This is a genomic window from Sphingopyxis jiangsuensis (genome assembly GCF_016734905.1).
GTDB classification, from domain to species: Bacteria; Pseudomonadota; Alphaproteobacteria; order Sphingomonadales; family Sphingomonadaceae; genus Sphingopyxis; species Sphingopyxis jiangsuensis.
This window is the reverse complement of the sequence record NZ_JAERPO010000001.1, coordinates 968,264-1,025,934: the sequence shown is the minus strand read 5'-3', so window position 1 is coordinate 1,025,934 and position 57,671 is coordinate 968,264. Positions and strand designations below refer to the sequence as shown.

The 57,671-nt window shown below is 66.1% G+C and carries 54 protein-coding genes and 1 tRNA gene (2 of these 55 running past the window's edge); 42 read left to right on the top strand and 13 right to left on the bottom strand.

Translation table 11 applies throughout. The features are described from left to right. From JI743_RS05015 to JI743_RS04985, 7 genes are all read right to left on the bottom strand, one after another. On the bottom strand, positions 1-56 hold the 5' end (the start) of the coding sequence (locus JI743_RS05015) for an alpha/beta fold hydrolase (RefSeq protein WP_201926515.1). The gene continues 700 nt to the left of window position 1, outside the view; 56 of the gene's 756 nt are visible here — the first part of the coding sequence; the start codon lies at positions 54-56; its stop codon lies off the left edge, out of view. A 48-nt stretch (positions 57-104) separates the two neighbouring features. Further along, on the bottom strand, positions 105-353 hold the full coding sequence (locus tag JI743_RS05010) for a hypothetical protein (RefSeq protein WP_201926513.1): 249 nt from the start codon (positions 351-353) through the stop codon (positions 105-107). 269 nt (positions 354-622) lie between these two features. Further along, positions 623-1,705 carry a helix-turn-helix transcriptional regulator gene (locus tag JI743_RS05005; protein ID WP_201926511.1) on the bottom strand — a complete coding sequence of 361 codons (1,083 nt, stop codon included), beginning with the start codon at positions 1,703-1,705 and terminating at the stop codon, positions 623-625. Positions 1,706-1,792: 87 nt separating this feature from the next. After that, positions 1,793-2,449, bottom strand: coding sequence for a hypothetical protein (locus JI743_RS05000; RefSeq protein WP_201926509.1), 657 nt, complete (start codon positions 2,447-2,449; stop codon positions 1,793-1,795). Between the two features lie 72 nt (positions 2,450-2,521). After that, on the bottom strand, positions 2,522-3,772 hold the full coding sequence (locus tag JI743_RS04995; protein ID WP_201926507.1) for an N-succinylarginine dihydrolase: 1,251 nt from the start codon (positions 3,770-3,772) through the stop codon (positions 2,522-2,524). A gap of 1 nt (position 3,773) precedes the next feature. Next, entirely contained in the window at positions 3,774-4,775 is a 1,002-nt protein-coding gene (locus tag JI743_RS04990) for an arginine N-succinyltransferase (RefSeq protein WP_201926505.1), read from the bottom strand. Continuing rightward, positions 4,772-5,980: a hydrolase gene (locus JI743_RS04985; protein WP_201926503.1), complete on the bottom strand. Its 1,209-nt coding sequence runs from the start codon at positions 5,978-5,980 to the stop codon at positions 4,772-4,774. The genes JI743_RS04990 and JI743_RS04985 overlap by 4 nt, the downstream gene beginning before the upstream one ends. 492 nt (positions 5,981-6,472) lie before the next feature. On the opposite strand from JI743_RS04985, the gene JI743_RS04980 reads away from it, so the two are divergent. Beyond that, a complete protein-coding gene (locus JI743_RS04980) occupies positions 6,473-7,636 on the top strand; it encodes a GGDEF domain-containing protein (RefSeq protein ID WP_201926501.1) in 1,164 nt (387 codons plus the stop codon). 140 nt (positions 7,637-7,776) lie between these two features. Further along, entirely contained in the window at positions 7,777-9,870 is a 2,094-nt protein-coding gene (locus JI743_RS04975) for a malate synthase G (protein WP_201926498.1), read from the top strand. Between the two features lie 99 nt (positions 9,871-9,969). Here the strand turns inward: JI743_RS04975 and JI743_RS04970 are convergent, their stop codons facing one another. The 4 genes from JI743_RS04970 to JI743_RS04955 form a co-directional block, all read right to left on the bottom strand. After that, entirely contained in the window at positions 9,970-10,758 is a 789-nt protein-coding gene (locus JI743_RS04970; RefSeq protein WP_201926496.1) for a hydrolase 1, exosortase A system-associated, read from the bottom strand. Further along, a complete protein-coding gene (locus JI743_RS04965) occupies positions 10,743-11,426 on the bottom strand; it encodes an alpha/beta hydrolase family protein (protein ID WP_201926494.1) in 684 nt (227 codons plus the stop codon). The genes JI743_RS04970 and JI743_RS04965 overlap by 16 nt, the downstream gene beginning before the upstream one ends. Positions 11,427-11,494: 68 nt before the next feature. Further along, positions 11,495-11,749 (bottom strand): acyl carrier protein, encoded by a 255-nt coding sequence (locus tag JI743_RS04960; protein WP_201927318.1) that lies wholly within the window; start codon positions 11,747-11,749, stop codon positions 11,495-11,497. 8 nt (positions 11,750-11,757) lie between these two features. After that, complete coding sequence (locus JI743_RS04955; RefSeq protein ID WP_330901905.1) at positions 11,758-12,777, bottom strand: GNAT family N-acetyltransferase; 1,020 nt, start codon at positions 12,775-12,777, stop codon at positions 11,758-11,760. An 18-nt stretch (positions 12,778-12,795) separates the two neighbouring features. Between JI743_RS04955 and JI743_RS04950 the strand changes: the two genes are divergently transcribed. From JI743_RS04950 to JI743_RS04775, 36 genes are all read left to right on the top strand, one after another. After that, the gene (locus JI743_RS04950; protein WP_201926491.1) at positions 12,796-14,325 is read left to right on the top strand and encodes an acyl-CoA ligase (AMP-forming), exosortase A system-associated; all 1,530 of its coding nucleotides are present in this window, start codon (positions 12,796-12,798) and stop codon (positions 14,323-14,325) included. Next, the gene (locus tag JI743_RS04945) at positions 14,322-15,551 is read left to right on the top strand and encodes a pyridoxal-dependent decarboxylase, exosortase A system-associated (RefSeq protein ID WP_201926489.1); all 1,230 of its coding nucleotides are present in this window, start codon (positions 14,322-14,324) and stop codon (positions 15,549-15,551) included. Before JI743_RS04950 ends, JI743_RS04945 begins: the two co-directional genes overlap by 4 nt. A gap of 181 nt (positions 15,552-15,732) precedes the next feature. After that, positions 15,733-16,386, top strand: a complete 654-nt coding sequence (locus JI743_RS04940) for an XrtA/PEP-CTERM system exopolysaccharide export protein (RefSeq protein ID WP_201927316.1) — start codon at positions 15,733-15,735, stop codon at positions 16,384-16,386. A 31-nt stretch (positions 16,387-16,417) separates the two neighbouring features. Then, positions 16,418-17,962 (top strand): XrtA system polysaccharide chain length determinant, encoded by a 1,545-nt coding sequence (locus JI743_RS04935; protein WP_201926487.1) that lies wholly within the window; start codon positions 16,418-16,420, stop codon positions 17,960-17,962. A gap of 10 nt (positions 17,963-17,972) precedes the next feature. Next, positions 17,973-19,004 (top strand): P-loop NTPase, encoded by a 1,032-nt coding sequence (locus JI743_RS04930; protein WP_201926485.1) that lies wholly within the window; start codon positions 17,973-17,975, stop codon positions 19,002-19,004. Next, a complete protein-coding gene (locus JI743_RS04925) occupies positions 19,001-20,716 on the top strand; it encodes a hypothetical protein (RefSeq protein ID WP_330901901.1) in 1,716 nt (571 codons plus the stop codon). The genes JI743_RS04930 and JI743_RS04925 overlap by 4 nt, the downstream gene beginning before the upstream one ends. Positions 20,717-20,732: 16 nt before the next feature. Next, positions 20,733-21,875 (top strand): XrtA/PEP-CTERM system-associated ATPase, encoded by a 1,143-nt coding sequence (locus tag JI743_RS04920; RefSeq protein ID WP_201926483.1) that lies wholly within the window; start codon positions 20,733-20,735, stop codon positions 21,873-21,875. Positions 21,876-21,916: 41 nt separating this feature from the next. Then, positions 21,917-22,777, top strand: coding sequence for an XrtA system polysaccharide deacetylase (locus tag JI743_RS04915; RefSeq protein ID WP_201926481.1), 861 nt, complete (start codon positions 21,917-21,919; stop codon positions 22,775-22,777). A gap of 89 nt (positions 22,778-22,866) precedes the next feature. Then, positions 22,867-23,895: a FemAB family XrtA/PEP-CTERM system-associated protein gene (locus JI743_RS04910; protein WP_236659689.1), complete on the top strand. Its 1,029-nt coding sequence runs from the start codon at positions 22,867-22,869 to the stop codon at positions 23,893-23,895. 130 nt (positions 23,896-24,025) lie between these two features. Next, positions 24,026-25,231: a TIGR03087 family PEP-CTERM/XrtA system glycosyltransferase gene (locus JI743_RS04905; RefSeq protein WP_201926479.1), complete on the top strand. Its 1,206-nt coding sequence runs from the start codon at positions 24,026-24,028 to the stop codon at positions 25,229-25,231. Then, a complete protein-coding gene (gene xrtA, locus JI743_RS04900; protein ID WP_201926477.1) occupies positions 25,228-26,745 on the top strand; it encodes an exosortase A in 1,518 nt (505 codons plus the stop codon). The genes JI743_RS04905 and xrtA overlap by 4 nt, the downstream gene beginning before the upstream one ends. Before the next feature lie 12 nt (positions 26,746-26,757). Beyond that, the gene (locus tag JI743_RS04895; protein ID WP_201926474.1) at positions 26,758-28,653 is read left to right on the top strand and encodes an XrtA/PEP-CTERM system amidotransferase; all 1,896 of its coding nucleotides are present in this window, start codon (positions 26,758-26,760) and stop codon (positions 28,651-28,653) included. A 66-nt stretch (positions 28,654-28,719) separates the two neighbouring features. Continuing rightward, positions 28,720-29,907, top strand: a complete 1,188-nt coding sequence (locus JI743_RS04890; RefSeq protein ID WP_201926472.1) for a GNAT family N-acetyltransferase — start codon at positions 28,720-28,722, stop codon at positions 29,905-29,907. Continuing rightward, the gene (locus JI743_RS04885) at positions 29,904-30,770 is read left to right on the top strand and encodes a cupin-like domain-containing protein (RefSeq protein WP_201926470.1); all 867 of its coding nucleotides are present in this window, start codon (positions 29,904-29,906) and stop codon (positions 30,768-30,770) included. The genes JI743_RS04890 and JI743_RS04885 overlap by 4 nt, the downstream gene beginning before the upstream one ends. A gap of 83 nt (positions 30,771-30,853) precedes the next feature. After that, entirely contained in the window at positions 30,854-31,072 is a 219-nt protein-coding gene (gene infA / locus JI743_RS04880; protein ID WP_003049127.1) for a translation initiation factor IF-1, read from the top strand. An 11-nt stretch (positions 31,073-31,083) separates the two neighbouring features. Continuing rightward, positions 31,084-31,674, top strand: a complete 591-nt coding sequence (locus tag JI743_RS04875; RefSeq protein WP_201927310.1) for a Maf family protein — start codon at positions 31,084-31,086, stop codon at positions 31,672-31,674. Further along, positions 31,667-32,653: a ribonuclease E/G gene (locus JI743_RS04870; RefSeq protein WP_201926468.1), complete on the top strand. Its 987-nt coding sequence runs from the start codon at positions 31,667-31,669 to the stop codon at positions 32,651-32,653. The genes JI743_RS04875 and JI743_RS04870 overlap by 8 nt, the downstream gene beginning before the upstream one ends. After that, positions 32,643-32,834: a DNA gyrase inhibitor YacG gene (locus tag JI743_RS04865; RefSeq protein ID WP_201926466.1), complete on the top strand. Its 192-nt coding sequence runs from the start codon at positions 32,643-32,645 to the stop codon at positions 32,832-32,834. Before JI743_RS04870 ends, JI743_RS04865 begins: the two co-directional genes overlap by 11 nt. A gap of 95 nt (positions 32,835-32,929) precedes the next feature. Next, positions 32,930-33,005, top strand: a tRNA-Phe gene (locus tag JI743_RS04860). 163 nt (positions 33,006-33,168) lie between these two features. Then, the gene (locus tag JI743_RS04855; RefSeq protein ID WP_201926464.1) at positions 33,169-34,413 is read left to right on the top strand and encodes a tyrosine-type recombinase/integrase; all 1,245 of its coding nucleotides are present in this window, start codon (positions 33,169-33,171) and stop codon (positions 34,411-34,413) included. A 202-nt stretch (positions 34,414-34,615) separates the two neighbouring features. Then, positions 34,616-35,017, top strand: a complete 402-nt coding sequence (locus tag JI743_RS04850) for a hypothetical protein (RefSeq protein ID WP_201926461.1) — start codon at positions 34,616-34,618, stop codon at positions 35,015-35,017. 109 nt (positions 35,018-35,126) lie between these two features. Next, on the top strand, positions 35,127-36,359 hold the full coding sequence (locus JI743_RS04845) for a TolC family protein (protein ID WP_236659688.1): 1,233 nt from the start codon (positions 35,127-35,129) through the stop codon (positions 36,357-36,359). Then, positions 36,356-37,597, top strand: a complete 1,242-nt coding sequence (locus JI743_RS04840) for an efflux RND transporter periplasmic adaptor subunit (RefSeq protein ID WP_201926457.1) — start codon at positions 36,356-36,358, stop codon at positions 37,595-37,597. The genes JI743_RS04845 and JI743_RS04840 overlap by 4 nt, the downstream gene beginning before the upstream one ends. Then, entirely contained in the window at positions 37,587-40,829 is a 3,243-nt protein-coding gene (locus JI743_RS04835) for an efflux RND transporter permease subunit (RefSeq protein ID WP_330901897.1), read from the top strand. Before JI743_RS04840 ends, JI743_RS04835 begins: the two co-directional genes overlap by 11 nt. A 59-nt stretch (positions 40,830-40,888) precedes the next feature. Beyond that, on the top strand, positions 40,889-41,611 hold the full coding sequence (locus JI743_RS04830; RefSeq protein ID WP_201926455.1) for a HupE/UreJ family protein: 723 nt from the start codon (positions 40,889-40,891) through the stop codon (positions 41,609-41,611). Between the two features lie 16 nt (positions 41,612-41,627). Next, the gene (locus tag JI743_RS04825; protein WP_201926453.1) at positions 41,628-42,245 is read left to right on the top strand and encodes a transmembrane anchor protein; all 618 of its coding nucleotides are present in this window, start codon (positions 41,628-41,630) and stop codon (positions 42,243-42,245) included. A gap of 58 nt (positions 42,246-42,303) precedes the next feature. After that, on the top strand, positions 42,304-43,647 hold the full coding sequence (locus tag JI743_RS04820) for an MFS transporter (RefSeq protein WP_201926451.1): 1,344 nt from the start codon (positions 42,304-42,306) through the stop codon (positions 43,645-43,647). Further along, entirely contained in the window at positions 43,640-44,032 is a 393-nt protein-coding gene (locus JI743_RS04815; RefSeq protein ID WP_236659687.1) for a type II toxin-antitoxin system RelE/ParE family toxin, read from the top strand. Before JI743_RS04820 ends, JI743_RS04815 begins: the two co-directional genes overlap by 8 nt. Further along, entirely contained in the window at positions 44,025-44,354 is a 330-nt protein-coding gene (locus JI743_RS04810; protein ID WP_201926449.1) for a helix-turn-helix domain-containing protein, read from the top strand. The genes JI743_RS04815 and JI743_RS04810 overlap by 8 nt, the downstream gene beginning before the upstream one ends. Before the next feature lie 103 nt (positions 44,355-44,457). Further along, positions 44,458-46,515 carry a TonB-dependent receptor gene (locus JI743_RS04805; protein ID WP_201926447.1) on the top strand — a complete coding sequence of 686 codons (2,058 nt, stop codon included), beginning with the start codon at positions 44,458-44,460 and terminating at the stop codon, positions 46,513-46,515. A 51-nt stretch (positions 46,516-46,566) separates the two neighbouring features. Continuing rightward, the gene (locus JI743_RS04800) at positions 46,567-48,111 is read left to right on the top strand and encodes a winged helix-turn-helix domain-containing protein (protein WP_201926445.1); all 1,545 of its coding nucleotides are present in this window, start codon (positions 46,567-46,569) and stop codon (positions 48,109-48,111) included. A gap of 105 nt (positions 48,112-48,216) precedes the next feature. Then, positions 48,217-48,900 (top strand): outer membrane protein, encoded by a 684-nt coding sequence (locus JI743_RS04795; protein WP_201926443.1) that lies wholly within the window; start codon positions 48,217-48,219, stop codon positions 48,898-48,900. A gap of 30 nt (positions 48,901-48,930) precedes the next feature. After that, the gene (locus JI743_RS04790; protein WP_201926441.1) at positions 48,931-49,905 is read left to right on the top strand and encodes a transferrin-binding protein-like solute binding protein; all 975 of its coding nucleotides are present in this window, start codon (positions 48,931-48,933) and stop codon (positions 49,903-49,905) included. Between the two features lie 65 nt (positions 49,906-49,970). Further along, entirely contained in the window at positions 49,971-51,305 is a 1,335-nt protein-coding gene (locus tag JI743_RS04785; protein WP_236659686.1) for a surface lipoprotein assembly modifier, read from the top strand. A 30-nt stretch (positions 51,306-51,335) separates the two neighbouring features. Beyond that, on the top strand, positions 51,336-52,103 hold the full coding sequence (locus JI743_RS15315; protein ID WP_201926437.1) for a hypothetical protein: 768 nt from the start codon (positions 51,336-51,338) through the stop codon (positions 52,101-52,103). A gap of 227 nt (positions 52,104-52,330) precedes the next feature. Continuing rightward, a complete protein-coding gene (locus JI743_RS04775) occupies positions 52,331-53,185 on the top strand; it encodes a hypothetical protein (RefSeq protein WP_201926435.1) in 855 nt (284 codons plus the stop codon). A 126-nt stretch (positions 53,186-53,311) separates the two neighbouring features. Here JI743_RS04775 and copD read toward each other — a convergent pair whose 3' ends face one another. Then, positions 53,312-54,277: a copper homeostasis membrane protein CopD gene (gene copD, locus JI743_RS04770; RefSeq protein ID WP_201926433.1), complete on the bottom strand. Its 966-nt coding sequence runs from the start codon at positions 54,275-54,277 to the stop codon at positions 53,312-53,314. 4 nt (positions 54,278-54,281) lie between these two features. Then, positions 54,282-54,665 carry a copper homeostasis periplasmic binding protein CopC gene (copC, locus tag JI743_RS04765; RefSeq protein WP_201926431.1) on the bottom strand — a complete coding sequence of 128 codons (384 nt, stop codon included), beginning with the start codon at positions 54,663-54,665 and terminating at the stop codon, positions 54,282-54,284. Positions 54,666-54,804: 139 nt separating this feature from the next. On the opposite strand from copC, the gene JI743_RS04760 reads away from it, so the two are divergent. From JI743_RS04760 to JI743_RS04745, 4 genes are all read left to right on the top strand, one after another. Beyond that, on the top strand, positions 54,805-55,071 hold the full coding sequence (locus JI743_RS04760; RefSeq protein ID WP_201926429.1) for a hypothetical protein: 267 nt from the start codon (positions 54,805-54,807) through the stop codon (positions 55,069-55,071). Positions 55,072-55,073: 2 nt separating this feature from the next. Then, on the top strand, positions 55,074-55,511 hold the full coding sequence (locus JI743_RS04755; protein WP_201926427.1) for a periplasmic heavy metal sensor: 438 nt from the start codon (positions 55,074-55,076) through the stop codon (positions 55,509-55,511). Between the two features lie 41 nt (positions 55,512-55,552). After that, entirely contained in the window at positions 55,553-56,095 is a 543-nt protein-coding gene (locus JI743_RS04750; protein WP_201926426.1) for an RNA polymerase sigma factor, read from the top strand. Between the two features lie 108 nt (positions 56,096-56,203). Then, positions 56,204-57,671, top strand: partial view of a copper resistance system multicopper oxidase gene (locus tag JI743_RS04745; RefSeq protein WP_201926424.1) — the 5' portion only. 317 nt of this gene lie beyond the right edge of the window; only the first 1,468 of its 1,785 coding nucleotides appear in the window; the start codon lies at positions 56,204-56,206; the stop codon falls past the right edge of the window.

Here is a 57,671-nt window from a genome sequence, read left to right as displayed (position 1 = left end):
GACTGCCCAAAAACGGTCTCGCTGCTGATGTCGGGTCGACCGCTGATCCTCGTCATGCCGTCAGCCTTGGCACAGCTTGGGGGCGAGGGAAAGGCGGACGGGCGTCAGCCCTGATTCTCGACGGCTTGCGCTGCGCGCGCCGCCTGCTCGTAACGGAGGCAATCAAAGATTTTTGCGCCGGCAAGGAAAACGGCCCCGCTGCATGCCGCCATCAACAATTGACCGCCGACACCGGGATATTGCTCAAGATAGGCCGTACCGCGCGCCATCGCGCCAACGGCCAGCGCGTAGATGATAAGACAGGCTTCGAACCGGGTCTTGATTACGAACAGGCGACCGACTTTTTTCCACATCGTCCCATATCCAGCAAAAGCCGTGCCAGTGGCGCATTTCCTTGCATCGGCGCGCCACAGCGATGGTAAACTGTAAGTTAATTCGACAGGAAAGGGAAGGGCGCGATAGCGACACCCCTGCCGCCGGTCGCGGTGCGAGCGGCAGCAAAGGTGTCGCTGACTGACCAGCCTAGGGTCGCAGAAACGGCCGGCAGCTGACGTTCTTGTCGTATTTCGCCCCGCGCATCGCATCCTCCATTTGGATGATCGCGCGCCGTTTTCGAAAATTTTCAGCGGGGAGCCGTCGCACCGATGCGGGCGAGCAGCGCGGCGAGATCGGCCTGACGCGCACATCCCGTCTTCTCCAAGACGCGACGTAGCTGCGTGCGCACGGTGCTGATCGCGACCTCGCCATCGGCCGCAATGGCTTCGGGCGTCGCACCGCCCGCGATGCCCTGTGCGACGCGCGCCTCCGAAGGCGTCAGGTCGAAGAGCGATTTCATCAACGTCGCCGACGGCGCGCGATCGGAGGCGACCGGGACCAACAACAACAGGGCAAAGCTGTCGCCGAAAACATCGTGGGCGCTGCGGCGCACCGGGATCACGTGCGCGACATAGGCGGGAATGCCATCCGCATCGCGGAGCGGAAAGGATCGGACATCGTCGGCCGCGTCCCGTCCGATCGCGCCGAGCGCATCGGCGAGCATCCGGTCCGCCTGCCGGTCCGCCAGCCGGACATGGCCATGGGCTGCCCAGACGATATGATCGCCCAGCTCTTGCGCCAGAAGGGTCGCTTCGGCGATTTCGCCGCTCGGCTTCAGAAGCAGCGCGGGAAGTTGCAGCGCGGTGAGCGCTTCGGTCGCTCCCTGCGCGCGCTTCAGCTGCAGGCGCGCGCTGACCAGCGCACTGCGCGCGAGGTGGGGGCGAATGGCATTGAGGCGCGCGACGCTGGCGCTGTCGACCGGGCCGTCGGCAAAGGCGCGCTCGACACTGAAGACGATATTGTCGCCGGTCGGGACCTGCAATCCGGTGCCCGCCGACCAGCCGAGTCCACGCGGCCGGAAGAAATCGCGATAGACGGGGTCGGCGTCGATCTCGTCCTCGCTCCAGAAATCATGCTCGACGAAGAAGGAGGGCGCGTCCTGGCTCATCAGGCAGACGCGGCGGCTGCATTTCCCGAACCAGCCATCGTTGACATAAGAGGCAAAGACATCGCTGACGCTTTCGGACGCCGTCCAATTGAGCGCCTTGTGCGCCGAGAACAGCAGGCCGCCGGTCGCCTTTGCCAGCGCGGCGACATCGTCGAGGACCGCGGGCCACGCCTCTGGAACCACGGAGCATTCGTAAATGCGGTCGACGAGATCGGTCTGCAATGCCTGTCCCCCGAAAGCAAAGAGAGCTTATTGTCTGAAAGCGGAGCCAAAAATACAAGGCGGCTGTGACGGCGAGCGCCGTTCGCGTCAGTTGCGCATTCTGCCCAGCTCTGCCGAACCGTAGAATTGATGCCAGTCGGCAGGACATTGCTTGACCGGGGTTGCCCGGTCGTTGCCGCTGTCGGCGATCCAGCAATCCTCGAACACCGAGCAATAGCAGATCCGAACCTTCAGCTTCAGCCGCTCCTCGTCGAAGCGCGACCAGGTGTCGGCGGGAACCTTTTGCGGGTCGAGCTGCGCGAACATCACATTCTCACCGGGTCGCAGGACTTCGCCGAGCATGCTGCCGATGCCGACCGACAGGGTCTCGGGCGAATCGCTGCAACAGGCGCCCAGCACCTCGCGAAACTGCGTATAGGGCTTGTCGCGATAACGGACTTCGAGGCCGCGGATATGCGCGGGCCCGACCCCCTTGTTCGTCAATGACAACCGAATGAAGGGATCATCCTGTTCGTTGCGGTTCGACGTTTCAAAGGCGACATAGGGCCAGACGCTCGCAATCTGCATCTTCGTCGTCGCATCGGCCTGGATGAAGGTGAAATAGGCGACCGCTATCGACAGCGCGAAGGCCGGGACGGCGATGAGGAAATTGCTGATGGCGATAAGCGGCAGATAGCGGATCGCACGCTCGATCGGCGGTAGTGCGGCGCGCGGTGCCTGGTCCCGGTCCTGTTGATCGTCCATCGCCGATGTGGTGGCGCGCTTCGCGTGCCGGGTCAATAGTGGCGGCGGCGCACCGGCTCTATGGTCTTGACCCTAGCCAAGCTCTCCCAGATCGAGCGCGTCGAGAAGCGCGCGACGCGCACGCACCACATCGGCGGCAAGCGCGGTTGATGCGAGGTCGGACGGTGCGATTGCCTCGGGCCAATGCGCGGCGATCACATCGGCGATGCGGTCGAGTTTTGCCGTGTCCGCAACGAAGCGCGGATCGACGGTCGCGGTGTCGGCGACGACGCGGAGCCGCAAACAGGCGGGCCCCCCGCCATTCGCCATCGATTGGCGGACATCGACAGGATAGAGTCGGCGGATCGGGCCGTTACCCGCGACATGCGCCTCCAGCCAGTTCCAGACGCTCGGCGTGTCGCGCGCTTCGGTGGGCAGCACGAGCCCCATGCCGCCGCCGTCCGGCAAGCTGACGAGCTGCGCGTTGAACAGATAGGATTTGATCGCGTCGGACAGGCTCACCGCGCTTGCCGGCACCTCGACGATCTCGACATCTGGAAAGGCCGCGCGGATCTGCGCATGTGCGCCTTCGCGATCTTCGAACGCCGTTTCGTGGGTGAACAGCACATGCTCGTTCGCCACCGCGACGACATCGTTGTGAAAGGCGCCGCCCTGAATCGCCGTGTCCGATTGGCGGATGAACAGGGTGCGCGCGGGATCGAGCCGGTGATGCCGGGCGAGCGCTTTCGAAGCGTCGAGATGCTGGCGCGCCGGGAAGCGGCCGCCGCCGACGCCATAGACGAATATCTCGACGCCCGACTGGTCGTGCCCGTTGCAAAGGCGCATGTGGTTCGCCGCGCCTTCGTCGCCGAAGGGGGCGGGGATGGGCCCGTGGACGGCAAAGGCCGGATGCGCAAAGGCGAGGCGAAGCTGCGCGAGCGTTCCCTGCCATTCGTGGCTGCGGTGCGGCATGGTGACGAGATTGGCGACGGTCAGATGGCATTTGCCGTCGCCGCTGTCGGGCGCAGGCGACACGGTCGCGGCGTTTGCTGCCCACATCGACGACGCCGACCAGGCCTGCGCGCGCAAATGCGGCTCGGCATTGTCGAGGCTGGTGCCGAGCGTTTCGAGCCACGCCGCATCGGGGCGGTCCAGCGGCATGAAAAAGCCCTGCGGCAGACCGAGAGCCAGATTGTGGCGCATCTTTTCGATGCCTTGCAGCGCCGCGGCGCGCGGCTGCGACACGTCGCCTGCGTGGCTCGCCGAGGCGATATTGCCGCGGCTCAACCCCGCATAATTGTGCGTCGGGCCGATGATGCCGTCGAAATTGATCTCGGTGAGCATGTCAGCGTCCAATCCAGCTGATGTCGTCGCCGGGGCTGACGCCGAGCAATCGGGCGGTCGCAGCGTCGATCGTCCCCCCCGCGCCGACCTTGCCGAAGCAACAGCGGAAGCCCGCGAGGCGTCCGGTTGCGATCAGCGCATCACTCTCACCCTCGGCAATGCCGGTGACTTCGAGATGCTGCGCATTGCGGATGCTCGCGACCTGGTCGGTGCGTGCGGTCATCGTCGGGCCGCCGTCAAAAATGTCGATGTAATTATCGAAGGCGAAGCCCTCATTTTCCAGCATCCGCATCGCCGCGCGGCCGCTGGGGTGGGGGACGCCGATAACGCTGCGCGCGCTTTCGGGAAGCATCGCGATATAGACGGGGTGCTTGGGCATCAGGTCGGCGATGAACTGGTTGCCGTGGACCGCGTTGAACTGATCGGCTTCCTGAAAGCTCATCCCGAAAAATTTGCCCGCGACCCCGTCCCAGAAGGGCGAGCCGCCTGCTTCGTCGATCACGCCGCGCAGCTCGGCAAGGATGCGGTCGGCGAAGCGCGCGCGGTGACGCGCGATGAACAGGTAGCGCGACCGCGCGAGCAGCAGGCCGAGTCCGCCGGCGCGCGCCGCCGGATGGAGGAACAGCCCGCCGACCTCGCTCGCGCCGTTGAGGTCGTTGCTCAGCATCAGGATTTGCGCGTGAAAAGTGCGCCCAAGCTGCTCGCTGTGCTTGCTGTCGGTGCCGATGCGATAGGAATAAAAGGGCCAGCGTTGGCCGACCTGACCGAACACCTGGCACGTTCCGCGCACCTCGTCGGTCTCGGCATCGGCGAGCACCATCAGATACAGCTCGTCGGCCGGATATTCCTTTTCGGAAGCAAAGCTCGCCTCGGCACGCTCGAGCTTGCCGCGCAGTGCCTTTTTGTCGGGCGGCAGGTTGGTGAACCCGCCCCCCGTCAGCTTCGCCATTTCATAGATGCTCTGGAGATCGCCCGGTTTGGCCGCCCGGATCACATAGCTCACACAGTCCCCCGTTCTGCTATTTTCATTATGGTGAGTGCCGACAATTGCGCGCGTTCGGCAAGGCTGTCGACAATAAGAAACTCGTCCGAAGAATGGATCGCGCCGCCGCGTGGCCCCATCGTGTCGACCACGGGTACGCCGCAGGCCGCGATATTGTTGCCGTCGCACACGCCGCCGGTCGCGTTCCAGCCGATTGAGAGGCCGAGCGCGCTGCCGCATTCGCGGACGAGTTCGAACAATCGCGTCGCGGCGGGGTCGAGCGGCTTGGGCGGGCGGTTGAAGCCGCCGTGGAGGTGGCAGTGGACGTCGTGGTCGCGTTCGATGTTGGCGATGGTGTCGCGGAGCGTGGCTTCGGCGGCGGCCTTTGCCGCGGGGGTCGAGGGGCGCATGTTGACGCGGAGGATCGCCTGGTCGGGGACGACATTGTTCGGCCCGCCGCCGTCGATTCGCGCAGGATTTACCTTGAGTTCCAATGATTTGAGCGCATTCAACCGCAGCGCGAGGTCGGCCGCGGCGACGAGCGCGTTGCGCCCCTCTTCGGGGTTGCGGCCGGCGTGGGCCGGGCGGCCGTGAATCGTGACGCTGAAGTTGCCGCTTCCCGGCCGAGCGCCCGCGAGCGTGCCGTCGGGAAGCGCGGGTTCGTAGGTGAGCGCGGCGGTCTTGCCCGCGGCCAGTTCGGCAATCAGCCCTGCCGAAGCATGGCTGCCCGTCTCTTCGTCGCTGTTGATCATCACGTCATAGCCGATGCGTGATGCAAGCGGCGAGGTTTCGACGGCCGACAGCGCCGCGAGGATGACCGCAAGGCCGCCCTTCATATCGGCGGTGCCGGGGCCGTTGAGGACGCCGTCGTCGAGCCACCGGAGCGTCTGGAACGGGTGATCGGCGGCAAAGACCGTGTCCATATGGCCGGTCAGGAGAAGCTGCACCGGCGCATCGGGCCGCATGCGCAGGTGCAGGTGCGCGCCGCGCTCGACGGTGCGGATGCTGCCGTCGGGATCGACCGCCTCGACCGGATCGGGATCGACGAGGCGCACGTCGCCGGGAAGCGCGGAAAAGGCATCGGCGAGCATGCCGGCGACGGTCCGAAGCCCCGCGAGATTGCCCGTGCCGCTGTTCACCGCCGCCCAGCGTTCGACCGCGGCGAGCATCGGCGCACCCGCGGCTTGGTCAAGAGCGGCCCGTTCGGTTTCAGTGAGGCTGGTCATCGGAAGGCGTATAGCGAGCAGCCGCACCTATTTACACCCCGGCGACGATTATTGTCGGCGGCCTGTGTGACCGCTGTCACTACGGCCAATTTCCATCCGTACCATGATCGCGCGCGGACCGAAGATTCGGCGCCAGCGTTAGGGTCAGGACCCATTAATTACGCGTACGAGGCGTCGAAATGGCGAAGATATCGGGTCCGGGCGGGTGCAGCGGGTAGCATCGCTACCCGCAAGGCCGCACGGGCCCGAGATCGAAGCCATTTCGGCGTCCCTCCGGGATTTGACCGATTTTGTCCATTGCTTCGTCGGCAAGCCTTGAAATATCGACATATTCCGTCGCCTTGCCTCCTCGCACTGAACAAAATCGCTTCAAACCTCGTACGCGTAATTAATGGGTCCTGACCCTAATTCAGCGCCCGCGTTAATCGATCGTTTGCGTGGGCGGTATAGGGTTGGAAACGGGCAGGAAATCGGGATGGAAACTGGGATTCGGTGACGGCTGCTTTCGTTCTTGGCATCAATTTGTTCATCGCGGGGATTTTCGCGGTGGCCTTTGCCGTGGTCGCTGCCATCAGCCGGTCGGCGCACGGCGCGAAGTGGATTTCGCTCGGCTATGCGACGGGCGTGGCGACGATCCTGTTCGAATATCTGCTTCCGACGCAGACGAACCCCGTCCCGGTCGGCATCGCGGTCTTTCTGACCTATTTGCTCGCGATGACCTTTTGCGTCGTAGGGGTCGCGCGGCACTATGGCTTCGACCCGCGCTGGCCGGTTATCGCGGGAATCTGGATCGTCACAATCTTCACCATCCCGCTGACCTTTTCCATTCCCTATGCTTCGCCGCACCGCGTGATGCTGTACCAGTCGCCATATTTTGCGATGCAGTTGCTCATCCTGTTGGCACTGATCGAATCGGGGCGGCGGTTGAAGCTCGACCTGTTGCTCGCGGGCGTGATGGCGACGGCCGCGCTGATCTATGCCTCGCGTCCGCTGATCGCGTGGCAATTGGGTCAGGCCAGCCTCGCGCAGGACTATATGGCGACCGACTATGCCGCGATTTCGCAGAGCCTCGGTGCCGGGACGCTGGTCGCGCAGGCGCTGGTGATGCTGCTCGTGATGATGCGCGACACGACCGCCGAGATGATCGTCCGTTCGGAGACCGACCCGCTGTCGAGCGTGCTAAACCGGCGCGGGTTCGAATTTCATGCCGAGGCGGCGCTCGAACAGGGCGATGCCGTGCTCGTCGTCGCCGACCTCGACTATTTCAAGCAGATCAACGACAATTTCGGGCACGCGGCGGGAGACGGGGTGATCGCGCATTTCGCGGCCATCATGCGCGACGCCGCGCCCGATGATGCGATCGTCGGGCGCATCGGCGGCGAGGAATTCGCCGTGCTGCTTCCCGATGCGATGCTGTCCGACGGACGGCTTTACGCCGAGACGGTGCGCGGCCGCTTTGCCACGAAACAATTGCCGATACTGGGCGTCAACCAGCGTTTCACGGCGTCGTTCGGCGTCGCCCAACGCACCGCAAGCGACAGCCTTGCCGACCTGTCGCGGCGCGCCGACGAAGCGCTGTACCGCGCCAAGGCGGGCGGCCGCAATCTCGTCCGCGTCGAACTGAGCGAACTGCGCGCCGCGAACGAAGTCGCCTAAAGGCCTGCCCCTGGGGGCCTGGCCCTGGCAGAGAGTGGCGCCGCGCAGGCGGTTGCCTTCGCGGCGCATTCGCGGCATAGCGCGGCTGCCCTTCCTCCCCGGGTCCCATTGCGCGCTTGCGCTGACCAGAGGGTGTTTGAATGACCGATTTTAGCGACCGTCACGGCCTTTCCGTCGATTCGCGTCTGATTTCCTTCATCGAAGACAAGGCGCTGCCGGGGACCGGCGTCGACGCGCAAAAATTCTGGGCCGATTTCGCCGCTTTGCTGACGCGCTTCGCGCCCGAAAATGCCGCGCTGCTCGAACGGCGCGAGGCGTTGCAGGTACAGATCGACGGGTGGCACATCGCCCGCGAAGGCCAGCCGCACGACGCCGAAGCCTATCAGGCCTTTCTGTACGACATCGGTTATCTGGTTCCCGAACCCGTCGGCTTTTCGGTCGGCACCGCCAATGTCGATCCCGAGATCGCGACGATGGCGGGGCCGCAGCTTGTCGTTCCGGCGCTCAATGCCCGCTTCGCGCTCAACGCCGCCAATGCGCGCTGGGGGAGCCTTTATGATGCCCTTTACGGCACCGACGCGCTCGACGCGCCGCCCGCGCGGCCCGGCGGCTATGATGCGGACCGCGGCGCGGCGGTGATCGCGCGCGCCAAGGCGTTTCTCGACGAGGCGGTGCCGCTGGCCGACGGGAAATGGGCGGACTGGCAGGGGGGACAGCTGACGCTCGCCGACCCGTCGCAATGGGTGGGAAGCAAGCCCGGCGGCATCTTGCTCAAGCACAACGGCCTGCACATCGAACTGGCGATCGATCCCGACCATCCGATCGGCAAGACCGACCCCGCGGGCATCGCCGACGTGATCCTGGAGGCAGCGCTGACGACGATCATCGACCTTGAGGACAGCGTCGCGGCGGTCGATGGCGAAGACAAGATCCTCGGCTATTCCAACTGGCTGGGGCTGATGCGCGGCGACCTGACCGAAAGTTTCGACAAGGGCGGCAAGACGGTAACGCGCGCGATGGTGCCCGACCGCGAATGGACGTCGCCCGAGGGCACGCGCTTTGCGTTGCACGGGCGCAGCGTGATGTTCGTGCGCAACGTCGGCCATCTGATGACGACGCCGATGGTGCGGCTGCCCGATGGCAGCGAAGCGCCCGAGGGGCTGTGCGATGCCGTTATCACCAGCCTTTGTGCGCTCCACGACGTCAAGGGGCTTGGCGAGCTGATCAACAGCCGTGCGGGCGGCATCTATATCGTCAAGCCCAAGCAGCATGGGCCGGAGGAATGCGCCTTCACCGACCGATTGTTCGACGCGGTCGAGGATATGCTGGGCCTGCCGCGCCACACGATCAAGGTCGGCGTGATGGACGAGGAGCGGCGGACGTCGGCGAACCTTGCCGCGTGCATCGAGGCGGTGAAGGACCGCATCGTCTTTATCAACACCGGCTTCCTTGACCGCACCGGCGATGAAATCCACACGTCGATGCGCGCTGGGCCGATGATCCCCAAGGGCGAGATGAAGGCGAGCGACTGGATCGCCGCTTACGAAGACCGCAACGTCCGCATCGGGCTGGCGTGCGGCCTGTCGGGCAAGGCGCAGATCGGCAAGGGCATGTGGGCGATGCCCGACCTGATGAAGGCGATGCTGGAGGCGAAGATCGGCCATCCGAAATCGGGCGCGAATACCGCCTGGGTTCCGTCGCCGACCGCCGCGACGCTGCACGCGCTCCATTATCATGCGGTCGATGTGTTCGCGCGGCAGAAGGAAATCGCGCACGAGACGGTGCCGTCGCTCGGCCGGTTGCTGACGATTCCGGTGGCGCACGGGCGCAACTGGAGCGAGGCGGAGGTGCGCCGCGAGCTCGACAATAATTGCCAGGGCATTTTGGGATATGTCGTGCGCTGGATCGACCAGGGTGTCGGCTGTTCGAAGGTTCCCGACATCGACGATGTGGGGTTGATGGAAGACCGCGCGACCTTGCGCATTTCGAGCCAGGCGCTCGCCAACTGGCTGCTCCACGGCGTGTGCACCGCCGAACAGGTCGACGCGGCGCTCGCGCGCATGGCGGCAAAGGTCGACGCGCAGAATGCGGGCGACCCGCTCTATGAGAGGCTGACGCCCGACGGCGTGGCGTGGCAGGCGGCGCGCGCGCTGATTTTCGAGGGGGTCAAGCAGCCGTCGGGATATACCGAGCCGTTGCTGCATGCCTATCGGCAGAAGAAGAAGGCGGCTTAGGGTCCTGTCCCCAGGGGGCACCGGGATCCGCCAGGCTGGCTTTCGCCGCGATGACCGACGGGCTGGAGGCTGCTTCCCGCCCCCGAAGCGGCGATCCGCTTACGCCAGCCGTTCCAGTATCCGCGCCGCCAGCCAGTCGGCGTCGGCGCCCGCAAAGCTGTGCGAGGGGCTGTCCAGGCGTTCGACCGGGATCGTGCCGCTGCGGCAGCTTTCGACGAACGCCTGCGCGGTGCGGTCGCCCGTCGCGAGGAGGATGGTGGCGGGGCAGGCGAGCGACGCCATTGCGGCATCGAGCCTTGCGGCGAGGCTTTCGGGGGCGGCGGGGGCTTTGCGCCTGCCGAGCGCGGTGAGGCCGCGGGTGAGTTTGGCGAGGTCGATATCGCCCCTCAGCAGGCGGAGCAGGCTTTTGGGGTCTTTGAGGCGCGCGAGATAGCGGGCGCGGATTGCCGCGGCGGGGGGAAGCGCGGGGGCGTCTTCCTCCGACGCGGTCGCGTCGTAGGTCCAGGGGTTGGCGAGGATCAGCGCGTCGAGCGGCAGCGGCTGGTGGAGGAGCAGCGCGCTCGCGGCGTCGCAATTGCCGAACGCCGTGATGCGCGCGAGCTGCGGCGCGGCGGCGCGGAAGGCGGCGATGGCGGCCATTATGTCGGCGCGGCTTGCCTCGAACCCGCCATTGTCGCCCTCGCTGTCGCCGACGCCGCGGCGGTCGAAGCGAAAGACCGGATGCCCCGCCGCCGCCACGCGCTGCGCGAGCATGGCCATGCCGCGGTGCGCGCCGCTGCGGATTTCGTTGCCGCCCGAGACGATGAGCAGCCCCGCGCTGCCCGGCGCGGCGTCGAGCGTCGCGGCGAGCGCCGCGCCCTCGCAATCGAAGCTCAGCTGATGCCGCATGCGGCGCTCCAGTCGGCGATGTCGGCGGCGATCGCCGCGGCCATCGCGGCATCCTCACCCGGCTCGGCGCGCAGCCAGAGCGGGGTGCCGGCGATCCTGCCGTCGCCGGCGCCGGGCGCGGCGGTGCGGAGCGGCGCGACGGGTTCGACCGCGGCGGCGCCAAGCTGCGCGACCATATCGGGCGACAGGCGGTTGCCCGCGAGGAGCAGCGGTTCGCGGTGCGCGGCGGCCTGCAAGGTTTCGAGCGTGCTTTCGTGCCCCGCCTCGCGGTCGGCGGCGACGCGCGCGCGCAGCAAGGTGCGGAGCAGCGACGCGCCGCCGACGGGGGCGAGGCGCCACCAGCCGTCGGCGCGGACGCGATGGTCGATGAGCGCGCCGCCGCGCACCGATGCGACGATCAGCGGCGAATCGATTGTAGCGGCGACATCGGCGAGCGCGGTGCGCCAGCGGTCGAGGTCGACCTCGACCAGCGCGACGCGGCTTTCATTCTGACCCGGAAGGTCGGGGAGCAGCGCCGCGAACCCCTGCGCCGCGAGCGCGCGCATCGCGAGCACGAGCGTGCGGCGGGTGCGGTTCGCTTCCTCGAACAGCGGCGGGACGACGAGCACCGTCGCGCGCGGCGCGGCGGCGGGGGCGATGCGGAGGATATGGTCGGCGGGAGCGTTCATGCGCGCGGCTCAATGCACCCCGTCCGGGATGACGGGATGGTAACGGGGCGCTTGAGCAGCGCACGGCCTCACCCAGCCACCTTGCGCGTCGCGAAGGTGAGCAGGCTGCCATAGGTTTCGAAGATTTCGCCGTCGACCTCGTCGTCGTCGATGACGATGCCGAGCCGGTCCTCCATCTCGGTGAGCACGGTCGCAACCGCCATCGAATCGAATTCGGGAAGCTCGCCGAACAGGCCGCTGTCGGCGGCGAGCGTTGCGGCGCGATCTTCGCCAAGGCCGAGCACATCGGCGAGCAGCGCGCGCAGGGTGGAATCGACGGTCATGCTTTCGGTCACGCTTCTTTCCCCAGCAAGGTGCGGGCGAACGCCCGGATCGCCGGTCCCCATGCCGCGATGCGCGCGCGATTGAAAGCCTCGATGCGCCACAAGGGCTCGTGCCGGTTCATCCAGTCGCGCTTGTAGGCGTCGTTGCCGGTGCCGAAATCGATGCGGCACACGCGGTCGACCTCGATCGCGTGGCGGAAGAGCGCCGCGGAGAGCAAGGTGCCGGGCGACGCCTTTTGGCTGTCCTCGACATGCGCGAGCTTGTGGATGAAGGCGGTGCCGTCCTCGACCGTCCAGAACTGCGCCGCGACGGGGGCGCCGTCGATGCGCGCGAGCCCCATGCGAAAGGTGCCGCGCGCGCTTTCGGCCTCGGCAAAGGCGCGGAGCAGCGCGGGGTGGCCCTCCTCGGGCTTCCAGCTTGCGGAATAGACGGCTTCATAGGCGACCCAGCTTCCCGGATCGAAGCGGTCCAGAAGCTGGATGTCGACCACGCCCTTTTTCGCCTTGCGCTGCACCGTGCTGCGAAGCGCGCCGGGGCGCGTCGCCCACCAGCCGTCATGGTCGAGTTCGGAAAGGTCGAGCCAGTGGCGGTCGCCCGTGCGTGACGCGCGAACCCACCAGCCGGCGGCCCTCATCGCGGCGACGATGCCCGCCTGTTCGGCGTCGGGGACGGGATAGAGCGTCAGCGTCGCCGCCTGCGCGCGGAGACGGGCGAAAAGGTCGCGCAGCGCCGCGGCGCGGTCGCCGGGGCCGCTGTAGAGCGGACGGATCGCGAAACTGTACCAGCAGGTGAGGCCCGCATAATGGCCCGGCTTGTCGCGGCGGAGCGGGAGGACGGCGACGCTGTTCGCCGCCGATCCGAGCGCGTCGTGACGGCATTCGCCCGCAAAGCCGTGCGCGGCGAGGAGGTCGAACCAGTGCGGCTGGTCGAAGGGCGAGGCAAAGCCCGCGGCGCGCGCGCCCTGCGCCGCCGCTTTATCATTAGCCCGATCTTCACCGTTCCCTTCCATGATCGCGGCCTCTATCACCAAAGCTCCTAACAGCCGATGACCATGCCAACCGATCCGCCCTCGCGTCCGCTCGACCATCTCGCGCTCTGCGGCGCGCCCGATGCGCCTGCGCTGCTGCTGCCCGGCGGCGCGATGGATTATGCCGCGCTCGAGGCCGGGGTCGGCCGGCTCGCGGCCTGGCTGCTCGAGCGCGCGGGCGGGCCGGGCGAGCGCGTTGCGAGCTGGAGCGCGAAAACGCGGCTCGCCTGCCTGATGCCGCTCGCCGCGGCGCGCGCGGGGCTGATCCATGTGCCGGTCAACCCGCTGCTGAAAGCGCCGCAGGTGCTGCATATATTGGAAGACAGCGGCGCCAGGCTGCTGATCACCAACGGCGCGCGTGCCGACACGCTCGGCGCGCTGCGACCGGCGGCGTGCGCGGTCGAGGAACTGGCGGCGGCGGAGGCGGCGATCGATTCCGATGCGCCGGGCCTGCCGCCTTCGGACGCGATGCCCGACGATCTGGCGGCGATTCTGTACACGAGCGGGTCGACGGGGCGGCCCAAGGGCGTGATGCTGAGCCACGCGAACCTGTGGCTGGGGGCGGAGAGCGTCGCGTCCTACCTTGAGATTGCGCGCGACGACCGCGTGCTCGCGGTGCTGCCCTTCGCTTTCGATTACGGGCAGAACCAGCTGCTTTCGAGCTGGTATGCGGGCGCGGCGGTCGCGCCGCTCGACTATCTGACGCCGCGCGACGTCGTGAAGGCGGTCGCAAAGCATCGCGCGACGACGCTTGCGGGGGTGCCGCCATTGTGGGTGCAGCTTGTAGAGAGCGACTGGCCCGCCGACGCCGCGGCGCATCTCAAACGCCTGACCAACAGCGGCGGCGCGCTGACGCCCGCGCTGATCGACGCGATGCGCGCGACATTTCCAGCGGCGGACATCTATCCGATGTACGGGCTGACCGAGGCGTTCCGGTCGACCTATCTCGCCCCGAAATTCGTCGCCCACCATCCGACCTCGATGGGCCGCGCGATCCCGCATGCCGAAATATTGGTGTGCCGCGCCGACGGGACGATTACCGCCGACGAGGAGCCGGGCGAACTTGTCCATTGCGGGCCGCTCGTCGCCAAGGGCTATTGGGGCGATGAAGCGCGCACCGCCGAGCGATTCCGGCCCGCGCCGCGCGTTTCGACATATGGCGGCACGGCGGTGTGGTCGGGTGATACGGTGCGCCGCGACGCAAACCACCTCCTTTATTTCGTCGGGCGCGACGATGCGATGATCAAGACCGCGGGGAACCGCGTGAGCCCGACCGAGATCGAGGACGCCGCCGCGGCGTCGGGGCTGGTGCATGAAAGCGTCGCCTTTGGCGTCCCCGACGCGCGGCTCGGCGCGGCGATCATCTTGATCGTGCGCGGGCGCGAGGGGACGGATCGCGAGGCGCTCGCCGCGCATCTGCGGCAGGTGCTGCCCAATTTCATGCAGCCGCAGCATATCGAATGGCGCGACACGCTGCCGCGCAACCCCAATGGCAAGCTCGACCGCGCGGCGATTGCGGCGGATTGGCAGAAGGAGGTGACGGCATGAAGCCGCATGGACCGATCCCTGCGGGTTACCGCGCCGATGCCGATGGGATGCTGTTGATCGGCGACGACCGTGCCGAACGGCTGGCGGACCTTGCGGGGGACACGCCGCTCTTTGCCTATGACAGCGCGAAAATCGCCGCGCGCGTCGCCGAATGGCGCGCCGCGATGCCGCGCGCCGTGCAGCTTCATTATGCGATCAAGGCGAATCCCTTTGCGCCCTTGCTCGCCTTTATCGCGCCGATGGTCGACGGGTTCGACGTCGCCTCCGGCGGCGAGCTGAAGGCCGCGCTCGCGAGCGGGATGGCGGCGGCGGACATCAGCTTTGCCGGCCCCGGAAAGCGCGACCGCGAGCTGGAAGCCGCGATCAAAGCCGGGGCGACGATCAACCTTGAATCGGCGGGCGAAGCGACACGCGCGCTGTCGATCGCAAAGCGGCTCGACATGCGGCCGCGGCTTGCCGTGCGTGTCAATCCCGACTTCGACCTCAAGGGGTCGGGGATGAAGATGGGGGGCGGCGCCAAGCCCTTCGGCGTCGACGCGGAAGCGGTCCCGCCGCTCGTCCGGCAGGTGATCGAAGCGGGCGCCGACTGGCAAGGTTTTCATATTTTCGCGGGATCGCAAGCGCTTGATGCCGCGGCGATTGCCGAAACGCAGGCGCAGACGGTCGCGCTCGCCGCGCGGCTCGCGAACGAGATCGGCGCGGCGCCGCCGCTCGTCAATATCGGCGGCGGGATGGGCGTGCCCTATTTCCCCGGCGATACGCCGGTCGATGCGGAGGCCGTCGGGGCGGCGCTCGGCAAAACGCTTGCCGCGCGCGACGCGGTTCTGGCGACGAGCCGCTTTGCGATGGAACTCGGGCGCTGGCTTGTCGCCGAGGCGGGGGTCTATCTGACGCGAATCGTCGACCGCAAGACGAGCCACGGCGAGACCTTTCTCGTCACCGACGGCGGGCTGCATCACCAGCTTGCGGCGAGCGGCAATTTCGGGACGGTGATCCGCCGCAACTATCCGATTGCGGTCGCGAACCGCTTTGGCGCCGAGCCGACCGAGACGGTGAGCGTCGTCGGGTGCCTCTGCACCCCGCTCGACCGGCTGGGCGACCAGGTGGCGCTGCCGAGGGCCGACGTCGGCGACCTCATCGCGATCTTTCTGGCGGGCGCCTATGGCGCAACCGCGAGCCCCGCGGCCTTTCTGGGGCAGGGCCCGGCGCGCGAAATGCTGGTGTGAGCGGCGCCAGCGCAATCCGTCCCGATACGGCACAAATTGCGACGAGTGCGGGCCGAACCTGGCCGAATACTAACGGTATTTTCACCCTTTTCGAACAAGGCTGAGGCCGACCCAAAGGCTTCTGCCGCCCGCATGGCTGCGGCGGCGGTTTCCGCCCGTTCGGAAAGGTGAATTCACGATGATGTCCTCCGCTCCGCTTCGCGCTGCCCGTGCGGCCCTGATTTCCGGCGTTGCCGCGACCGCGCTCGCCGGGTGCATGGGCGCCGGAACCACCGCGCCGCAACTTCCGAGCGCGAACTTTGTCCAGAACCAGGAAGGGCCGGGCGAGGGATATATCATCGGGCCGCTCGACGAACTGCAGATCTTCGTGTGGCGCAACCCCGAGCTGGGCGGCAAGGTGCAGGTGCGCCCCGACGGGCGGATCACGACGCCGCTGATCACCGACATGCCCGCGGTCGGCAAGACGCCGACGATGTTGCAGCAGGACATCAAGCTCCAGCTCAGCGAATATATCACCGACCCGATCGTCAGCGTGATCGTGACGACGTTCAACAGCACTTTTTCGCAGCAGGTGCGCGTCGTCGGCGCGACCGAAAAGCCGGCGTCGATCCCGTTCCGCGCCAATATGACCGTGCTCGACGCGATGATCGCCGTCGGCGGGCTCGGCGAGTTTGCCGCGGGCAACAAGGCGCGCCTCGTGCGCTTCGACAAGGGCAGCGGCAAGCAACAGGAATATGCGCTGCGGCTCAACGACCTCATCAAGCGCGGCGACATCAAGGCGAACGTCCGGTTGCAGCCGGGCGACGTCATCATCATCCCCGAAAGCATGTTTTGACCGGCGGCCCGGCAAGGACTGAACCGACACAATGAACGGCCTGTATGACGAATTCCGCGTGGCGGTACACAGCGTGTGGACGCGGCGCTGGCTCGTGCTCGGCGTCGCGTGGGGGATCTGCATCCTCGGCTGGCTGGCGATCGCGTCGATCCCCAACCGCTATGACAGCCGTGCGCGATTGCTCGTCGAGATCAACGAGATATTGCCCGACGACGCAGCAGGCGGCGGCTTTGGCCGTCCGCAGCGCATCGACCAGGTGCGCGAGACGCTGACCAGCGCGCGCAACCTGGAAAAGGTCGCGGTGACGACCGGGATGGTCGCCGCGGGCGCCAGCGAGCGCGACAAGGCAAGCGCGATCGCAATGCTGCAAAAGAACATCAAGATCATCCCGCAACAGGATAATATCTTTGAGATAACATCGTCGATCGGTGTCGGCAGCCTGTCCGACGCCGACAATGCCAAGCTCGCCTCTGCAGTGCTCGACAGCCTGATCACGGTATTCCGCGACGACCAGTTGCGCGGGGGGCGGGTGAATGCGCGCGAGGGGCTGAAATTCCTCGATTCGCAGATTGCCGACCGCGAACAGGCGCTGCGCGAGGTCGAGGCACGGCGCGCGGCGTTCGAGGCGGCGAATGTCGGGCTGGTGGCGGGCGGCGCGGGATCGCCCGCGCAGCAGGTCGAGGCCGCGCGCGCCGAGATTCGCCAGATCGACAGCCAGCTCGTCGCGGCGCAGGCGGCGCTCGCCGCCGCCAACGGCCAGCTCGCCGCGACGCCCGCGACGATCAACGTCCCCGGCCTCGGCGCGACCGGAAGCGGCGTCGCGCGGCAGCAGCTTGCCGGGGCGCAGGCCGAACTGTCTTCGATGCGGGCGCGCGGGCTGACCGACGCGCATCCCGACATTGTCGCGCTGAAAAGCCAGATCGCGTCGCTGAAGGCGATCGCCGACCGCGAAGGTCCGGGCGGGGGCGGCGGCAATGCACAGAATCCCGCCTATGCCTCGCTCGCCGCGATGCGCGCCGAACGTCAGGCGACCGTCGGTGCGCTTTCGGCCCGCAAGACGCAGCTGATGGGCGACATCGCCAAGATCAACGCGCAGCAGATCCAGAACCCCGGCGTCGCCGCCGAATATGACCGCATCAACGGCGAATATACGGCGCTGAAGGCGCAATATGACAAGCTGTTCGCGCAGCGCGAGCAGGTGCGGCTGCGCGGCGACGTGCAGACCGAGACCGACGCGATCAAGGTCGAGCTGCTCGATCCGCCGACGAAGCCGACGAGCCCCGCCGCACCGAACCGGCCGCTGTTCCTGTCGCTGGTGCTCTTCGCCGGGATCGGCGGGGGTGTCGCCGGGGCCTTTGCCCTGAGCCAGGTGCGCCCGAGCTATGCCACCGCCGCCAAGCTCGAGCGCGCGAGCGGGCTGCCGGTGATCGGCTCTATCACCGAGGTCGTGACCGCCGATCGTCATGTCGAACGCAGGAAGCGGCTCGTCTGGCTCGCAAGCGGCGCGGGGGCGCTCGTCGGCCTTTATGCGCTGCTGCTGATCGCCGAATTTGTCCAGCGCGGCATGGTTGCGTGAGGGGGATGCAATGACCGACCAACGCCCCGTCAAGCGCCAGCCTTCGCTGCTCGAACGCGCCGCCGACATGTTCGGCCTCGACCCCGCGGCGAACGCGCCGACGATCGACGTGTCGAGCCTGCCGCCCGAAGAACCGAAGAAGGCGCGGCGCAAGGCGGCTGCATCGAAAGACGCTGCCGCGCCGCCGCAGGTGGACATGCCCGCGCCCGCCGCACCCGCCCCGGCGGTCGAAGCCGACCCCGCGCCCGCCGTCCCGGCGCCGCGGGCCGAGGTAGCCAAGGCGGCGCCGGCGATCCGGGCGAACCGTCACGGGCGCATCGACCGCGACCGCCTCGCCGAGCGCGGCATGGTCGTCCCCGGCGCCCCCGTGACGGGGATCGCCGAGGAATATCGCATCGTGAAGCGCGAGATCATCCGCAATTTTTCGGGGACCGCGAACCGGCCGGTGGTGCCGCGCGGGCACCGGGTGCTGATCGCATCGGCGAACCCCGGCGAGGGCAAGACTTTCTCTGCGGTCAATCTTGCGCTCAGCCTCGCGGTCGAGGCCGATCACGACGTGCTGCTGATCGACGCCGACATCGCCAAGCCGAGCGTGATCGAGGCCCTGGGGCTGACCGACGGTCCGGGGCTGATGGACGCGCTCGCCGACCCGCACCTGGCGCTTGGCGACTGCCTGATCCAGACCGACATTCCGGGGCTGAAGGTGATGCCCGCGGGCGCGCAGCATCTGCACGACACCGAACTGCTCGCCTCGGCGCGGACCGAGACATTGCTCGCGCAGCTCGAACAGGGCGCGCCGGGGCGGATCATCATCCTCGATTCGCCGCCGGTGCTCGCGGCGTCGCCCGCGGCGGTGCTCGCGGGGCACGTCGGGCAGCTCATCATGGTCGTGCGCGCCGACGAGACGCTCGAATCCGCGCTGCGCGACGCGATCGGGCTGATGGGCGGATGCCCGCATATCCAGTTGCTGCTCAACGGGGTGAAATACTCACCCGGCGGGCGGCGTTTCGGAACCTATTACGGACAGGGAGGCGCGTCGTGACACGCTGCCGGAGAATTTCACGCGCCGCCACGGCGCTCGCGGCCATGCTGGCGGCAGCCGCCGGAGGGACCGCCCACGCGCAATGGTCGAGCGACGCCGGCGCGGGAAGCGGCGGCACGCAGGCGGGGCCTGCATCGCAGGCCGAAGGCGCGACGCGCGAGAACAGCCGCCGCGAGCGCGGCAGCCAGCGGCGGAGCGACATCAGCCCCTATCTGGAAGTCGGGCAGGTGCTGTCGGCGGACCTCAAGAACGGCGGCGACGTGCTGACCTATACGACGGTCGCGGTCGGCGTCGACGCCGCGGTGGTCATGCAGCGCGCCGAACTCGCGGCGACGGTGCGTTACGAGCACCAGTTCGGCTGGAACAATCTGGGCGACCAGGACATTCTGAGCGGGCTGTTGCGCGGGCGGTTCGAGGCGGCGCGCGGGCTGAACCTCGAGGCCGGAGCGCTTGCGACGCGCACGCGCGCCGATGTCGCGGGCGCCGACAATGGCATCGTCAACGCCGATTCGAGCAATGTCGCCAATCTCTATTCACTCTATGCCGGCCCGACGCTGACGCGGCGGATCGGCGGGCTCGACGTCGGCGCGGGCTATCGTTTCGGTTACAGCAAGGCCGATGTCGAAACGCCCGCGCTGCTTCCCGGCGGGGCGACGTCGCAGGGCCTGTTCGATTCGTCGACGAACCATGTCGCGTGGGGCAGCGTCGGCCAGCGTCCCGGCGACCTGCCGTTCGGCTGGCAATTGTCGGCCGGCTATGAGCGCGAGGATACGAGCCAGCTCGACCAGCGTTACGAGGGCAAATATGCGCGCGCCGACGTCACCGTGCCGGTGGGCCCGACGCTCGCGCTGCTCGGCGGCGTGGGTTATGAGGATATCGAGATCAGCGAGCGCGCGCCGCTGCTCGACGGAAGCGGCTTTCCGGTGCGTGACGGCAACGGCCGCTTCGTCACCGATCCCGCAAGCCCGCGCCTGCTGTCGTTCGACACCGACGGGCTGATCTGGGACGCGGGCGTGATGTGGCAGCCGAGCCGCCGCACCTCCGCCACCGCGCGCGTCGGGCGGCGCTATGGCGACACCATCTATACCGGCAGCTTCTTCTATCGCGCCGACCATGCGACGGTCGTGCAGGTCGGCGTCTATGACGGGCTGTCGAGCGTCGGCCGCGGGCTGTCGAGCGGGCTCGCTGCCTTGCCGACGCAGTTCGACGCGTCGCGCAACCCGGTCGATGGCGCTTTGAACAGCTGCGTCTTCGGGCCGCAGGGGGGCAATTGCCTGACCCCGCAGCTCGGCAGCGCGACCGGAGCGCAGTTCCGCAATCGCGGCGTCCAGGCGGTGCTGTCGTCGCGCTATGCGGGATGGAATTATGGCGTCGGCATCGGGTACGACCGCCGCCGCCTGCTCGTTCCCGCGACCTCGCCGATCGCGAGCCTCAACGGCGTGATCGACGAAGGCTATTATCTCTTCCTGTCGGCGGGACGCCGGATCGACGCCGATTCCGACATCAGCCTGACCGGCTATCTCAACTATTTCGACAATGGCGCGCCGGGCGCGGGCGATGTGCAGTCGGCGGGCCTGTCGGCCGCCTATGCACGCCGTTTCTGGCGCAGCCTGACCGGCACCGCCGCGGCGAGCCTGACCGCTTTCGACCAGGACGGCTTCAACAGCCAGCTGATCGGCTCTGCGCTGGTCGGGCTGCGGTACAACTTCTGATCCCGGGGAACACGCGATGTACGATCAATTTTACGGCTTTTCGGGACGCCCGTTCCAGCTCACCCCCGATCCCGCTTTCTATTTCGAGAGCGGGACGCATCGCAAGGCGATGTCCTACCTTGGCTATGGCCTCGCGCAGGGGGAGGGGTTCATCGTCATCACCGGCGACATCGGTGCCGGCAAGACCACGCTCGTCGGCCATCTGATGAACACGATCGACCCCAACCGGCTGACCGCGATCAAGCTCGTTTCGACGCAGGTCGAGGGCGACGACCTGTTGCGGCTGGTCGCCGAACAATTCGGCATCGAGTGGGAAGGCGAGAGCAAGGCCGAACTGCTGCGCGCGATGGAGCAATATCTGCGCGAACAGGCGCGCGCGGGGCGGCGGACGCTGCTGATCGTCGACGAGGGGCAGAACCTGCCGATCTCGGCGCTCGAAGAGCTGCGCATGCTGTCGAATTTCCAGCTCGGCGGTCATTCGCTGCTGCAGATTTTCCTGCTCGGCCAGCCCGAGTTTCGCCAGACGCTGTTCCACACCCCGACGCTCGAGCAATTGCGCCAGCGCGTCATCGCGACGCACCACCTCGACCCGATGGAGCCCGAGGAGGTCGAGCCCTATATCCTGCACCGGCTGGGCAAGGTCGGCTGGTCGGGCAACCCGAGCTTCAGCCCCGACAGTTTCGAGCAGATTTTCAACTATAGCGAAGGCGTGCCGCGCAAGCTCAACGTCCTCGTCAGCCGCCTGCTGCTCTATGGCGCGGTCGAGGAACTCAATCGCATCACGGCGCAGCACGTCCGCGCGGTGATCGCCGAGATCGAGGCCGACCGCGGCGTCGACGAGACGACGCTGGCCCCCGCGCCGGTCGAGGCGATCGTCGCCGAGGCGCAGGCCGCGATTGCGCCCGAAACGCCGCCGCCCTTTGCTGCGCCAACCCCGTCCGAGCCCGCGCCGGCCGCTCCGGTCGCGGAAGCCCCCGCGCCGCCCACGGTCGATTCCGAACAGGTCGAAGCATTGCAGCGGCAGATCGCCGAACTCGAATCGCGGCTTGTCGAGCAGGACGAGGCGTTGCGCCGCGTGCTCGACCTGTTGATCGAATGGGTCGAGCGCGATCCCGAAAATGCCCCCAACCCCGCCAAGTCGAAAGTGTGGGCGGCCTGACGCTTTGCGATCAGGGTAAAGGGCGACGAAGGTGACGAGTGATGCAGAACGGCCTGTCGGTCGATGTCGAGGACTGGTTCCAGGTCGGCGCCTTTGAAGGCGTGATCGACCGCGCCGACTGGCCGCGGCTCGATTGCCGGGTCGAGGCCAATTGCGAGACGGTGCTGCAGATTTTCGACGCGGCGGGGGTCAAGGCGACCTTTTTCACGCTGGGCTGGATCGCCGAACGCTATCCGGCACTCGTGCGGCGGATCGTCGCGGCGGGTCACGAGCTGGCGAGCCACGGCTATGACCATCGCCGCATATTCACGATGACCGCCGAAGAATTTGCCGCCGACCTTTTGAAGACGCAGGCGATCCTCGAGGATCTGGGCGGCGTGGGTATTCGCGGCTATCGCGCGCCGAGCTTTTCGGTCGACGGGCGCACGCCGTGGGCGCATGCCGTGCTCGCCGAGCAGGGCTATGCCTATTCGTCGAGCGTCGCGCCGGTCGTCCACGACCATTATGGCTGGCCGCAGAGCCCGCGCCACGCGTGGCGACCGCTCGCCGACAGCGACCTCGTCGAATGGCCGGTGACGACCGCGCGCGTCGCGGGGCGGACGCTGGCCGCGGGCGGGGGCGGCTTCATGCGGCTGCTGCCCTATCGCTTCACCCATTGGGCGATCGAACGGATGAACGCCGAAGGGCATCCGGCGATCCTCTATTTCCACCCGTGGGAGGTCGACCCCCGCCAGCCGCGCGTCGCAGGAGCGTCGCTGCGCTCGAAGCTGCGCCATTACAGCGGGCTTGGCGCGATGGCGGGCAAGCTCCGCCGGCTCGTCGGCGATTTCGAATGGACGCGCGCCGATGCGCTGATCGCCGCGCAGCAGCAGCGCGCCGGGCCGTGGCGCGCGGCGGCGTGAACGCGGCGGCGCATCCGGTGCCCGCGCCGCAGGCGGACGCGGCGGTGCATCCAATGGCCGCGCCGCAGGCGGACGCGGCAGTGCATTCAATGGCCGCGCCGCAAGCGGGCGCGGCGTGGGACGATTTCGTCGCCGCGCATCCCGATGCGACGCCCTTTCACAGCCGCGCGTGGTGCGAGGCGGTCGCGGCGGCGACCGGGCACCGGCTCGAGCCGATCCTGTCGCGCGACGCGGCGGGGCGGGTGCGGGGGCTGTTGCCGCTGCACCATATCCGCTCGCGCCTGTTCGGCGACGCGCTGGTTTCGAGCGGCTTTGCCGTGGGCGGAGGGATATTGGCGCAGGATGCGGCGGCGGCGGAGCTGCTTGCCGACAGCGCCGCCGATGTCGCACGCGCGCGCGGCGTGCCCGCGGTCGAACTGCGCGGCGGACCGGTGCCCGACGGCGAGGGCTGGCGCGCCGAGGAGGGAGTCTATGCGGGCTTTGCGCGCGACCTTGCCGACGGCGACGATGGCGAACTGCTCGCCATTCCGCGCAAGCAGCGCGCGGAGGTTCGCAAGGCGCTCGCGAGCGACCTGACCGTGACGGCGGGGCGCGGCGAGGAGGAGCGGCGCGACCATTACCGCGTCTATGCGACGAGCGTGCGCAACCTTGGCACGCCGGTCTTTCCGCGTGCGCTGTTCGACGCGGTGCTCGACGCTTTCGGGGAGGACGCCGACATATTGACCGTGCGCCGCGGCGGGCGCGCGGTGGCGAGCGTGCTCAGCCTTTACTGGCGCGGGACGGTGATGCCCTATTGGGGCGGCGGGCTGGCCGAGGCGCGGGGGCTGCGCGCGAACGAGCTGATGTATTTCGCGCTGATGCGCCACGCGCGCGCGCGCGGCTGCACGCGCTTCGACTTCGGGCGCTCCAAGGTCGGGACGGGGCCGTTCGCCTACAAGAAGAATTGGGGTTTCGCGCCGCAGCCCCTCACCTATGCGCGCTGGCTCGCGCCGGGGCAGGCGGCGCGCGACACCAATCCGACGAGCGCGAAATACCGGATGCAGGTTGCGCTGTGGAAGAAGCTGCCGCTGTGGGCCGCGAACCGCATCGGGCCCGCCATCGCGCGCGGGCTGGGGTGATGGGGGTGGAACGACCTTTCGTCATTGCGAGGAGCCGCAGGCGACGAAGCAATCTCCAGCCTCCGGCGCCGGGCAAGGTTGCCGGCTGGAGATTGCTTCGCTTCGCTCGCAAGGACGGGAGGGGGCGGGGGTGAGCGAAATCCTGTTCCTCGTCCACCGTGCGCCGTGGCCGCCCGACCGCGGCGACCGCATCCGCAGCTGGCATATGTTCGAGGCGCTGGCAAAGCTGGCGCCGGTGCATGTCGCGGCGCTCGCCGACAGCGACGCCGACGCGGCGGTAGCGCGCGCGAAAATGGCGCCGCTTTGCAAGAGTCTGTGCATCGAAGTTCGCGACGTTTCGCGCCCGGTCGCGCTCGCGCAGGCGTTGCTGCGCGGCGAGCCGGTGTCGAACCGGATGTTCCGCAACGGCGCGCTCGCACGCCACGTCGACGGGCTGCTCGCCAGCGGGGCGATCACTCATATCGTCGCCTTTTCGGGCCAGATGGCGCAATATCTGCCACCGCATTTCGACGGGCCGCGCGTGATGGATTTCGTCGACGTCGATTCGGCGAAGTTCGCCGCCTATGCCGCGCAGGATGCGCGCCAGCCGCTGCACTGGGTCCACCGGCGCGAGGCGGCGCGGCTCGGCGCGTTCGAGGCCGAGGTCGCGCGCGCGGTCGATGCGAGCCTGTTCGTGAGCGAGGCCGAAGCGGCGCTGTTCCGGACGCGAAGCGGGCTCGGCGCCGACCGCGTCCGCGCGCTCGAGAACGGGATCGACACCGGCCATTTCGACCCCGCGACGGTGGCGCCGGTCGCGCGCGAGGGCGATGCGCCGCTCGCGGTTTTTACGGGGCAGATGGACTATCGGCCCAATATCGACGCGGTGCGCTGGTTTGCGGAGGCGGTGCTGCCGCGCGTGCAGGCGGCGCATCCGGGGGCACGCTTTGCCATCGTGGGGCGCGCGCCGACCGACGCGGTGCGCGCGCTGGGCGAGCGTGCGGGGATCAGCGTGACAGGCGAGGTGCCCGACGTGCGCCCGTGGCTCGCCGCGGCGGACGTGGTCGTCGCGCCGCTGCTGCTCGCGCGCGGGGTGCAGAACAAGCTGCTCGAAGCGATGGCGATGGCGCGCCCCGTCGTCGCGAGTGCGGCGGCGGCCGAGGGGATCGACGCCGCGCCGGGCGAGCATCTGCTCGTCGCCGACGGCGCCGAAGCGATGGCGGCGGCGGTCGCGCGATGCTTTGCCGACCCGGCGCGCGCCGCAGCCCTGGGCGCGGCGGCGCGCGCGCGGATGATCGAACGCTATGGCTGGGAGGCGCAGCTCGCGCCGCTCGCGCAATTGCTCGGGCTGGCGGCATGACGGTGCGCGCGCTTCGACTCGCGCCGCCGGGGGCGTGGACGCGCTGGCGGCGGCACCTCGCCGCGCTGGGGCTGCTGTGGACGGCACTGGCCGCGCTGTTTGCACGCGATGCAGCCGACATGGCGGGCATCTGGTGGAACAGCGCGACCTTCACCCATTGCCTGTTGATGGTGCCGCTGATCGGCTGGCTCGTCGCGCAGCGGGTGCCGCAATTGCGCGGCCTGACGCCGGTTTACTGGTGGCCCGCGCTGCTGTGGCTCGCCGGGGGCGGGCTCGTCTGGCTGGTCGGGGAGGCGGCGAGCGTCGCGCTGTTCCGGCATCTGGGGCTGGTGCTGATGCTCCAGGGCGCGGTGGGCGCGGCGCTGGGTGAGCGGCTGGTGCGCGCGCTGCTGTTCCCGCTTGCCTATGCGCTGTTGCTCGTGCCGTTCGGCGAGGAACTGGTGCCGCTGCTCCAGACCTTTACCGCCGCGATCAGCGTCGCGCTGCTCCGGCTTGCGGGGCTGGAGGCGGCGCTAGAGGGTGTGTTCATCACGACGCGCGCGGGGCTGTTCGAGGTCGCCGAGGAGTGCGCCGGGGTCAATTTCCTGATCGCGATGCTCGCCTATTCGGTGTTCGCGGCGCATCTCTGTTTTCGGGGATGGAGGCGGCGCACGCTGTTCGTATTCTCCGCGCTGGCGGCGACGATCCTGGCCAATGCGCTGCGCGCGTGGGGAACGATGCTCGCCGCCGACATATGGGGGATCGAGGCGGCGGGGGGCATCGATCATATCTTCTATGGCTGGATCTTTTTCGGGCTGGTCATCCTGATTGTCATGCTCGTTGCGCGGCGCTGGTTCGACCGGCCCGCGGGCGATGTCGCCGTCAACGTGACGGGGCTTCAGGGAACCCCGCGGTTCAGCGGTGCGGCGCGCCATATACTTCCCGCCGCGCTCGCCATCCCGCTCGCCTTTGCGGGATGGGCGGCTTTGATCGGCGGGCGGTCGGGGCCGTTGCCCGCGACGATGGCGGTCGCGGCACCTGCGGGCTGGTCAGCGGCGGCGGCCGACGCGGCGCCGTGGAGACCGCGCTTCGACGGCGCCGACCAGATCGTGCTTCGCGATTTTGCCGATGCGCGCGGGCGCGTCGTCACCGTGGCGATCGGCGGGTTCGAACGGCAGGCCGAGGGGCGCGAGGTCGCGGGCTTCGGGCAGGGCGCGGTCGATCCGGCGAGCGACTGGGCGTGGAGCGCGGCGCTCGCGCCGGTGGGCGGCGCGCGCACCGAACGGCTGTTCCACCCGGGACCGGTGCTGCGCGATGCGGCGACCTGGTATGTCGTCGATGGCCGCGCGACCGGGAGCGCGCGCACGGCCAAGCTGCTCGGGCTGAAGGCGCGGCTTGGCGGCGGCGACCCGCGCGCGCTGTCGCTGATCGTCAGCGCCGAGGCCGGGCAGGGCGGTGCCGCTGCGATAAGCGATTTCGTTTCCGCGTCGGGCGGAGCGCAGGCAATGGCTGACCGCGCGCTGAAACTGCGATAGGAGCACAGCCCTATGTGCGGGATCGCAGGCATTTATCACCCGGAGACGGCAAAGCCCGTCGATCCCGCGCGGCTTCGCGCGATGCTCGAACCGATGGGGCATCGCGGCCCCGACGGGTCGGGCGTGTGGACCGCGCCGGGGGTCGGGCTGGGGCATCTGCGGCTGTCGATCATCGACATCGAGGGCAGCCCGCAGCCGATGGCGAGCGCCGACGAAGCGGTGACGCTGAGCTATAATGGCGAAATCTATAATTTCCGCGAGCTGCGCGCCGAGCTTGAGGATCGCGGCCATCGTTTTCGCACGAGCGGCGATACCGAGGTCATCATCGCGGCGTGGCGCCAATGGGGCCCTGAGTGCCTGTCGCGGTTCAACGGCATGTTCGCCTTTGCGCTCCACGATGCCGCGCGCGGCTGCCTGTTCCTCGCGCGCGACCGGCTGGGGGTGAAGCCGCTGCATATGGCGCGGCTGTCGGACGGGTCGCTTGCCTTTGCCTCCGAACTCAAGGGGTTGCTCCGCCACCCGCTGCTGCGCTGCGAGGCGCGGCTGTCGGCGGTCGAGGATTATCTGGCCTTTGGCTATGTCCCCGACGACAGCAGCATCGTCGCGGGCGTCGAGAAGCTGGCGGCGGGCCATTATCTGCTGATCGAGCGCGGCAAGCCGGTGCCGGCCCCGACGCGCTGGTGGGCGCCCGATTTCTCGCGCCGGATCAAGGCGAGCGAGGGCGAGGCGGCCGAGCATCTGATCCACCTGATGCGCGCCGCGGTGACCGACCGGATGGTCGCCGACGTGCCGCTCGGCGCCTTTCTGTCGGGCGGCGTCGATTCGAGCAGCGTCGTCGCGCTGATGGCCGAGGCGAGCCCGAAAGCCGTGAAGACCTGCACGATCGGTTTCGACGAGGCGGCGCTCGACGAGACCGCCTATGCGCAGGCAATCGCCGAGCGTTTTGCGACCGATCACAGGACGCGCACCGTGGCGGCGGGCGATTTCGGGCTGATCGACCGGATCGCGGACATGTTCGACGAACCCTTCGCCGACGCGAGCGCGCTGCCGACGTGGCGCGTGTGCGAACTGGCGCGCGAGACGGTGACGGTCGCGCTGTCGGGCGACGGCGCCGACGAGGCGTTCGCGGGCTATCGCCGGATGGTGTTCCATCACCAGGAGGAGCGGCTGCGGCGCATGATCCCGGCGCCGCTGCGCCGCGGGCTGCTCGGACCGCTCGCGAAGGTCTGGCCGCAGATGGACTGGGCGCCGCGCCCCTTGCGCGCGCGCGCGACGCTCGCCAGCCTCGCAAAGAGCGGGGCGGAGGGCTATGCCGAGGCGGTCGGGGTCACCGGACCGGCGCAGCGCGCGCGGCTGTTCAACGATGCCGCGCGCCGCGCGCTCGGCGATCATGTCGCCGAGGGGCGTTACTGGAAGGCGATGGCCGAGGCGCCCGCGCGCGAGCCGCTCGACGCCGCGCAATATGCCGACCTGATGATCTGGCTTCCCGGCGACATTCTGACCAAGACCGACCGGACGAGCATGGCCGCCAGCCTCGAGGCGCGCGAGCCGCTGCTCGATTATCGGCTGATCGAATTCGCCGCCGCGCTGCCCGCGGCGATGCGCGTGCGCGGCGGGACAGGGAAGGCGCTGATGAAGCGCGCGATGGAGCGTTATCTGCCGCGCGACATCCTCTATCGCCCCAAGATGGGGTTCGTGACGCCGGTGTCGCACTGGTTCCGCGGCGCGCTGACCGATCAGGCGCGCGCGCTCGCGACCTCGGCGACGCTGTCGCGCACCGGCTGGTTCGACATGGCCGAAATCGACCGCATCGTCGCGGCGCACCAGTCGGGGCGGCGCGATCACGGACGGCTGATCTGGCAATTCTTCATGCTCGAAAAATCGCTGGCGAAGCTGTTCGGGATCTGAATGGCAGGGCGAAAGTTCGCGCCGACTTGCACCACCTCTTAACCCATCGCGGCTACCCTCTCGCCGATGACGGTTCATCCTGCCTTTCCCGTCGACGGCGTGCCCGTGCCGTCGGGCGCGGCGCCGCTCTGTGTGCGCGTCGTCGATCCGCTGGCGCTGTCGCCCGAGCTGGCGGCGGCGTGGGACGCGCTGGCCGCCGAGGCGAGCGAACCCAACCCCTTTGTCGAACGCTGGTGCCTGCAATCGGCGCTCCACCTGCTCGACCCCGACCGGCGCGCGCGGCTGGTGATGGTGATGGGCGGCAGCGCGGGGCCGCTGATCGGCGTCATGCCGCTCGCGCGCGCCGAGCGCTACGGACGGCTGCCGATTCGCCACGTCACGGGCTGGGCGCATCCCAATCATTTTCTCGGCACGCCGCTCGTGCGCGCGGGGTTCGAGCAGCTCTTCTGGTCGATCCTGCTCGGCTGGTGCGATGCCGCGCGCTGGGCGCAGACGATGCTGCATGCCCCGCGACTGACCGAGGACGGGCCGCTCCACCGCGCGCTCGTCGCGGCGGCGGACGAGCGCGGGGGCGCGGCGCGAACGGTACACCGCGAGGAGCGCGCGCTGCTCGAAAGCAACCTCTCCGCCGAGGCCTATTGGGAGGCGGCGGTGCGCACGAAGAAGCGCAAGGAATTGCGGCGGCAGGCAAACCGGCTCGCCGAGGAGGGCGCGGTTGCCTTTCGTCGCTGGAGCGCGGACGAGGCGCCGGGGCCGTGGATCGACGCCTTTCTCGCGCTCGAGGCGCGCGGGTGGAAGGGGCGCGCGGGATCGGCGCTGGCGTGCGACGGCGGGACCGAGGCGTGGTTCCGCGCGATCGTCGGCGCGGCCGCCGAGGCCGGCAAGCTCGACATGCGTGCGCTCGACCTCGACGGGCGACCGCTCGCGATGCTGGTCAATTTCCTGTGCCCGCCGGGGGGCTTTTCGTTCAAGACCGCGTTCGACGAGGATTATGCCCGCTTTTCGCCGGGTGTGTTGCTCCAACAGGCGAACCTCGACCTGCTTGCCGAGCCGCGCATCGCCTGGGTCGACAGCTGCGCGGCGCCGGGACACCCGATGATCGACAGCGTGTGGCGCGAACGGCGGCGGCTCGTGTGGGTGAACGCGCCGCTGGCGGGGCGCGCCGACCGCTGGCGCTTCGCGGCGCTGACGCGCGCCGAGGATTTATGGCGGCGCTGGAAGGGCGCTGCTGCGGATAAGGGGGACCAGCCATGACCGCACATCAACCGATCGTCGCGCCCGTCTTTCCGGACGAGGCGCTGGCGGCGATGGCCGCGCTTTATCCCGTCAAGGCGGGGCGGCTCGGCCACAGCCTCGGCGATCATCCTTTGTTGACGCTCGAGGCGCTCGCGACGCTCGGCGAACGCCTGCCCGCGGCGCAGGTCGAATATAATCCCGGCGACATTCCCATCGGCATCCGGCCCGAGGACATCCCCTCGAACGGGCTGTCGATCGGCGAGACGATCCGCACGATCGACGCGAACCGGAGCTGGGCGGTGCTCAAGAATATCGAGAGCGAGCCCAAGTATCGCGCGCTGCTGATGGACCTGCTGAGCGAACTCGAGGCTGTCGTCGCGCCGCGCACCGGCGCGATGCTGACGCCGCAGGGCTTTATCTTCATCTCGTCGCCGGGGTCGATCACGCCCTTTCATTTCGATCCCGAGCACAACATCCTGCTCCAGCTTCGCGGGACGAAGGTGATGCACGTCTGGCCCGCGGGCGACGAGCGCTTTGCGAGCCGGGTCGAGCATGAACGCTATCACACCGGCGGCCACCGCAACCTGCCGTGGGACGACGGCTTTCGGGACGGCGCGCAGCAGGTGCCGCTCGCGCCGGGCGATGCGGTGCTGATGCCGGTGATGGCACCGCATTTCGTCGCCAACGGCGATGCGCCGTCAATCTCGCTGTCGATCACCTGGCGCAGCGAATGGAGCTATCGCGAGTCCGAAGCGCACGCCGCCAATGCGGCGCTGCGCCGGCTGGGATTCGACCCCGCAATGCCGCCGCGCTGGCCGCGCCACGCGCGCGCGAAAACACTCGGCTGGCGCGTGTTGCGGCGGCTGCGGCTCGTCGCCTAACGAGGCTGTGACAGATTGCTTTCAATTGCGCGCAATTGCGGCTATGGGCGCGCATCCACGGAATTTGAGCCCATAGAGGATTGATGGCGAAAGAAGAACTTCTGGAAATGCGCGGCCAGGTGGTCGAGCTGTTGCCGAACGCGATGTTCCGCGTGCGGCTCGAAAACGACCACGAGATTCTGGGCCACACGGCCGGAAAGATGCGCAAGAACCGCATCCGCGTATTGGTGGGCGACGAGGTGCTCGTCGAGCTCACCCCTTATGACCTGACCAAGGGTCGGATCACCTATCGCTTCAAGTGATCGGCGCGGCATTGGGTTCGAACCCTGAACATCCCGCGCTCGTACTCGCTTCGACATCGCCGCGCCGGCGCGAACTGCTCGCGCGAATCGGGATCGAACCCGCGCGCATCGCGGCCCCCGACATCGACGAAAGCCCGCTGAAAGGCGAACTGCCGCGTCGCTATGTCGCGCGGCTTGCCGAAGCGAAGGCGCGTGCCGTCGAGCGCGCGGCGGGCGAGGTTGTGCTCGCGGGCGACACCACCGTCGCGGTCGGGCGCCGCATCCTCGAAAAACCGAGAGACGAAGCCGACCTGCGGCGGATGCTCGCGCTGCTTTCGGGGCGGCGGCATCATGTCTGGTCGGGCGTGTGCGTCGTCGATGCCGCGGGCAAGGTTCACGTGCGCGTTGCCGACACGATCGTCGCGTTCAAGGTGCTGAGCGCCAGCGAAATCGACTGGTATGTCGCGAGCGGCGAGGGGATGGGCAAGGCGGGCGGCTATGCCATCCAGGGGCGCGCCGAGATTTTCGTGCGCTTCCTGTCGGGCAGCCATTCGAATGTCGTCGGCCTGCCGCTGTTCGAAACGCGCAGCCTGCTTTCCGCCGCCGGGGTGCCGCTTGGCTGAGTGGCTGTACGAGGCCGGGATCGGCGAGGCGCGCGCCGCGCTCGTCGACGACGGCCGCATCGTCGAGGCGCGGATCGAGCGCGACGACGAGCGCCCGCGCGTCGGCGCGGTCGTCGCTGCGCGGCTGAGCGAAAAGGCGGGGAAGGGCGCCCTTGTGACGCTCGACCTTCCCGGAGCGCCGGTGGCAACGCTGACGGCAGTTCCAGCCAAGACCTCGATCGGCGCCGCGCTGACCGTCGAAATCACCCGCATGGCGCTGCGCGAGCGCGGCCGCGACAAGCCTGCGCGCGCGCGCATTGCGCCCGAGGGGGCGGAGTTCACCGACGGAGCGAGCCTGCGCGAGCGGATCGCGGCGGACGGGGTGCCCGTTGCCGATTTGGGGCCGAGCGATCCCGACCGGCTCGAAGAAGCAGGCTGGTCGGAATTGATCGACGAGGTCCGGCGCGGCCACTGGCCCTTTGAGGGCGGCGCGCTGTGGATCGATTCGACCCCCGCGATGACGGTGATCGACATCGACGGCGCGGGCGATACGCTGGCTCTCGCGCGGGCCGGAGCCATTGCGGCGGCCGCGGCGATTCGCTGCTGCGACATCGGCGGGTCGATCGCGATCGACTTTCCCTCGCTCGCCGGGCGCGCCGAGCGGCAGGAGATCGACGCGCTGGTCGATGCGCAGCTGCCGCAGCCGTTCGAGCGCACGGCGATCAACGGATTCGGCCTGATGCAGATTATCCGCCGCCGGTCGCGGCCTTCGCTGGTCGAGCAAGTCCGCTTCGATGCGGCGCTGGCCGATGCGCTGGCGCTTCTGCGGGTGGCCGAGCGGACGGCGGGAACGGGCGAACTGCAACTCGTGGCGCGCCCGGCCGTTGCCGACCTGTTGAGCGCCCGCGCGGACTGGATCGACATGTTGCAGCGGCGGACCGGGCGCCCGGTTGCGATCCGCGCCGACGCAGCCATGAAAGGACCGGGCCATGCCCAATAGCTCCCCGCGCGTGCGCAGCTGTCCGCTTTGCGGCAAGCCGCGGGCCGACGAATTCAAGCCCTTTTGCAGCCGCGGCTGCCGCGACCGCGACCTCAACCGCTGGTTCGACGAGGGCTATCGCGTGCCCGTCGACCAGTCGCCCGACGGCACCGCGGACGACGATCGCTTCGACGATAGCTGACCGGTCGAAAAGCGTGCGAAAAGCCTCTGGACAGGATGAAATGCCCTGCCTATAGCCGCCGCTCGCCAGCGCGACCGACCGGTCGCAGCGGCCTTGCCCGGGTAGCTCAGTTGGTAGAGCATGCGACTGAAAATCGCAGTGTCGGCGGTTCGATCCCGTCCCCGGGCACCACGACCCTTTTCAGAACGTTTCAGAAAATCCCGGAAGGACCGTTAAGTCGTTCCGTTTCAACGATTTAATCGCGCGCCTCGTCCCAGGGCGTCGCTTTGCATCCCAGCCTCTTTTTGCACAGTTTGGCGGTATCTATCGTCAGCTCGCGAAAGGAGTTACCGCCATGCTCAGTGCAACAGCCGTCGCCCAGGCCCGCCCCAAAGATCATCAGTACAAGCTCTGGGACGAACGCGGCCTCTTTCTGCTCGTCATGCCCAATGGCAGCCGCTACTGGCGTTTCAACTATCGTTTCGCCGGCAAGCGAAAGACCATCTCGCTCGGGGTCTTCCCCGATGTCGGTCTCGCGGTCGCTCGCGACAAGCGCGACGAAGCACGCAGGCTCGTCGCCCTCGGCGAGGACCCCGGCGCTTCCAAACGCCAGCATGCCGCCGCCCTGCAGCTTCGACAGGCCGGGAGCTTCGATGTGGTGGCCGACGAATATATCGAGCGGCTGCGCCTCAAGGGCCGCAGCGAGTCCACCATCGGCAAGAATGTCTGGCTCTTCGACCATGTCCGGCCCGCGCTTGGACGCCGGCTCATGTCGGAGATTTCCGCGCCCGACCTTCTCGCGGTCCTTCGCAAGGTCGAAGCGCGCGGCCGCTACGAAACCGCGAACCGCCTGCGCGGAACCTTGAGCTCGCTCTTCCGCTACGCCATCGCAACGGGGCGCGCCGATCGCGACCCTGCCGCCGATCTTCGCGGCGCGCTGATCACAGCCAAGGTAAAGCATCGGGCAGCCATCACCGATCCCAAGGCGGTGGGAGCATTGCTCCGCGCCGTCGATGGCTATGATGGCAGCGTCCTCGTGCGCATCGCGCTCCAGCTTTCTGCGCATCTGTTCACGAGGCCCGGCGAGCTTCGGCTCGCCGAATGGCGCGAGTTCGACTTCGAGGTCGGCGTCTGGACGATTCCGGCGGAGCGCACGAAGATGCGAAGGCCCCACAAGGTGCCGCTGACAGATCAGGTCATCACCCTGTTCGAACAGCTTGATGAAATTACCGGCGACGGCAGGCTTCTGTTCCCGAGCGTGCGATCGGCGGACCGTGCCATGTCGGACAACACACTCAGTGCCGCGCTGCGCCGGCTCGGCTATGGTTCCGAAGAAATGACCGCCCATGGGTTCCGCGCAATGGCTGCGACGCTACTCAATGAGTGCGGCCTGTGGCATCCCGATGCCATCGAACGCCAGCTCGGCCATGTCGAAGACAATGACGTGCGGCGGGCTTATGTGCGTGGCGAGCATTGGGCCGAGCGGGTCAGGATGATGGATTATTGGTCGAACCGGCTCGACAGTCTCAGGTCCAATGGAAAGGTCGCCGGGCGGCGGTTTCATCGATTTGCGGCGCGCAGGGTTGTGGCGGAGCAATGACGGTACGGTGGCAGCTCTGCGCTGCCGCCTTTAGGCCTGGTTCCGCTACACTGAAATGGAAGACGGCGGCTGCCCGGAGAGATTCTGCTTTTCGGCGCGGACGGAGCTGTTTCGGACATTCTGGCGTTGAAACCGTCCCCGCTTGTCAATCGCCACACCCGCGATTACACACTTGCCCGTGCCGACTTCGCTTGCTCTTGCAATGGATCGCCTGATTGCCACGCTCTGCGTTGCGCTCATGCTGTTCTATGCGGCAACGATACCGGCCAAAGCGGCGAACCAGATCCAGCACATGCCGGGACTGATGATCGCGCACGACCATGATGGCCCCGCCAGCTTCTCGGTCGATACCGTCCACGATTTTCAGGACGCGCATGCCGAGCATCATGAAGACATCGCCGATGGCGAGTCCGGCGATCGCACCGGTGGCGGTCACCATCATCATGGTGACAGCGGCCCCAATCTGCTCGTACCCGAAGCCGCTTCAGGCCAAGTGTGTGCGTTGCTCGCCAGTCTTCACCAGGCGATTCGCGAGCAACATATCGTCGGGCTGCGATCGCCCGGACCCGAACGACCTCCCAGAAGCATCTCGCTGACCGTCTGAGTTCCCGCGCCCATGCGGCGCGGGATGTTTTCACGCCTTTCAGCGAGGCCGCTATCTCATGTTTTCCTTTTATCGTGCGCGCTCCGGCGCGCGTGCCGCGCGTAGAGCCATGCTCTGCGGGGCCGTTCTGCTCGTCCTCGTGGCGCAGCCTGCATCGGCGCAAACTCTGGGCCTCGACGAGGCGCTCTCGCGGGTTGCGACAAGTGATCCTGCCATAGCTGCCAATGCTGCGCGTCTCGAAGCCGCCGACGCCGCGATATTGCAGGCCGACGTGCGCCCGCGCGATGTGATCGGCGTCGACTTCGAGGATTTCGCGGGAACCGGACCCTATTCGCCGCTGAACCGGTCGCAGACGACCGGTTGGTACGAGCGCACGTGGGAACGCGGCGGCAAGCGCGCGGCGCGGATCGGTGCAGCGCGGGCCGATGTTGGAATCGTCGCGGCGCAGAACCGTGTCCGTCTGCTCGACCGCCTTGCGCGCGTGCAGGCGGCTTGGGTCGAGGCGCTTGCCGCCGAGGCCGCGATCCCTGTCGCCGAGGCGAGGCTTGCCAATCTCCAGCGTGTCGAGCTCGATGTGGTGAAGCGCGTTACCGGCGCGCTCGATCCCTGGTTCGCCGCCGAGCGCGCGCGGACCAATGTCGCGCAGGCCGAAATCGCGCTCGAACAGGCACGCGCGAGCGCCCGGAACGCGCGCGCCAATCTCGCGGCCTGGTGGGGAGGCAGCGGCGACTTCAAGCTCGATCCGGCAGTTTTCGAGACCCTCGACCTCGCCGTGCCGCCCAAGGCCGATGCGGCTGACGTCGCCGTTCTCGCCGCGGAGCTGGCGGCGGCCGATGCCAAGGTGAGACTCGCCGAGACCGGGAATGTCGCCGATCCGAGCGGCCGGGTCGGGCTTCGCCACTTTGGCGAGGGGAGCGACGTCGCGATCATGGTCGGGGGCTCGATCCCGCTCGGCACCAAAAATGCCAATCGCGGCAATGTGACGCGGGCACAGGCCGAGAAGCGCGCCATCGAAGCGGATGTCGCGGTGACGCGCGTCGAGATCGAGCGCGAGATCGGCAAGATTGTGGCGGATCGCAAGCTCATCGCGTCCGAGATAAAGCGGATCGATGCCGAGGTGCTGCCGAGCGCGACGCGCGCGGTGCGACTGATCCGCGACGGGCTGGCGCGCGGCGGCACGGCTTTCACCTTCCTTGAATTTGCTCAAGCGCAAGCGGCGGTGTCCGACGCGCGGGCGCAGCGTATCGAACTGCTGCGCCGCTTTCACCTTCTCGGGGTTCGTCTCGACCGGCTGACAGGCCGGCACGCACCCCTGCTCGCCAAAATGGAGACGGCAAGATGACCAAATATCTGCTCGGAGCGACGTCGGCCGTAGCCCTCGTCCTGCTCGTCGGCTGCGGCGAGAGCGCCAGCGACACCAAGGAACCCACGGCGGCAGAAGCCGGCGAATATGAGCGCGGCCCGCATCGCGGGCGGATGCTTCGCGACGGCGATTTCGCGCTCGAGATCACCATCTTCGAGGATGGAGTCGATCCCGAGTTTCGCGTCTACGCCTATCGGAACGACAAGCCGCTCAAGCCATCCGAGGTCAAGCTGACGATGGAACTGGGGCGCCTCGGCGGCAAGATCGATCGCTTCAGCTTCACGCCGCAGGAGGATTTCCTGCGCGGCAGCGGCGTCGTCACCGAACCGCACAGCTTTGATGTCCGCGTCGCGGCGTCGGAAGGCGGGCGCAAACATAAATGGTCCTACGCTTCCTACGAAGGCCGGACCACGATCGCGCCCGAAGCCGCCAAGGCCGGCGGCGTCCAGGTTGAGGCCGCAGGTCCCGCGACCGTCAGCGACCTCATCGACATGGGCGGCCGGATCGAGATCACGCCCGAAGGAAAGGCCGACGTCCGCGCACGGCTGCCAGGGCTGATCGTATCGCTGAACGGCAAGCTCGGTCAGCATGTCCGCCGCGGTCAAGTGCTGGCACGCGTCGAATCGAGCCATTCACTCCAGATTTACACGGTGCCAGCGCCGATCAGCGGCACGATTGTCGAGAAGAATGTCAATGTCGGCGACACAACCGGCGACCGCGCGCTGTTCGTCATCGCCGATCCGACCAAACTCCACGCAGAATTCTTCGTCTATCCGCGCGACGCCGAGCGGGTGCGGGTCGGTCAGCAGGTGAGCCTCCGGAGCCTGTCGGGCGAAGCGCGCTTCCAGGCCGAGGTCGAGGCGGTGCTGCCGACCGCCGATGTCGCAAGCCAGACGATGCTCGCGCATGTCCATCTGCCGCCGGTCGCATCGCGCACATTCCGGCCAGGGATGGGCGTGGAAGGCAGCTTTGCGGTGGCTCAAGCCAATGTCCCGCTCGCGGTGCGGACCAAGGCGATCCAGCGCTTCCGCGATTTCGAGGTCGTCTTCGCCAAGGTCGGCAACACCTATGAGGTGCGGATGCTCGAGATCGGGCGGAGAACGCCCGAATGGACCGAAGTCCTCGGGGGGCTCGCGCCCGGCGAAATCTACGTCGTCGACGGTGCCTTCCTGATCCGCGCCGACATCGAGAAGTCGGGAGCCAGCCATGACCACTGACATCGCCTCGCCACCGGGCAAGGTTCACCTGCTCGAGCGGATGATCGCCGGCGCGATCCGCTTCCGCTGGGCGGTCCTCACCGCCGTCGTCCTGCTGTGCGCGATCGGCGTCTGGAGTTTTCAGCGGCTGCCGATCGACGCCACCCCCGACATCACCAACGTTCAGGTCCAGATCAACAGCGAGGCGGCCGGCTTCTCGCCGCTCGAAGCCGAGCAGCGGGTAACCTTTCCGATTGAGACGGCAATCGCCGGCTTGCCGGGCCTGCAATATACGCGCTCGATCTCACGCTACGGCCTCAGCCAGGTCACCGCGGTGTTCGAGGACGGCACGAGCATCTATTTCGCGCGGCAGCTCATCAACGAGCGGCTGCAATCGGCGCGCGAGCAGCTCCCGCCCGGCGTGACGCCCGAGATGGGGCCGATCGCGACCGGTCTCGGCGAGATTTTCATGTATACGCTCGAAGCCGAACCCGGCGCGAAGAAGCCCGACGGCAGCGCCTACACGCCCGAGGATTTGCGCACGCTGCAGGACTGGGTGATCCGGCCGCAGCTGCGGAGCACGCCGGGGGTGACCGAGGTCAACAGCATTGGCGGCTATGAGCGCCAATATCATGTGACCCCGATCCCGGCGCGGCTCTCGGCCTATGGGCTGACGCTCGGCGATGTCGTGCAAGCGCTCGAACGCAACAATGACAATCGCGGCGCAGGCTATGTCGAGCGCTACGGCGAGCAATATCTCGTCCGCACTCCCGGACAGGCCGCTGGCATCGACGAACTCGGCATGATCATTGTCAGCAACCGAAATGGTGTACCGATCCGTATCGCCGACGTCGCCGACATCGCCATGGGCGAGGAACTGCGCACGGGCGCCGCGACCGAAAATGGCAAGGAGGTCGTGCTCGGTACCGTCTTCATGCTTGCGGGCGAGAACAGCCGCATCGTCGCGCGCGCCGCAGCCGAACGGCTCGAAGTCGCGGCGCGGGCGTTGCCCGCCGGGGTCAAGGCGGTGCCGATCTACGACCGCACCGATCTCGTCGAGCGCGCGGTGTGGACCGTCGAGAAGAACCTCCTCGAAGGCGCCCTGCTGGTTATTGTCGTGCTTTTCCTGCTGCTCGGCAATGTCCGTGCGGCGCTGATCACCGCGGCGGTCATCCCGATCACGATGCTGATGACGATCACCGGGATGGTGCGCGGTGGCATCTCGGGCAATCTGATGAGCCTCGGCGCGCTCGACTTCGGGCTGATCGTCGATGGCGCGGTGATCATCGTCGAAAATTGCCTCCGCCGCTTCGGCGAGGCGCAGCACCGGCTCGGACGCCTGCTCGATCGCGACGAGCGCTTCCAGCTCGCCGCGACGGCGACGTCTGAAGTTATCCGTCCATCGCTGTTCGGGATGTTGATCATCGCGCTCGTCTATGTGCCGATCTTTGCGCTGACGGGGGTCGAGGGCAAGATGTTCCACCCGATGGCGATCACCGTGGTGATGGCGCTGACAGCGGCGCTGATCCTCTCGCTCACCTTTGTGCCGGCAGCCGTCGCGCTGTTCGTCAGCGGCAAGGTCGAGGAGAAGGAAAGCCGGCTGATGGGCTGGGCGCGGCGCCTCTATGCCCCCGCGCTCGACAAGGCGATGCGGCTTCGCACCGCTTTCGTCGCGGGTGCGGTCGCGCTCGTCCTGATCTCGGGTCTCGCCGCAAGCCGGATGGGCTCGGAGTTCGTGCCCAATCTCGACGAGGGCGATATCGCGCTTCACGCGCTTCGTATCCCGGGAACGAGCCTCAGCCAGGCCGTGCAGATGCAGACCGCGCTCGAAGCGCGGATCAAGCAGTTTCCCGAGGTCGACCGGGTGGTGGCGAAGATCGGCACCGCCGAAGTCGCGACCGATCCGATGCCGCCCTCGGTCGCCGACACCTTCATCATCATGAAGGACCGCGCCGACTGGCCGGACCCGCGCAAGCCCAAGGCTGAGCTGGTCCGCGAGCTGCAAGCCGCAGTGGCAGAGATCCCAGGCAACAATTACGAGTTCACCCAGCCGATCCAGATGCGCTTCAACGAACTGCTTTCGGGGGTGCGCGCCGATGTCGCGATCAAGGTCTTCGGCGACGATCTCGATACGCTTCTTGAAGTCGGCCGGCAGCTCGAAGGCGTGGCCTCGCGCATCGAAGGGGCGGCGGACGTCAGCGTCGAACAGGTCACCGGCCTGCCGATGCTGCAAATTACGCCCGATCGCGGCGCGCTCGCGCGCTTCGGTCTCAACGTCGGCGACATTCAGGACGTCGTCGCGGTGTCGATCGGCGGCGTTCAGGCCGGGCAGATTTTCGAAGGCGACCGGCGCTTCCCGATCATCGTTCGCCTGCCCGAGAATGTCCGCGAACGGGTCGACGAGATCGGGCGGCTGCGCATTCCGCTTCCCGCCATCGGTCCATCGGCCGACGTGACGATGGGAGCCGCGCCCGACGCAGGGCTGCGCGGCTTCGTGCCGCTCGCCGATGTCGCGAAGGTCGAGGTCGTCATCGGTCCCAACCAGATCAGCCGCGAGGACGGCAAGCGCCGCGTCGTGGTGACCGCGAATGTGCGCGGCCGCGATCTCGGCTCGTTCATCGAGGAATTGCAGGCCAGGGTCGATGCCGAGGTCGAGGTGCCGTCCGGATACTGGGTCGCCTATGGCGGCACCTTCGAGCAGCTCATTTCGGCGGCGAAGCGCCTGCAAATTGTCGTACCCGCGGCGCTGCTGCTGATCTTCGGACTGCTCTATGCGCTGTTCCGATCGGGCAGGGACGCGGCGATCGTCTTCTCGGGGGTGCCGCTCGCGCTCACTGGCGGCGTCGCCGCGCTTCTCGTTCGCGGCATGCCGCTGTCGATCTCGGCCGGGGTGGGCTTCATTGCCCTGTCCGGGGTGGCGGTGCTCAATGGCGTCGTGATGCTCAGCTTCATCCGCCAGCTGCGCGAGAGTGGAGCCGGGCTGGAAGACGCCATCCGCGAGGGCGCGCTGACGCGCCTGCGCCCGGTGCTGATGACCGCGCTGGTCGCGAGCCTCGGCTTCGTGCCGATGGCGTTCAATGTCGGCGCCGGCGCAGAAGTGCAGCGACCGCTCGCGACCGTGGTGATCGGCGGCATCGTCTCCTCGACGATCCTGACCCTGCTCGTCCTGCCTGCGCTCTACCGCATGGTCCACGGACGCCGAGCGAAAAGCCAGACAACCGAGCCCCCAGCGGCCCGGCCTTTGCCGGTCTGACCGCTCGCCCCGCGCATCTTGCGGTGCGCGGGGCATCCAAGTCGAAGGAGAGAATTCGCATGTTCATCCGAACGACCGCCCCGCCGGGCACCAATATTCGGAGGCTCCTGCTCGCGCTCAGCCTGATCCTGCTCACCCTCGCTGCAGGCGCTGAAGCGTGGGCGCATAACGTCGCCGAGGGCGATAGGGGCTATATTCAGGAAAGCAGCGGCGTCCTCTTCTGGCCGTTCGTTTATCTGGGGGCCAAGCATATGGTCACCGGTTACGACCATCTGCTCTTCCTCTTCGGCGTCATCTTCTTCCTCTACCGGATGAAGGACATCGGTCTTTACGTGACCTTGTTCGCAATCGGTCATTCGACGACGATGCTGTTCGGCGTGCTCACCGGCATCAGCGCCAACGCCTATATCATCGACGCGATCATCGGCCTCTCGGTCGTCTACAAGGCACTCGACAATCTCGGCGCCTATCAGCGCTGGTTCGGCGTCCAGCCGAATACCAAGGCCGCGACCTTGATCTTCGGTTTCTTCCACGGCTTCGGCCTCGCGACCAAGATCATCGAGTTCGAGATTGCAAGCGATGGCCTGATTCCGAACCTGCTCGCCTTCAACCTCGGGGTAGAGATCGGGCAGTTGCTCGCGCTCGGCGCGATTCTCATCCTCATGGGTTATTGGCGCCGCACGCCGAGTTTCATGCGCCACGCCTTCGCCGCCAATGTGCTGCTGATGACCGCGGGATTCGTCCTCGTCGGCTATCAGCTCGGCGGCTTCGCCATTAGCTGATTCAAGGGAAACAACCATGTTCAATAGCCAGAAACCCCAAGTCGACGACTTGCCAACGAGCCGCCAACTTGTGCGCGCAACCGCAATTGCGATCGTCGCGGCAGGCGCGATCCTCGTGGCCGTTGTGCTTCCCAGCGAATATGCGGTCGATCCAACGGGCATCGGCCGCCAGCTCGGCTTCACCCAGATGGGCGAGATCAAGGCCCGGCTTGCAGAGGAAGCCGCAGCCGATGCGGCCGCTGGCGCCGCGCGGGTTGCCCCGGCTTCGCAGGCAGCACCCGCAAAGGTCGCGACGGCAGCCGCGACGGCCGAGTCCTCGCGCTCGGACACGATGCAACTGACCCTCGCGCCGGGCCAGGGTGCCGAGATCAAGGCGATCATGGCGAAGGATGCGCGCCTCACCTTCAACTGGTCGGTCGAAGGCGGCCGCGTCAATTTCGACACGCACGCCGACGCGCCGGGCGTCGATTATCACGGTTACGACAAGGGCAAGGATACAGCGGGAGAGTCCGGCGAGCTTGTCGCCGCCTTCGATGGCAAACATGGCTGGTTCTGGCGCAACCGCTCGGCTCGCCCGGTAACGATTACGCTGCGCACCGAAGGCGCCTATAGCGACCTCCGCCGCGTCGTCTGACGGGGCGGCCTGTCCCCGGCCGACGGCGTCGGGCCGGAGACCATTGCCAGGACTGATCATGCTCGACGTGCTCGCCAACCGTACCTATCGCCACCTCTTCCTTGCCCAGGTCATCGCGCTCGTCGGCACGGGTCTCGCGACCGTCGCGCTCGGGCTGCTCGCCTTCGAGATCGCCGGCGCCAACGCGGGGGCGGTGCTCGGAACGGCGATGGCGATCAAGATGGTCGCCTATATCGGAGTCGCACCGGTGGTTGGCGCCTATACAAGCCGCCTGCCGCGCAAGGCCTTTCTCGTCGCAATGGATGTCGTGCGCGGACTCGTGGCGCTGACCCTCCTGTTCGTCGACCAGATCTGGCAGATTTACCTGCTGATCTTCATCCTTCAGTCGGCATCGGCCGGGTTCACGCCGACCTTCCAGGCGACGATCCCCGACGTTCTTCCGGATGAAAGGGACTATACGAGGGCGCTGTCGCTGTCGCGGCTCGCCTATGACATGGAAAGTCTTGCAAGCCCTGTACTGGCGGCCGCCCTCCTCGGCATCATGAACTTCCACTGGCTCTTCTCGGGCACCGCGATCGGCTTTGCCGGGTCGGCGCTGCTGGTGCTGTCGGTGACCCTGCCGCGAACTGCGGCCAAGGCGCAGCCCGGCGGGATTTACGACAAGACCACGCGGGGCATCCGTCAGTATCTGGGGACGCCGCGCCTGCGCGGTCTCCTTGCCGTCACGCTGGCCGCGGCGGCCGCAAGCGCGATGGTCATCGTCAACACGCCGGTGCTCGTGCGCGGCGCGCTCGGTCTCGGGCAAAGCGAGGTGGCGATCACGCTCGCGGCGTTCGGCGGCGGTTCGATGATCGCGGCGCTGCTGCTGCCGCGTCTCCTCGATCATATCTCCGACCGCAGCATCATGATCGCGGCGGCGGCTTTCATGACTGCCGTCCTGGCCCTGCTCACGGTGGCTTGGGCCGTCACCGACGCGTCGCATCACTGGCCGATCATCTTTCTTGGATGGTTCGCGCTGGGCCTGAGCTATGCGGCAAGCGTCACGCCGGGGGGAAGACTGCTGCGCCGCTCGTCCGGCGCCGAGAATCGCCCCGCCTTGTTCGCCGCGCAATTTGCGCTCAGCCATATATGCTGGCTTGTCGCCTATCCGCTCGCGGGGCAGGTCGGCGCCCGCGCCGGCATGGACGCGGCGCTCGGCGCGAGCGCGGTGCTCGCGCTCGTCGGCACGACCCTCGCAATCCGGATATGGCCGCAAGGCGATCCCGACGTGCTCGCGCACCGCCACGACGACCTGCCGCCCGATCACCCGCATCTCGGCGACCTGATCGAACAAAACATGAGCGGCTCATATTCATTGAGCCGTAACACTGAGTATGATAGTAGCCCGTTGCTGCATGACTAAGAACCCGCGCATCCGCATCTACGCCAACCGCTGGTTCGCCAAGTTCGCGGCCAAGGAAAAGATCGGTGATGCCACGCTTTCTGATGCTGTGCATCGGGCCGAGACCGGCCTGATCGATGCCGATCTTGGCAGTGGCCTTATCAAGCAGCGCATCGCGCGTCAGGGCGGAGGCAAATCGGGCGGTTATCGCTCGATCCTGATCTTCCGCTCGGGCGAGCGGGCCATATTCGTGTTTGCTTTCGCCAAGAGCGACAAGGCAAACCTGAGTGCGGCGGAACTGAAGGTCTATCGCAAGGCCGCCGGCATCATGCTGGAGTTGGGCGATGACCAGATCGAAATGGAAGTTGACGCAGGCCGATTGGTCGAGGTGAAAGACGATGAGTAAGGCTAAGGCAAAGATCTACAAGAGCGAGGCGATGGCCGCGGTCCACGAGATGATGGAGGGTCTTCACGAGGCGGGCAGCATCGACAAGCGCACCATGCGCGAATTTGATGAGGCCTGCCTTGCACCCGCGCCGGTACTCTCGCCGGACGAGATCAAGGCCATCCGCGAGGCGGAGCATGTCTCGCAGCCGGTGTTCGCGCGCTATCTCAATGTGTCGAAGAACCTTGTCTCCGACTGGGAACGCGGCGCGAAGAAACCGGGAGGACCAGCTCTGCGGTTGCTGTCAATCATTCAGCGCAGCGGGCTTGATGCTGTGGCCTGAAATGGGCGGTATTCTGGCTTTTCGGTGCGCAACCACGCAGAACAGGTCACGAAGTCTGCAAATTGTTGGATGAGAGTGAGAAACAGCACTATTCTAGCCGTCGATGATCGACGCATTGATTCTGGCTTCGTCCTTGACCGAACCAGTTGCTCAACCCGAGTCCCAAGGACGACTTGAAATTGTCGTGACGGGCGAGCGTGTCCCGCGCAGCATAATGGAAACCGCTTCAAGTGTTGCGGTTGAAGACAGCCAGACATTAAATGAACAGGCTGTCCCGGACAGGGTCGACCAAATCCTGCAATCAGTGCCGAATGTGCAGCTTGGATCGGGTGGCGAGGGGCCGGTCATCCGGGGGCAGGATTCGACCGGGGTTGTGCGTGATCTCCCCGCGTTTCTGTCCGGCACCCGGCCACGCACAACCATCCGTGTCGATGGCCGGTCAGCAACATATTACGAACTGGCCTTCGGGCTGACCTCAATCTGGGATATCGACCGGGTAGAGGTTTTTCGCAGTCCCCAGACCACGACGCAGGGACGCAATTCAATCGGCGGCGCAATCTTTGTCGAAACCAACGACCCCACCTTTGAATGGGAGGGCCATGCGCGCCTGATCGCAGGCGACTATTCCACCCGGCAAGCTGCGGCAGTGATCTCCGCCCCCCTTGCCGATGACCAGTTGGCGATCCGGCTAAGCGGCGATCTTCGCCGCAGCCGCACATCCAGCAAGATCACCAGCATCGATCCTGACATTGACGCAAACCGTGACGACTCTGAACTCATCCGGGTCAAGTTTCTGGCTGAACCTACGGCCCTGCCGGATACACGCCTTGTTCTCACCTATTCGCATGGCCATTCGTCGATGCCGCAAATCGAAGGTATCAAGCAGAATGAAGCGGTGGGCCTGAAATTCGAGGACCGCCGCGACCCGAACGCGACTTATGGCGTGTTCTCGGTCAAGGTGGATTCGCTGACAGGGCGGTTTGCCTACCAGCCAGCAGGCGGTTTCGAGGCAAAGGCCACGGTCAGCTATGGCAAGGCCGATGTGCACCGTCGCGCGCCTTCGGGATTCGGCGATGCGCATATCAATGCCAAGGACTATTCGGTTGAGCCGGTTTTAGCCTGGCATTCGGACGAGGGTTGGAACCTGACCGGCGGCATGAACTATACTCGTGCAACCCAGGACCAGACGATCAACCTTGCTGCGTTTCCGCGAGCGCAAGGGATCGGTGCGTTTTCAGATACTCAGAACAGTCTGGGATTTTTCGGCGAAGGCGAAATCCCGCTAAGCTCGAATGTAATCCTAACGCTTGGCCTTCGTTACCAGTATGACAAACACGTGCGGCAGGGGTTGCTAAGTGGGAATGCAATCACATTGCCGCTGGATTACGATCGAACTTTCACGGCATGGCTGCCGAAAGCTTCTGTAGCATGGGATATCACACCAGATTTACGGGTCGGCGTGCTGGCGCAGCGGGCATTCAATCCGGGCGGGGTCAACCTCAATCTGGCGACCGCGCAGGTTGAATCCTTCGTTGCCGAACACTTGTGGGATTACGAGCTGTTCGCGCGCGCTCGGCTTGCCGACGGCAGGCTGGTGCTCACAGCCAATGTGTTTCGATACGATATGACCGAGACCCAGCGTTCAACTGCCATCCCCGTTGTTCTGCCCGGTGGCCAAGTCACCACGATTGCTCGGGTAGATAATTCGCCTCGCGCATGGTCCAAGGGTGCAGAGGTCGAGCTGGACTGGCGACCATCATCGAAGCTTCATCTGCGCGGGGCTGTTGGCTTGCTCGACACCAGGATCACACGAACCGTTGCTCCCACCGATTTGACGCTTGGCAAACAGTTTCAGCGATCTCCGCATTTCAGCGGATCGGCGTCAGCGACGTGGACACCGCTAGAATCTGTTATGCTTTCGGCGCAGGTGAGACACAACAGCAGCTATTTCAGCGACGATCTGGAAACTGCTGCGCAGCGGGTCAGTGCGTCCACCACAATCGATGCCAAGGCCTCGTGGACATGGCAGAGAATCACGATGTTCGGCTATGTTCGTAACCTGTTTGATGAGTTTCATCTTACTTACCGGTTCACCGATCCGGCTAGCGCTACGGCGGGTGACCCTCGCGAGTGGGGCCTTGGCTTAGAGATGCGTTTCTGATCCCAACTCGCCCCTCTCGCGCCATTCGAGGGATTCGCCTAAACAAGGCTTGTGGAAGAAGTATCCGAATCAGCAACACTTGACTCCGGCGCGGCAATCCAGCTTGCTAAGCGCGACGATTTCCCAATCGGGAATATCAGTATCCGGCCTTCCTTGCGTCAAGCGGAAGGGCCATCGGGGGCGGCTACCGGAGAACCCAGAGTCGTTCAGGTGCTCGTCGCGCTGGCCGATGCGAAGGGCGCGGTGCTCTCTCGGGAAGACCTTTTGCAGATTTGCTGGGAGGGGCGGATCGTCGGCGACGATGCGATCAATCGCGCGGTGGCCGAAGTGCGCAAAATCCTTCTGGCGACGGGAGCTAATTTCGAAGTCGAAACAATACCGCGGGTCGGATATCGGATCAACAGTGTGGATTGGCAGAGCCAAATTGTCGGCAAAGCCCAAGCGTCAGGGAAGACCGTAAGCCGACGAAATCTGATTGTGGGTGGCATTGCCGCAACCGTTCTTGTCGCAGGTGGCAGCGCAGGGCTCATTTACCGCAATCGGCAAGTGGAGATCAACAGACTGATAGAACGTGGCCGCGTGCTTCGTTCGTCGGGCATTCCCGACGGCCAAAAACAGGCCGAAGTTGTCTTCAGGCAAGCAATCGCTCTCGATCCGCAAAGAGCCGACGCCTGGGGGTGGCTGGCCGTCGTATTGCCCGATCCCGTTGCGGAACGCGAAGCTGCGCAACGTGCACTCGCGCTCGACCCCAGGGAGCCGAACGCTCGTACCGTAATCGCGTACCTGCAACGTGATCTGGACGACTGGACGAAGTGGGAAGATGCCTTGCTTGGCGTACTGAACGATGCGCCGAACAGCGCCGTCGCTCTGGATCACGTTACGCTGTTCTATCAGGGCATGGGGCGTTGCAAGGATTCTTTGCTAGCCAACGAACGTGTAATCAAGGTCGAGCCGTTCGAGCCATCGCACCAAGCTCGCCGGGCACTCAAATACTGGATATTCGGCAACGTCGGCGATGCCGACAAGGTTGCCAATCGTGCCCTTGAGCTATGGCCGCATGACCCGAGTGTTTGGAATGCGCGAATGCTGATCTATGCCTGTACCAACCGCGCGCCTGCGGCATTGGCCCTGCTTGACGACAAAGCCGTTCGCCCTAGCGATCTCAAATCGCCAAGCATCGAGTCCTGGCATGCCGGGTTAGAAGCTATCGCGAGCCGTACACCACAAGCCATTGCGTCTGCGGTTGAGATATGCACCCAGACAGCTTCCCTTGCGCCTGGACTTGCTGCCAATGCGATCATGTTGTTTTCATATCTGGGTGAGCTCGATGCTGCCTATCGTGTTGCTGAAGGTCTGTTCGAGGGGCGCGGCACGGCGGTCCAGCAAATGAGAGGGGCGGGGATCAACGACATCTATTCCGCACCCGACTGGGCGCGCACGCAATTCCTGTTCATCCCTGCCACGGACGCGTTTCGGGAGGACTCTCGCTTTCCAGACCTATGCCAGCGGCTGGGACACGTCGCCTACTGGCGCAGGCGAGGCATCTGGCCCGATCCCTTCGTGCGCGGTGCGCTTGATCCTGCCAAATTGGGTTGATCGCCGAACCATCGGCAATCCATCGGCAGAATAGCGGCATCCCTTCATTCACGCTTCCCGCTGAATTCGCGATACTTTCGTCGAAATTCAACAGGGAGCCAGACCATGAAGAAAGGCATTCGATCAGCCGCACTTGTACTCGCCGTCGGGATGTATTCCACGACAGCCTACGCCTCGGATGAAGGCGATTGGTACGTCGCAGCGTCCGGCACCGCCTCACTACTCAACGATTCCCACACCGTCATCGGCCCAATCCCCGTACCGCCCGGCTACGCCGAAACGGAAAACAGGATGGATACGGGTTACGGCGCTCAATTGGCGATAGGACGACGCATCGGCAATGCGCGGGTCGAGATCGAGGGCGGCTACACCGACAACAAGTCGAAGCACTACACCGCAATCGTACCGCCAACCGGCGATATCGCATCCGAAGGTGGGCATAAGGCGTGGCGAGCGATGGCCAATGTCTACTACGATTTCGGAAGCGGCGATTTCCGCCCCTATCTCGGCGGAGGTATCGGATACGCCGACATCAAGGCCCGCTTCTTTGCCGCTCGCGCCCCTTTCCCGAACGAAGCGCCATTCCTGATCATGAACGATCACAAGGGTGAATTCGCATATCAAGCGATGGCGGGCGTCGCCTACCAGCTATCGGCGCGCGTGGCGCTAACGGCGCAGTACCGCTGGCTGAGCGCTGGCAAGGTCCATTTTCGCGATCTAGCCGGCGTCGGGCACGTCCGCGAACACAAGGGTTCCAACATCGACGTCGGCATTCGGTTCGGATTTTGACCAGAGCAATACGAGATCAAGGAGGGTGAAATGCAGCGCTTGTTTGTCAGCAAGGCAGTCGCGCTAGCGGTCACGACCACGGCCCTGTCCGCTTGTGGCGGTGGAGGTTCAGGCGGCATCGTCTCGGCACCACCTCCACCGGTCGCGACGCCATCGCCAACTCCCACCCCTGCGCCGACAAACGTACCTGTCACAATCTTCGCCAATCCAACGCCACAAGAATACGCAGCGGTTGGTGTCAGCACGACGAGTGCGGGCGATGGGTACACGCCGGTAGCGCAGGATGCCAAGCTGACCGACGTATCCTTCGCCCCCTCTCAGCAGTCGAAAATTCGCTACAATGCGGCAGGCTATTACGAAGTGCAGCTTCCTGGCGCCACATACGATCGCCTGATCCACTACAAGGGACTGGCCAATCCAACGCCGGATAACAACTTCTTCCAGACCGCATCCGCGCCGCAAAATCATGCGACCTTCATAACGCGCCGATCTACGGATTTGGGCTTTACCTATTCTGAACTGGCGAATTGGACTGATGCAAGCACCGGGCGCATCGGATACCTCGCCTTCGGCACACCTACGCCCGTATCCGCAATCCCGGTTTCGGGAACCGCGACCTATCGCGGCGTAACATCCGGGCAGGTCGATATCACCTATTTCAACGGTCTGTACGGCGGGTATTATTTCGGCGGGATCGACGGCTACACGACATTGAATGTCGATTTTGCCCGGAGCTTGCTGACGGGCTCTCTTGAGCTTTACGTACCGGATGGGATGAACCCGCGTCCTGTCGGCACCTACACGACACTGCCAATCGCCCTAGCGTCAGGTACCAACTCCTTTTCCGGCCGGTTCGACACCAGCCAATCCGGCTTCAACCAGTTCAATGGCCTGTTCACCGGGCCATCGGCGCAGGAAGCCATCGGTTCCTGGGCCTTGCCCCTGATGATCGATGGTCAACCTCATCAGGCCATCGGCGCATGGATTGCGAAGCGAGAAAACTGAACCGGGAACGCAGAGGTAGGCAGGGTTTACGTGCCTCACGTCGCGTCAAGAGCGACAGTGACAGGTTGGCCTTTGTTCTCTTTGCGATCACTTGCGGCACTGCAGTCCTATCGCATTCCACTCCAGCGGTTGCATCCGACTCTGGCAACCGAGATGATCAGGCCGTCAAACTGGATGCGGGGCAGCTTCTTGCTTTGGCCGCGCGAGCGCAGGAAGCGGGTGATGCTGTTACCGCTGAACTTGCATATCGCGCGCTCTTTGCTGACCCGTCGGTCGAGGTACGCAGTGAGGCAAGTTTCCGTCTCGCAAACCTGTTTGTGAAACAAGGGCGCCTTGGCGAAGCTGCGGTCCTGCTTCGTAACATTCTCGACGAACAGCCTCAGGCCCAAAGGGTGCGGCTCGAACTCGCCCATATCCTCGACCAATTGGGCGATGAGGCAGGCGCACGCCGGGCCCTTCGAGAGGCACAAGCCGGAGGATTACCACCCGACGTGGCACGCATTGTCGATCGCTATTCGGCAGCGCTGCGTGCTCAAAAGCCGGTCGGTGCGAGCCTAGATATCGCCCTTGCGCCCGACAGTAACATCAACCGCGCAACCCGGTCGAACACCCTCGGGACGGTCCTTGGCGACTTCGTTCTCGATGACGAGGCAAAGCAACGCACAGGCCTTGGTCTGGCCTTGCGCGGACAGGTATATGCGCGGCTTCCCGTCGACAATTCGATCAATCTATTCGGTCGAATCTCCGGCTTTGCCGATCTCTATCGCGACGCGGAATTCAACGACATCGCGTTGGCCCCTACGCTTGGCCCGGAGATTCGAAGCGGTGCAGATCGCATATCGTTTGAGGTAGGTGGGCTATGGCGCTGGTTTGGCGGGAAAGCTTATTCAAGTGCTGCGACTGTTGGCCTGAACTACTTTCATCCGCTTGGACGAAAGGCACAGTTGCGCAGTGCAGCGGCTGTGGCATTCGTGGACAACCGCTTCAACGCTTTGCAGGATGGACGGACCTACTCAGCCTCGCTCAGCTATGAACGCGCCTTGTCAAACCGCGCAGGCGCAGGGGTCACACTTTCAGTGGACCGGCAGGCACTGCGCGATCCAGGATATTCCACATGGGCCGGACAAGTCGCACTATTTGTTTACCGCGAGACTGGACCGGTCACATTGGTTGCCGCGGCAAGCTATGGTCGACTTAGAGCCGACGAACGTCTTCTGTTGTTTCCTGAAACGCGATCAGACCGGCTCTATCGCGCGAGCCTGGGCGCAACATTTCGCAACTTTCGCATCGGCACATTTGCACCGTTCATGCGCGCAACATATGAACGAAACCACAGCACAGTCGAGATTTACGATTACCGCAAGGTGCGTACGGAAATAGGGGTCACAAGGGCGTTTTGAGGCAACCGATTTCGTACCAAGCCTGATCGATTGGAAGCGGCCCAGCGAGCATCGAACCGCTTCTGCATTTGGAGTGTAGTTCCACGGCACCGGATGGCCATCTGCTACAAATGCGCCAGTTTGAGGACAGGAATTTTTGACGGAACAGCTATCCATCAAGCGCCGGATGGGCTACAAAATCCGCGTGAAACCAATCCCTTTGCCGTCAGAAATCGGGCGGGGAAGTGGTCGATCACAAGGGTCCAGATCGGGAACAACTTCGCGCACACCGAAACCGGCAAGGGTTTCGACCGGCCCCCTTTCGCGCCGCTGTTCGCGCGGCTGCTCGAACTCCCCGATCCGGTGGTTATGGAGATCGTGGCGATCGTCATGGGCGAGACCTTGGCGGCGGGCAGCGAGGCGGTCGAGATGATCGGTCTTCATCTCGGCACCGATATGCGCAAGCATTGGCAAGCCGACGCGGCGTTCTTCGACCAGCTGCGCGACCGCGAAGTGCTGCTCGCCATCACCGGCGAGGTCGCAGGCGCCGAGGTAGCGGCGGCGAACGCCGGTGAGAAGGCGAAGGCCTTGAAGACGATCATCGCCGATTGCCTTGCGGGGACCAACGGGCGCGCCAAGGCCGAGCCGTGGGTGCCGCAATGGATGGCGTTTCCGCCCGCCGCCTACACGTCGCGTGGCGGGGTCGGCAGCGTGAAGGCGGCGGCGCGGGTGGCGTTCGCGCTTTCTGCGAGCGCCGATGCCGATCCGGTCGAGCAGGATTGCGCGTCGGTTGACGAGGAGACGCCGCTTGCGGCGTGAGGGCAGGGAGGGCGGCTTCGGTCGCCCGCCCATTTTGTGCGCGCTGAAATTGTCGCGCCGGCCTTGGCTACCGGCGCGGCGATATTCGCTGGGGGCGCGCCGCCGCCACAGGCGGCATCGGCACGCCGTAAGAAGAAGGGCGGCGCGAGTGTCTCGCGCCGCCCCGCGATGGCGTGCCATCGCCCCCGCCGCCGGTTGCAGACGGGTCGCGGTGTCTGCATCCGGCGGTGAACTGCTGCGGTCAGCTTAGGGCCGCGTTCGTCTCGACGCTGCGACAATCGGCGCGGCGCGAGCAGATTGCGGTGCGAATGCCTGCGAATTTAGCGCCCCGCACGCTTGACGCTTCGATATGGGACTGTCGGGTGCAGGACTCTTTAACGCCGATCGGCGATTACGGATTTTCGGGCGAGCGTAAGCGAGAGGGGCGGCTTGCTTGCTTATCGACGTCCATTCTCCACCGAGCCGCCCTCGTCCCTGCTGCGCAGCAGCACCATCCCGGCGACGGGCGATCTGACCTGGACCGGCGCGGGCCCCCGCAAAAGTGCGGACGGCGCGATTATTTCGACAAGCTGCGCGACGAAGTATCGCTCCTGCACGCGGCGATTGAAGGCCTCACGGCCGCGAAGGAGAAGCTGCCCGACTACGCGCCGACGCTTCGCAAGATCGAGGCGCGTCTCGATCGGATCGATCAATGGCATGCTCATATTGCGGACAAGCCCGCGTTGCAGCTCACCCCGGCGGTGATGGCCGACGAGTTCGGGAAACGCGCCGTCGAGGTTCGTGCCGAGGACCGGAGGCTCATCGGCGACATGCGCAGCGAGATAGCACGCGCGATCGGCGAACTCGACGGGCAGGCGCGGGCTGTTGCGTCCCATGTGCCGCGCGCGCTCAGTACCCAGGCTCAGAAGCAGCGGCAGATCCAGGTAGGCGTCGCCGGGTTCATCGCCGGCATCCTTCTCTGGTCCTTCCTTCCCGGCGCAATTGCGCGGTCGCTTCCCGAAAGTTGGGGTGTGCCGCAGTGGATGGCCGAGCGGACGATTGGCGAGACCGACGCGCGCGCGGTGCCGAGGCCGGAGGAGTAGCTCGCAATTGCGGCGGCCGATCTGGCCGTCGGAACCTTGCCGCTCCCGATCGGCGTTGCAGCAGGACGATGTTCTGAGCGCGCATCGAGGTCGTAGCGAGTCCTGCTGCCCTGACATTGCTGGCAGTCAGTTGCCGCTGCTTCCTGTTCCAGGCGGCAACGTGCCCAGCCAGGCAACCAGTCCCAGTATCGTCAGTGCAGCACCACCTTCGACAAGCAGGCTTCGGCGCAATGCGGCAACTTCGCTGGCCAGGCTTCGCGCGGAGCCCAGTGTCGACGCGGTGCCCTGAAATTGCTTGAGTGCCGGTACCAATCGCCACCGATTGGCTGCTGCGATGGCGAGCATGATCGAGAAGAGAATGAGCTTTGCGAGGAGCAGTCGCCCATATGGCGATGCGTGCGCGCTCGAAAGACCCGGGATCCCAATAGTCATCTGGGTGTTGATCAACCCGGTCGCAGCGATAAGGAGCACGCAGATCGTTCCTGTTCGCGAAAATCTTTCGAGACTGCGACCCGCCACTTCGAGTCTTGGGGACTCCGGTGCAGCGGGTCTCGGCGCCAGCCACAGAAGAAAGCCCGCAATCGCGCCGACCCAAATGGCGGCTGCGATCATGTGTACAATGTCACTTATGCGGTGCAACGATCCGCCAGCTCCTTCGGAGGCGCCGGCATGGCCCGTCCATACAAGGCTTGCGAGCGCAAATGCGCCGGCTGTCGCTGCGACAATGGCCGCACCTGTCGGGCGCTGCCGCAAGCTGAATGTGGCGGCGAGCGCCACCAGAAGCGCCGCGTTTCTCGCCAGCCAGGCAACCCCCATATCGGTCTGAACAATCAGCTCGCCGACCGACGCTGCTTCAAGATCAAGGATGCCCACCCCGAACATCGACGCTGCGAGAACCGCAAAGCCGAGCGTCGATACGGCAAGCCCGGCGACGCAAAGCCATCGTTCTGCGCGCCAGATTCGTTCGGTCAACACGGGATTCCGCCGTTCGTCGGCGTCAAGCGCATGTAGGGCAAAAGCCGCAAGCCCCGCGATCAGCATCAGGTCCGCGTACAGCGCGAACCGGATGCCGATCAGGATGGGGTCGCCCATGTACCTATTTGACGGTGAAGCTGAACTCGCTGCCCATCCGATGCGTATCGGCGCCGGCGGCGGACCATTTCACCTTGTAGGTACCCGGCACCAGCGGGCGCTTCAGCATCAGCGTCATCGATTTGCCGTCTTTCCCCATCGCCGAGGTATAGGGGATCTTCATCGGCGGGTGGTCGGTCATTCCCGGCATGCCCGTCATCACGAGCTCGGTCTTGACCGTTGAGGCGATGAGCTTTTCGTTGAACTTGAGTTCGACTTTGGTCACTTTTGTTGCCGTCGCATTGGCCGCGGGCGTCGAGCTGACAAGCTTTGCGTGCGCGTAGGCAGCGGTTGGCGCGACAAGAAGCGCAAGCGCGGCGGCCGCGGGGGGGAGGATGTTCCGGAACATTAATATCTCCAATTGCATGTCGGTCCTGCTAATACGCGATCGATGTCTGTAACCCTTGCGCACAATTTGGCGGACATGGCGAGGGATGCCGTTTGCCGGTGCGTATGGACATGATGGGAAGGTTTGACGAGATCAAGCGATGGACAAAGAGCTGCGCCTATTGAGCAAGGTCGCTGCGCCGACGGCGCTGGACACGCTCGACGACCGGATTCTCTCGGCGCTCGCCCTGCGCCGCGAGGAGGCGATGGCGACGCGCCGCCTTGTCGCGCTTGTCGCACTTTTCTCGCTTGGTACGGGCGTGGTTGCAGGGAGCGCCGTTCCGCAGCCGGCGGTTGCCGCGAGCCCGCTCAGCCCCTTTGGTCCGGCAAGCGCTTTGGCGCCTTCTACGTTGCTCGAGGCGCCTTGAACATGAATCTGCGCCGCTTGCTCCTTGTTGGAGCCGTAGCTTTCGCCGCTTGTTTCGCCGGAGTGTTTCTTGGTCAGCGCGTTGCCGATACCCCTAACCCCAATGAAACCGAGCTTCACGCCGTCCTGCACGACCGGATCACGCTGACGGCCGCGCAAAAGGCGCGGATCGACAAGATCGAAGCGGATTTCGCCGTGCGCCGCCATGCGCTCGAGCAGGAAATGCGCGCTTCGAACATTCGGCTCGCCAAGGCGATCGAGGCCGAGCAGGGCTATGGTCCGCGTGTGACCGAAGCGATCGATCATACGCATGATGTCATGGGAACGCTGCAGAAGGAAACGCTCGAACATCTTTTCGAGATGCGCGCGGTTCTCAATCGCGAACAGGCGCAGGAGTTTGACGAGAGCGTGGTCAAAGCGCTGACCGCCGATGCGCGGTGAGTCCGGACCTGGCGCAAAGGAGCGATCGGGACCTGGCGGCGATGGCGCGGACGGGCCGTGACGACGCCCACCGCGAACTTCTCCGACGATACAAGGCACCGGTCTATCAGCTTATCGCGCGGCATACGGGCGACGCCGACGAGGCGCTCGACCTGACGCAGGAAACTTTTGTGTCGGGCTTCGCGGCGCTCGACCGCTACGACGGCGACCGCCCCTTTCGGGTCTGGATTTCGACGATCGCCATCAACAAATGCCGCGATTGGGCGCGCAGGCGCAAGGTGCGCGCTTTCTTCTCGTGGGCGTTTCCGCTCGACGAGGCGCATCATATCGCGAGCGATGTGCCCGCCCCCGATATGGAGGCCGACGCCCGCTTGGAGCTCGAACGCGTTCGCGGCGCCATTGCCGAACTGCCGCAGAAGCTGCGCGAAGTCCTTGTCCTGCGGGGTATCGAAGAGGCGACCCAGGCCGAGACGGCGGCAATTTTGCAGGTCAGCGAAAAGACCGTGGAAACGCGCCTCTACCGGGCGCGGAGCAAGCTCAGGCAATTGCTTGGCGGGGACGAAACTGCGGATAGCGATGCGTGATCGCCGGAATCGGATAGCCGCCGACCGTGCGGCAATTTCGGGCCGCGGGTGAGGGATGCCCTTGTTGCCTGCGTATGGCTGGATAAGACCAACAATGTCGGGAAGAAAATGCAGATAGATCGACGCCGCTTTGTCAGCGGAGCATTGGGCGGCGGCGCCGCAGCAGCGATGGCCGCGTGGTTTCCGGCCTGGGCGCAGCCTGTTTCGGCGGGGCTCGCCGCCACGCTGCCGACCGTCTCGGGTAATGACATCCGTCTGCGCATAGCGCGGCAGACCATGCGGATCGACGGCAAGTTGAGCCGCGCGATCGGCATCAACGGCACGATTCCCGGGCCGCTCGTTCGCCTTCGCGAAGGACAGCAGGCGCGTCTTACCGTGATCAACGACCTCGACGAAGACAGCTCGATCCACTGGCACGGGTTGATCCTGCCCTTCCAGATGGACGGGGTGCCGGGGGTCAGTTTCCCCGGCATCAAGCCGCGCTCGACCTTTGTCTATGAGTTCCCCGTCGTCCAGTCGGGGACCTATTGGTATCACAGCCATTCAGGATTGCAGGAGCAGCTCGGCCACTACGGACCGATCGTGATCGATCCCGCGGGCGCAGATCCCATCGCGCACGACCGCGAGCATGTGATCGTTCTGTCCGACCACAGCCGGCTTGCGCCCGAGGAAATCTTTCGCAAGATGAAGGTCAATCCGGGCCATTTCAATCGCCAGCGCCAGACACTGTCGGGGTTGCTCGCGGGCAAGGATCAGCCGCTCAAGGAGCGGGTCGAGTGGGGCCGGATGCGGATGGACCCGACCGACGTCGCCGACGTCAACGGGTCGACCTACACCTTCCTCGTCAATGGCTATGGGCCGCACGACAATTGGACCGCGCTCTTCGCCCCGGGCGAGCGCGTGCGGCTGCGCATCGTCAACGCGTCGGCCATGTCGATCTTCAACGTGCGCATCCCCGGCTTGCGGATGACCGTTGTCCAGGCCGACGGGCTCAACGTCGTTCCGGTCGAGATCGACGAATTCCAGATCGGTGTCGCCGAGACCTATGATGTCATCGTGACGCCGGTCGAGGAGCGTGCCTACAGCTTCGTTGCCGAAGCCAACGACCGTTCGGGCATGGCGCGCGCGACGCTCACACCGCGGGTGGGTATGATCGCGCCCGTTCCGGCGCTGCGCGCGCGCCCGCTCGCGACGATGAAGGATATGGGCATGGGGGCAATGTCGGGCGGCGATGCCGGCTGCACGCCCGAGCATGCGGCGATGGGCCATTGTACGGTCGCAGATGCGTCCGAACCGGATCACGCCGCGATGGGACATGGCGGGCACGGCGGTATGGATCACAGCATGCGCGATTTCGATGTCGCGCCGCAGGTCAAGCGCGACCCGAGCGTGCAATCGATCTCGCCGATGCCGGTCGACCGCATGGGCGAACCGGGTCAGGGGCTCGAAGATGTAGGACACGAGGTGCTGACCTATCACCATCTGGTCGCGCTCGACCGCAACCCCGATGTCCGTGCGCCAGACCGGTCGCTCGACATCCATCTGACCGGCAATATGGAGCGCTTCATGTGGTCGT

Excerpts from the sequence above, each read along its gene's own strand:
- JI743_RS05010 (WP_201926513.1), bottom strand. The coding sequence starts at position 353 with ATGTGGAAAAAAGTCGGTCGCCTGTTCGTAATCAAGACCCGGTTCGAA.
- JI743_RS05000 (WP_201926509.1), bottom strand. The coding sequence starts at position 2,449 with ATGGACGATCAACAGGACCGGGACCAGGCACCGCGCGCCGCACTACCG.
- JI743_RS04995 (WP_201926507.1), bottom strand. The coding sequence starts at position 3,772 with ATGCTCACCGAGATCAATTTCGACGGCATCATCGGCCCGACGCACAAT.
- JI743_RS04985 (WP_201926503.1), bottom strand. The coding sequence starts at position 5,980 with ATGACCAGCCTCACTGAAACCGAACGGGCCGCTCTTGACCAAGCCGCG.
- JI743_RS04975 (WP_201926498.1), top strand. The coding sequence starts at position 7,777 with ATGACCGATTTTAGCGACCGTCACGGCCTTTCCGTCGATTCGCGTCTG.
- JI743_RS04970 (WP_201926496.1), bottom strand. The coding sequence starts at position 10,758 with ATGCGGCATCAGCTGAGCTTCGATTGCGAGGGCGCGGCGCTCGCCGCG.
- JI743_RS04965 (WP_201926494.1), bottom strand. The coding sequence starts at position 11,426 with ATGAACGCTCCCGCCGACCATATCCTCCGCATCGCCCCCGCCGCCGCG.
- JI743_RS04960 (WP_201927318.1), bottom strand. The coding sequence starts at position 11,749 with ATGACCGTCGATTCCACCCTGCGCGCGCTGCTCGCCGATGTGCTCGGC.
- JI743_RS04950 (WP_201926491.1), top strand. The coding sequence starts at position 12,796 with ATGACCATGCCAACCGATCCGCCCTCGCGTCCGCTCGACCATCTCGCG.
- JI743_RS04945 (WP_201926489.1), top strand. The coding sequence starts at position 14,322 with ATGAAGCCGCATGGACCGATCCCTGCGGGTTACCGCGCCGATGCCGAT.
- JI743_RS04940 (WP_201927316.1), top strand. The coding sequence starts at position 15,733 with ATGTCCTCCGCTCCGCTTCGCGCTGCCCGTGCGGCCCTGATTTCCGGC.
- JI743_RS04935 (WP_201926487.1), top strand. The coding sequence starts at position 16,418 with ATGAACGGCCTGTATGACGAATTCCGCGTGGCGGTACACAGCGTGTGG.
- JI743_RS04930 (WP_201926485.1), top strand. The coding sequence starts at position 17,973 with ATGACCGACCAACGCCCCGTCAAGCGCCAGCCTTCGCTGCTCGAACGC.
- JI743_RS04920 (WP_201926483.1), top strand. The coding sequence starts at position 20,733 with ATGTACGATCAATTTTACGGCTTTTCGGGACGCCCGTTCCAGCTCACC.
- JI743_RS04915 (WP_201926481.1), top strand. The coding sequence starts at position 21,917 with ATGCAGAACGGCCTGTCGGTCGATGTCGAGGACTGGTTCCAGGTCGGC.
- JI743_RS04910 (WP_236659689.1), top strand. The coding sequence starts at position 22,867 with ATGGCCGCGCCGCAAGCGGGCGCGGCGTGGGACGATTTCGTCGCCGCG.
- xrtA (WP_201926477.1), top strand. The coding sequence starts at position 25,228 with ATGACGGTGCGCGCGCTTCGACTCGCGCCGCCGGGGGCGTGGACGCGC.
- JI743_RS04895 (WP_201926474.1), top strand. The coding sequence starts at position 26,758 with ATGTGCGGGATCGCAGGCATTTATCACCCGGAGACGGCAAAGCCCGTC.
- JI743_RS04890 (WP_201926472.1), top strand. The coding sequence starts at position 28,720 with ATGACGGTTCATCCTGCCTTTCCCGTCGACGGCGTGCCCGTGCCGTCG.
- JI743_RS04885 (WP_201926470.1), top strand. The coding sequence starts at position 29,904 with ATGACCGCACATCAACCGATCGTCGCGCCCGTCTTTCCGGACGAGGCG.
- infA (WP_003049127.1), top strand. The coding sequence starts at position 30,854 with ATGGCGAAAGAAGAACTTCTGGAAATGCGCGGCCAGGTGGTCGAGCTG.
- JI743_RS04865 (WP_201926466.1), top strand. The coding sequence starts at position 32,643 with ATGCCCAATAGCTCCCCGCGCGTGCGCAGCTGTCCGCTTTGCGGCAAG.
- JI743_RS04855 (WP_201926464.1), top strand. The coding sequence starts at position 33,169 with ATGCTCAGTGCAACAGCCGTCGCCCAGGCCCGCCCCAAAGATCATCAG.
- JI743_RS04850 (WP_201926461.1), top strand. The coding sequence starts at position 34,616 with ATGGATCGCCTGATTGCCACGCTCTGCGTTGCGCTCATGCTGTTCTAT.
- JI743_RS04845 (WP_236659688.1), top strand. The coding sequence starts at position 35,127 with ATGCTCTGCGGGGCCGTTCTGCTCGTCCTCGTGGCGCAGCCTGCATCG.
- JI743_RS04840 (WP_201926457.1), top strand. The coding sequence starts at position 36,356 with ATGACCAAATATCTGCTCGGAGCGACGTCGGCCGTAGCCCTCGTCCTG.
- JI743_RS04835 (WP_330901897.1), top strand. The coding sequence starts at position 37,587 with ATGACCACTGACATCGCCTCGCCACCGGGCAAGGTTCACCTGCTCGAG.
- JI743_RS04830 (WP_201926455.1), top strand. The coding sequence starts at position 40,889 with ATGTTCATCCGAACGACCGCCCCGCCGGGCACCAATATTCGGAGGCTC.
- JI743_RS04825 (WP_201926453.1), top strand. The coding sequence starts at position 41,628 with ATGTTCAATAGCCAGAAACCCCAAGTCGACGACTTGCCAACGAGCCGC.
- JI743_RS04820 (WP_201926451.1), top strand. The coding sequence starts at position 42,304 with ATGCTCGACGTGCTCGCCAACCGTACCTATCGCCACCTCTTCCTTGCC.
- JI743_RS04815 (WP_236659687.1), top strand. The coding sequence starts at position 43,640 with ATGACTAAGAACCCGCGCATCCGCATCTACGCCAACCGCTGGTTCGCC.
- JI743_RS04810 (WP_201926449.1), top strand. The coding sequence starts at position 44,025 with ATGAGTAAGGCTAAGGCAAAGATCTACAAGAGCGAGGCGATGGCCGCG.
- JI743_RS04805 (WP_201926447.1), top strand. The coding sequence starts at position 44,458 with ATGATCGACGCATTGATTCTGGCTTCGTCCTTGACCGAACCAGTTGCT.
- JI743_RS04795 (WP_201926443.1), top strand. The coding sequence starts at position 48,217 with ATGAAGAAAGGCATTCGATCAGCCGCACTTGTACTCGCCGTCGGGATG.
- JI743_RS04790 (WP_201926441.1), top strand. The coding sequence starts at position 48,931 with ATGCAGCGCTTGTTTGTCAGCAAGGCAGTCGCGCTAGCGGTCACGACC.
- copD (WP_201926433.1), bottom strand. The coding sequence starts at position 54,277 with ATGGGCGACCCCATCCTGATCGGCATCCGGTTCGCGCTGTACGCGGAC.
- copC (WP_201926431.1), bottom strand. The coding sequence starts at position 54,665 with ATGTTCCGGAACATCCTCCCCCCCGCGGCCGCCGCGCTTGCGCTTCTT.
- JI743_RS04760 (WP_201926429.1), top strand. The coding sequence starts at position 54,805 with ATGGACAAAGAGCTGCGCCTATTGAGCAAGGTCGCTGCGCCGACGGCG.
- JI743_RS04755 (WP_201926427.1), top strand. The coding sequence starts at position 55,074 with ATGAATCTGCGCCGCTTGCTCCTTGTTGGAGCCGTAGCTTTCGCCGCT.
- JI743_RS04750 (WP_201926426.1), top strand. The coding sequence starts at position 55,553 with ATGGCGCGGACGGGCCGTGACGACGCCCACCGCGAACTTCTCCGACGA.